At 64.0% G+C, this 57671-nt stretch carries 38 protein-coding genes and 1 pseudogene (2 of these 39 cut by a window edge); 19 read left to right on the forward strand and 20 right to left on the reverse strand.

What is annotated here, in order from left to right:
- The 8 genes from AC5LXK_RS33170 to AC5LXK_RS33205 form a co-directional block, all read right to left on the reverse strand.
- Window positions 1-921: the 5' portion of a porin gene (locus AC5LXK_RS33170; RefSeq protein WP_493394846.1), read on the reverse strand. It extends 246 nt beyond the left edge of the window; only the first 921 of its 1167 coding nucleotides appear in the window; it begins with the start codon at window positions 919-921; its stop codon lies beyond the left edge, outside the window.
- Window positions 922-1408: 487 nt separating this feature from the next.
- Window positions 1409-2887, reverse strand: a complete 1479-nt coding sequence (locus AC5LXK_RS33175) for an efflux transporter outer membrane subunit (protein ID WP_493394847.1) — start codon at window positions 2885-2887, stop codon at window positions 1409-1411.
- A gap of 3 nt (window positions 2888-2890) precedes the next feature.
- Window positions 2891-6217 (reverse strand): efflux RND transporter permease subunit, encoded by a 3327-nt coding sequence (locus tag AC5LXK_RS33180; RefSeq protein WP_493394848.1) that lies wholly within the window; start codon window positions 6215-6217, stop codon window positions 2891-2893.
- A complete protein-coding gene (locus AC5LXK_RS33185) occupies window positions 6214-9342 on the reverse strand; it encodes an efflux RND transporter permease subunit (RefSeq protein WP_493394849.1) in 3129 nt (1042 codons plus the stop codon). The genes AC5LXK_RS33180 and AC5LXK_RS33185 overlap by 4 nt, the downstream gene beginning before the upstream one ends.
- A gap of 21 nt (window positions 9343-9363) precedes the next feature.
- Window positions 9364-10608 (reverse strand): efflux RND transporter periplasmic adaptor subunit, encoded by a 1245-nt coding sequence (locus AC5LXK_RS33190; RefSeq protein WP_493394850.1) that lies wholly within the window; start codon window positions 10606-10608, stop codon window positions 9364-9366.
- Between the two features lie 338 nt (window positions 10609-10946).
- Complete coding sequence (locus AC5LXK_RS33195; RefSeq protein WP_493394851.1) at window positions 10947-11246, reverse strand: hypothetical protein; 300 nt, start codon at window positions 11244-11246, stop codon at window positions 10947-10949.
- Window positions 11247-11646: 400 nt separating this feature from the next.
- On the reverse strand, window positions 11647-12603 hold the full coding sequence (locus tag AC5LXK_RS33200; RefSeq protein ID WP_493394852.1) for a CE1 family esterase: 957 nt from the start codon (window positions 12601-12603) through the stop codon (window positions 11647-11649).
- A 7-nt stretch (window positions 12604-12610) separates the two neighbouring features.
- Window positions 12611-14476 (reverse strand): CoA transferase, encoded by a 1866-nt coding sequence (locus AC5LXK_RS33205; protein WP_493394853.1) that lies wholly within the window; start codon window positions 14474-14476, stop codon window positions 12611-12613.
- Between the two features lie 437 nt (window positions 14477-14913).
- Here AC5LXK_RS33205 and AC5LXK_RS33210 point away from each other — a divergent pair, with 437 nt between their 5' ends.
- Entirely contained in the window at window positions 14914-16407 is a 1494-nt protein-coding gene (locus AC5LXK_RS33210) for a CoA transferase (protein ID WP_493394854.1), read from the forward strand.
- Window positions 16408-16622: 215 nt separating this feature from the next.
- Here AC5LXK_RS33210 and AC5LXK_RS33215 read toward each other — a convergent pair whose 3' ends face one another.
- The 3 genes from AC5LXK_RS33215 to AC5LXK_RS33225 all read right to left on the reverse strand — a co-directional run bounded on the left by AC5LXK_RS33215 (window position 16623) and on the right by AC5LXK_RS33225 (window position 20263).
- Window positions 16623-17756 carry a porin gene (locus AC5LXK_RS33215; RefSeq protein ID WP_493394855.1) on the reverse strand — a complete coding sequence of 378 codons (1134 nt, stop codon included), beginning with the start codon at window positions 17754-17756 and terminating at the stop codon, window positions 16623-16625.
- Between the two features lie 363 nt (window positions 17757-18119).
- Window positions 18120-19439 (reverse strand): MFS transporter, encoded by a 1320-nt coding sequence (locus AC5LXK_RS33220; protein ID WP_493394856.1) that lies wholly within the window; start codon window positions 19437-19439, stop codon window positions 18120-18122.
- Window positions 19440-19576: 137 nt separating this feature from the next.
- Entirely contained in the window at window positions 19577-20263 is a 687-nt protein-coding gene (locus AC5LXK_RS33225) for a GntR family transcriptional regulator (RefSeq protein ID WP_493394857.1), read from the reverse strand.
- 127 nt (window positions 20264-20390) lie between these two features.
- Between AC5LXK_RS33225 and AC5LXK_RS33230 the strand changes: the two genes are divergently transcribed.
- Together AC5LXK_RS33230 and AC5LXK_RS33235 are read left to right on the forward strand one after the other, a co-directional pair.
- On the forward strand, window positions 20391-21161 hold the full coding sequence (locus tag AC5LXK_RS33230) for an enoyl-CoA hydratase/isomerase family protein (RefSeq protein WP_493394858.1): 771 nt from the start codon (window positions 20391-20393) through the stop codon (window positions 21159-21161).
- Between the two features lie 12 nt (window positions 21162-21173).
- Window positions 21174-22370 carry a CaiB/BaiF CoA transferase family protein gene (locus AC5LXK_RS33235; protein WP_493394859.1) on the forward strand — a complete coding sequence of 399 codons (1197 nt, stop codon included), beginning with the start codon at window positions 21174-21176 and terminating at the stop codon, window positions 22368-22370.
- Between the two features lie 125 nt (window positions 22371-22495).
- Here AC5LXK_RS33235 and AC5LXK_RS33240 read toward each other — a convergent pair whose 3' ends face one another.
- Window positions 22496-23452, reverse strand: coding sequence for a LysR family transcriptional regulator (locus tag AC5LXK_RS33240; RefSeq protein ID WP_493394860.1), 957 nt, complete (start codon window positions 23450-23452; stop codon window positions 22496-22498).
- Window positions 23453-23634: 182 nt separating this feature from the next.
- On the opposite strand from AC5LXK_RS33240, the gene AC5LXK_RS33245 reads away from it, so the two are divergent.
- The 3 genes from AC5LXK_RS33245 to AC5LXK_RS33255 all read left to right on the forward strand — a co-directional run bounded on the left by AC5LXK_RS33245 (window position 23635) and on the right by AC5LXK_RS33255 (window position 26560).
- Window positions 23635-25179 (forward strand): acetolactate synthase large subunit, encoded by a 1545-nt coding sequence (locus tag AC5LXK_RS33245; protein WP_493394861.1) that lies wholly within the window; start codon window positions 23635-23637, stop codon window positions 25177-25179.
- Window positions 25180-25291: 112 nt separating this feature from the next.
- Complete coding sequence (locus AC5LXK_RS33250; protein ID WP_493394862.1) at window positions 25292-25708, forward strand: tautomerase family protein; 417 nt, start codon at window positions 25292-25294, stop codon at window positions 25706-25708.
- A 45-nt stretch (window positions 25709-25753) separates the two neighbouring features.
- The gene (locus tag AC5LXK_RS33255) at window positions 25754-26560 is read left to right on the forward strand and encodes an acetoacetate decarboxylase family protein (RefSeq protein ID WP_493394863.1); all 807 of its coding nucleotides are present in this window, start codon (window positions 25754-25756) and stop codon (window positions 26558-26560) included.
- A gap of 344 nt (window positions 26561-26904) precedes the next feature.
- On the opposite strand, the gene AC5LXK_RS33260 is transcribed toward AC5LXK_RS33255, so the two are convergent.
- The gene (locus tag AC5LXK_RS33260; protein WP_493394864.1) at window positions 26905-27450 is read right to left on the reverse strand and encodes a recombinase family protein; all 546 of its coding nucleotides are present in this window, start codon (window positions 27448-27450) and stop codon (window positions 26905-26907) included.
- Window positions 27451-28312: 862 nt separating this feature from the next.
- Here AC5LXK_RS33260 and AC5LXK_RS33265 point away from each other — a divergent pair.
- The 4 genes from AC5LXK_RS33265 (at window position 28313) to AC5LXK_RS33280 (ending at window position 37373) form a co-directional block, all read left to right on the forward strand.
- Window positions 28313-35224 (forward strand): ESPR-type extended signal peptide-containing protein, encoded by a 6912-nt coding sequence (locus tag AC5LXK_RS33265; protein ID WP_493395086.1) that lies wholly within the window; start codon window positions 28313-28315, stop codon window positions 35222-35224.
- Window positions 35225-35345: 121 nt separating this feature from the next.
- The gene (locus AC5LXK_RS33270; RefSeq protein WP_493394865.1) at window positions 35346-36008 is read left to right on the forward strand and encodes an OmpA family protein; all 663 of its coding nucleotides are present in this window, start codon (window positions 35346-35348) and stop codon (window positions 36006-36008) included.
- 139 nt (window positions 36009-36147) lie between these two features.
- On the forward strand, window positions 36148-36453 hold the full coding sequence (locus tag AC5LXK_RS33275) for an H-NS family nucleoid-associated regulatory protein (RefSeq protein WP_493394866.1): 306 nt from the start codon (window positions 36148-36150) through the stop codon (window positions 36451-36453).
- 68 nt (window positions 36454-36521) lie between these two features.
- Entirely contained in the window at window positions 36522-37373 is an 852-nt protein-coding gene (locus AC5LXK_RS33280) for an EAL domain-containing protein (RefSeq protein ID WP_493394867.1), read from the forward strand.
- 475 nt (window positions 37374-37848) lie between these two features.
- On the opposite strand, the gene AC5LXK_RS33285 is transcribed toward AC5LXK_RS33280, so the two are convergent.
- The 5 genes and pseudogenes from AC5LXK_RS33285 to AC5LXK_RS33305 all read right to left on the reverse strand — a co-directional run bounded on the left by AC5LXK_RS33285 (window position 37849) and on the right by AC5LXK_RS33305 (window position 43940).
- Complete coding sequence (locus tag AC5LXK_RS33285) at window positions 37849-38412, reverse strand: recombinase family protein (protein ID WP_493394868.1); 564 nt, start codon at window positions 38410-38412, stop codon at window positions 37849-37851.
- 569 nt (window positions 38413-38981) lie between these two features.
- Complete coding sequence (locus tag AC5LXK_RS33290; RefSeq protein ID WP_493394869.1) at window positions 38982-39938, reverse strand: LysR family transcriptional regulator; 957 nt, start codon at window positions 39936-39938, stop codon at window positions 38982-38984.
- Window positions 39939-40371: 433 nt separating this feature from the next.
- Window positions 40372-41387, reverse strand: a pseudogene (locus AC5LXK_RS33295) (IS3 family transposase).
- 85 nt (window positions 41388-41472) lie between these two features.
- Complete coding sequence (locus AC5LXK_RS33300) at window positions 41473-42885, reverse strand: MFS transporter (protein ID WP_493394870.1); 1413 nt, start codon at window positions 42883-42885, stop codon at window positions 41473-41475.
- Window positions 42886-43016: 131 nt separating this feature from the next.
- Complete coding sequence (locus AC5LXK_RS33305) at window positions 43017-43940, reverse strand: LysR family transcriptional regulator (RefSeq protein ID WP_493394871.1); 924 nt, start codon at window positions 43938-43940, stop codon at window positions 43017-43019.
- A gap of 118 nt (window positions 43941-44058) precedes the next feature.
- Here AC5LXK_RS33305 and AC5LXK_RS33310 point away from each other — a divergent pair, with 118 nt between their 5' ends.
- The 8 genes from AC5LXK_RS33310 to AC5LXK_RS33345 all read left to right on the forward strand — a co-directional run bounded on the left by AC5LXK_RS33310 (window position 44059) and on the right by AC5LXK_RS33345 (window position 51412).
- Window positions 44059-44637 (forward strand): YceI family protein, encoded by a 579-nt coding sequence (locus AC5LXK_RS33310; RefSeq protein ID WP_493394872.1) that lies wholly within the window; start codon window positions 44059-44061, stop codon window positions 44635-44637.
- Between the two features lie 27 nt (window positions 44638-44664).
- A complete protein-coding gene (locus AC5LXK_RS33315; RefSeq protein ID WP_493394873.1) occupies window positions 44665-45270 on the forward strand; it encodes an FMN-dependent NADH-azoreductase in 606 nt (201 codons plus the stop codon).
- A gap of 36 nt (window positions 45271-45306) precedes the next feature.
- Window positions 45307-46158: a pirin family protein gene (locus tag AC5LXK_RS33320; protein ID WP_493394874.1), complete on the forward strand. Its 852-nt coding sequence runs from the start codon at window positions 45307-45309 to the stop codon at window positions 46156-46158.
- Window positions 46159-46437: 279 nt separating this feature from the next.
- Entirely contained in the window at window positions 46438-47400 is a 963-nt protein-coding gene (locus AC5LXK_RS33325) for an ABC transporter substrate-binding protein (RefSeq protein ID WP_493394875.1), read from the forward strand.
- 72 nt (window positions 47401-47472) lie between these two features.
- Window positions 47473-48987 (forward strand): sugar ABC transporter ATP-binding protein, encoded by a 1515-nt coding sequence (locus tag AC5LXK_RS33330; protein WP_493394876.1) that lies wholly within the window; start codon window positions 47473-47475, stop codon window positions 48985-48987.
- Complete coding sequence (locus tag AC5LXK_RS33335; RefSeq protein ID WP_493394877.1) at window positions 48984-50024, forward strand: ABC transporter permease; 1041 nt, start codon at window positions 48984-48986, stop codon at window positions 50022-50024. Before AC5LXK_RS33330 ends, AC5LXK_RS33335 begins: the two co-directional genes overlap by 4 nt.
- Complete coding sequence (gene yjfF / locus AC5LXK_RS33340; RefSeq protein WP_493394878.1) at window positions 50021-51124, forward strand: galactofuranose ABC transporter, permease protein YjfF; 1104 nt, start codon at window positions 50021-50023, stop codon at window positions 51122-51124. The genes AC5LXK_RS33335 and yjfF overlap by 4 nt, the downstream gene beginning before the upstream one ends.
- 18 nt (window positions 51125-51142) lie before the next feature.
- Window positions 51143-51412 carry a hypothetical protein gene (locus AC5LXK_RS33345; protein WP_493394879.1) on the forward strand — a complete coding sequence of 90 codons (270 nt, stop codon included), beginning with the start codon at window positions 51143-51145 and terminating at the stop codon, window positions 51410-51412.
- A gap of 34 nt (window positions 51413-51446) precedes the next feature.
- On the opposite strand, the gene AC5LXK_RS33350 is transcribed toward AC5LXK_RS33345, so the two are convergent.
- Both AC5LXK_RS33350 and AC5LXK_RS33355 read right to left on the reverse strand, forming a co-directional pair.
- A complete protein-coding gene (locus AC5LXK_RS33350) occupies window positions 51447-53795 on the reverse strand; it encodes a sensor histidine kinase (protein WP_493394880.1) in 2349 nt (782 codons plus the stop codon).
- A complete protein-coding gene (locus tag AC5LXK_RS33355) occupies window positions 53788-54621 on the reverse strand; it encodes a response regulator transcription factor (RefSeq protein ID WP_493394881.1) in 834 nt (277 codons plus the stop codon). Before AC5LXK_RS33355 ends, AC5LXK_RS33350 begins: the two co-directional genes overlap by 8 nt.
- 1417 nt (window positions 54622-56038) lie before the next feature.
- Between AC5LXK_RS33355 and AC5LXK_RS33360 the strand changes: the two genes are divergently transcribed.
- Window positions 56039-57671 carry the 5' end (the start) of a YadA-like family protein gene (locus AC5LXK_RS33360; protein WP_493394882.1) on the forward strand. 2870 nt of this gene lie beyond the right edge of the window, so only the first 1633 of its 4503 coding nucleotides appear in the window; its start codon is at window positions 56039-56041; its stop codon lies off the right edge, out of view.

The raw sequence follows: 57671 nt of genomic DNA on the forward strand, positions 1-57671 counted from the left end.
CAGACCGAGCAGCAGCGCCGGCGTCGCCTGGTAGTTGAAATACGCCTGGCCCGTGTTGAACTTCTCGGTCGACGCGAATGCCGACTGCGCGTCCGCCTTGTACGCCGAATTGCTGTACGAGAGGCCGACCGTGTAGGGCCCGGCGACGTAGCGGGCGGCGACCCGCGCGATGTTGATCGACTTCGCCGTCGCGTAGCCCAGGTTGACCGGGCCGTCGAACGTGCCGTCGGAAGTCGACGACCAGCCGGTGCGCGCGATCGTCGAATTCGAGTTGTCGGCGACGTAGTAACCGGCCGCCAGCGAGAACGGGCCGTTGTTGTACGAAGCCGCGACCGACCACGTTTGTCCCGACCCGGTTTGCCCCGCGACGCCGCCGAGCGCGTACATCGTCTCGACCTGCAACCCGCCGTAGCTCGGCGACAGGTACTTGATCGCGTTGTTGGTGCGCGAGCTGTTGTCGTAGTTGTCGACGTCGCCGGCCGTGGCGAACGTGCTGCCGAAGTAGTTGTCTTCGGTCAGCCCCTGAATCTGGTCGACGAGCGGATCGTACTGGCGGCCGAGCGTGAGCGTGCCGTACTGCGCGCTCTGCAGGCCGACGTACGCCTGGCGGCCGAACAGCGACGTGGTGCCGTTGTAGGTGCCCATCTTGCCGTTGTTGACGTCGAAGCCGTTCTCGAGCTGGAAGATCGCCTTCAGGCCTCCGCCGAGATCTTCGCTGCCCATCAGGCCCCAGCGGCTGCCGGACAGGTTGCCCGAGTAGAGGCCGACCTGGTTGCTGCCGGCGGGGGTGGCGTTGTGCGTGAACTGGATCGACTCGTCGATGACGCCGTACAGCGTCACAGTGCTCTGCGCGTGCGCGGCGGAAAAGCCGGCCAGCAACGCGAGCGACAACAGCGATTTCCTCAAGATACCTTTCATCATGAACTCTCCTGGCATGTAACGAACCTGCTTTCCTTCCTGTCGAATCAACGGGCCTTCGTCAGGAGCCGCCATTAGGTCACGACACAATTTTCGATCCGTTGGGATTCCACAACGACGGGTTTACCGGGGATTTATTCTGCGGGTCGCATGTAACTTGATGGTTGTGTGTACAACCTGTTTTGAGAGAATCATGATGGCAGCATGATCGTCTCGCGAGCCGCGTTGAGCGGCGTTGCCGGGATGGCCGGCGGCCGTGTCGGCATGCATCGGGTCGAGCGATCACACATTCGCGCGTCAAATGCCGTAATGAAATCGGCCCGAGGAGGGTGGGCGCCACACCAGCTGGCATGACACCCGCTTGCCGCAGAAAGACGCGCGGACGGTAGATCGCGGAAACGTGGATCGAGCACCTGACGGGGCTGGCGCCGTCGACGCACGCCGCGCACCGGAACCATGCGGTGTGCGGCCGGACATGATGCCGATGTCGTCAGCCTGGCGCCCGTTCCTGCTGCTTCGGTTGCTGCCCGTCGAGCTGCGCATCCGACCACCCGCCGCCCAGATCGCCGAACAGCGTCGCCGTCGCAACCAGCCGCTCCTGCTGCACGGTCAACGCATTCTCCTGCAGCGCGAGCAGGGTCGTCTGCGCTGTCGCAACCGTGGTGTAGTCGACGGTGCCGGCCTGATACTCGTTGAATGCGATGTCCGCGCCGCGTTTCGCACTGGCGACCGCGCGTTCGAGCACGGCCGCCTGATCGGCCAGCACGCGCACGCTGGCGAGGTCGTCCTCGACGTTCTGCAGCGCGCCGAGCACGGTGCCGCGATAGTTCGCGACCGCCGCGTCGTACGCGGCCTTCGCGGCGGCCACTTCGCCGCTGCGCTCGCCGCCGTCGAACAGCGTTTGCGATGCACTCGCGCCGAGCGACCACACGTAGTTCGCGACGTTCAGCAATCCCGCGAGCGGCGATGCGGAGAAGCCGGCCGCCGCCGACAGCGAGATCGTCGGAAAGTAAGCGGCGATCGCCACGCCGATCGCCGCGTTCTCCGACGCCATCTGCCGTTCCGCGACCGCGATGTCGGGCCGCCGCTGCAGCAGCGTCGACGGCACGCCGACCGGCACGTCGGGCAGCGCCGGCAACGTGGCGTCGTGCGGCACGTCGAGCGCTTCCGGATTGCGGCCGACGAGCACCGCGATCGCATGCACGTACTTCGCCCGCGATACGCCGAGCGCGATCAGGCTCGACTGCGCGCTTTCGAGCTGCGTTTGCGCGCTGACGAGATCCGACGGCGGGATCGTGCCGGCCTTGTCCTGGTCCGCGATCACGCGCAGGTAGGCTTCGTCGGCCTTGACGGTCGCATCGAGCAGGTCGATGTTCGCATCGGTCACGCGCAGGTCGATCACCGTCGTCGCGAGCGTCACCTGCTCGGACAGCGCCGCATTCGCATAGGTCGCGGCGCTCGCCTGCGCGCTGGCCTTGCGCTCCTCGACCGTGCGCCGCACCTGGCCCCACAGATCGGGCGACCAGCTCACGCTGCCTTCGAGCGCGCCGGCATTGGCGACGGACGGGTTGCCTGCGCCGGTGGTCCGTTGCCGCGTGGCCGAACTCGTCGCGGAGACCGTCGGAAACAGCCCCGAGCGTGCTTCGCGTACCAGCGCGAGCGCCTGCTGGTAGTTGTAGTAGTCCTGCCTGACCGTCTGGTTCGACACGGTGACGAGCGGCTCCAGCCGGTCGAGCAGCGGATCGTGGAATGCGGTCCACCAGTCGCCTTTCGGGCCGTCGGCATCGGGCTTCGCCTGCGTCCAGCCGGGTAGTTCGCGATACGTGGCGGGCGTCGCGACGGCGGGACGGTGATAGTCGGGGCCGACCGCGCAACCGGCCAGCGCCAGCGCGGCCGCCACACAGAGCGCACAGGTGCGCAGCCTCCCGGCATGCGGCGCGTGTTCCGGAACGGAGCGGGGGGATGTCATCGGTCAGGGCCTCGATTCGGGCCGCCGTTGTCGCGGCCACGGCAGCGACCGGCGTGCGAGTCGCTCGCGCAGGCGGTCGAGATACAGATAGATCACGGGCGTCGTATAGAGCGTGAACACCTGGCTGATCAGCAGCCCGCCCATGACCGTCACGCCGAGTGGTTGACGCAGCGACGCGCCCTGGCCGATCGCGAGCGCGAGCGGCAGCGCGCCGAGCACGGCCGCGGCCGTCGTCATCATGATCGGCCGCAGGCGGCGGACGGCGGCCTCGTGAATCGCGCGGCGGGCATCGAAGCCTTCGTCGCGCTGCAGCACGATCGCGACGTCGACCATCATGATCCCGTTCTTCTTCACGATGCCGATCAGCAGGATGAAGCCGATCATCGAGATCACCGAGAACGGCACGCCGAACACCAGCAACGCGAGCGTCGCGCCGATGCCGGCCGACGGCAGCGTCGACAGGATCGTCAGCGGGTGGATCGTGTTCTCGTACAGCACGCCGAGCACGAGGTAGACCACCGCGAGCGCCGCGACGATCAGGAGCGGCACCGCGTTCATCGAGCTCGTGAACGCCTGCGCGGCACCGGCGAACGCGCCGTGCACCGACGCGGGCATGCCGATCGACCGCTCGGCGTCGGCGATCGCGGCGGCCGCGTCGCTCAGCGAGCCGTTCGGCGGCAGGTTGAACGAGATCGTCGCCGCGACGAGGCCGCCCTGGTGGTTCACCTGCGTGGCGGTATGGCTGTTCGAGAACAGCGCGAGCGCGGTGAGCGGCACCATCGTTTCCGCCGATGTGCTGTCCGCGCTGCCGGTCGAGCTGCCGCCCTTGCTGTTCGAGATGCTGTTGGTCGACGCATTCGCTTCTGCGTTCGCGTTCTGCGCATTGGTCGTACCGCTCGTGCCAGATGGCGCGACGCCGACCGCCGCGCCGGTCGCGAGCGTCGCGGTCGCCGCCGGCACGATGGCCGACGAGTACTGCGTCTGCGCGGTGCCGTTCGCATTGCCGGCGGCCGTGCTCGCGAAGATCCGGCCGAGCGACGACGGGAACTGCCAGTACTGCGGCGCGACTTCCATCACGACGAAGTACTGGTTCAGCTGGTTGTAGATCGTCGAGACGGTGCGCTGGCCGAATGCGTCGTACAGCACGTTGTCGATCTGGTTGGGGTCGAAGCCGTAGCGTTTCGCGGTCGCGCGGTCGATCGTCACCATCGTCTGCAGCCCGTGCCGCTGCAGGTCGGAATTCACGTCGACGAGCTGGCCGCGCCGCCGGTTCAGCTCGTCGACGAGCCGCGGCGTCCACGCGTAGAGCGCCTGCGAATCGTCGCTCGTCAGCGTGTACTGGTATTCGGCGGCCGATTGCCGGCCGCCGATCCGCAGATCCTGCTGCGCCTGCAGGAACAGCCGCGCGCCCGACACGGCCGCGAGCTTCGGCCGCAGCCGGTTGACGACCTCGACGGCCGACGCGTGGCGTTGCGCAAGCGGCTTCAGCGCGACGAACACGTTGGCCGTGTTCAGCGCGCGTCCGCCGGTGAAGCCGGCCACTGCCGCGACGGCCGGGTCCTGCTGGACGATCGCCTGCAGTTGCGCGAGCTTCTGCCGCATCGCGCCGAACGAGATGCTCTGATCCGCGATGATCTGCCCCATCAGCGTGCCGTTGTCCTGTTCGGGGAAGAAAGTCGCGGGCAACAGCCTGAACAGCAGCAGGTTGCAGGCCACGAGCGCGATCAGCAGGAGGCCGACGAGCGGCGCGCGGTCGAGCACCGCGTCGAGCGAACGCGCGTACGCGTCGCGCAGCCGGTCGAGCACCGCGGCGATGCGGCCGCCGATGCGCGACGGCGCGGCATGCGCGCGCTGCCGGCTGAGCACGTACGCGCACATCGTCGGCGTGACGGTCAGCGAGATCACCATCGACAGCAGGATCGCGATCGACAGCGTGACCGCGAATTCGTGAAACAGCAGGCCGACGATGCCCGGCATCAGCAGGATCGGCAGGAACACGGCGATCAGCGACAGGCTCATCGACACGACCGTGAACGCGACTTCCGCGCTGCCGCGCAGCGCGGCTTCCTTCGGCGCGTAGCCGGCTTCGAGAAAGCGCGTGACGTTCTCGAGCACGACCACCGCATCGTCGACGACGAAGCCGGTGCCGATCGTCAGCGCCATCAGCGACAGGTTGTCGATGCTGTAGCCGAGCAGGTACATGGGCCCGAACGTGCCGACGATCGACAGCGGCAGCGCGACGGCGGGGATCAGCGTCGCGCGCGGCGACAGCAGGAACACGAACACGACGCCGACGACGAGCAGCACCGCGATGGCGAGCGTGCGGGTGGTGTCGGCGACCGATGCGTTGATCGACTGGGAATGGTCGACCGCGATGCCGACGTGTACCGAGCCCGGCAGCGCGGCCTCGATCACGGGCAGGCGCGCACGGATCTGCCGGACCGTGTTCACCACGTTGCTGCCGGGCTCCGGAAACACGATGACCAGCACGGCCTGCTTGCCGTTGTAGAGGCCCGCGTTGCGCACGTTCTCGTTCGAGTCGAGCACTTGCGCGACGTCGTGCAACTGCACGGCCGCGCCGTTGCGGTACGCGACGACGAGGTTGCGATACGGCGCGGCCGTGCCGATCTGGTCGTTCGACAGGATCTCGTAGCGGTGGCTGCCCTGGTCGAGATGGCCTTTCGGGCTGTCGGCGTTCGCCGAACCGAGCGACGCGCGCACGTCCTCGAGGCCGATGCCATAGCTGTTCAGCTTGCCGGGGTTCAGCTCGACGCGCACCGACGGCAGCGCGCCGCCGCCGAGCGTGATCTGCCCGACGCCCTTGATCTGCGACAACTGCTGCTGGATCACCGAATCGGCGGAATCGTAGAGCTGCGCGGACGTCAGCGTGTCGGAGGTCAGCGCGAGCACCATCACCGGCGCGTCGGCCGGGTTGTACTGGCGGTAGGTCGGGTTCGCGCGCAAGGTGGTCGGCAGGTCCGCGCGCGCGGCCTGGATCGCGGCCTGCACGTCGCGCGCCGCGCCGTTGATGTCGCGGTCGAGGCCGAACTCGATCACGATCATCGACGAGCCGACGTAACTCATCGACGTCAGTTCCTGCACGTCCGCGATCGTTTCGAGCCGCCGCTCGAGCGGCTCGGCGACCGTCGACGCCATCACGTCCGGGCTCGCGCCGGCCATGTTCGCCTGCACGACGATCACCGGGTACGCGACGTTCGGCAGCGGCGCGACCGGCATCCGGAAGTATGCGAGCGCGCCGGACAGCAGGATCGCGATCGCGAGCAGCGTCGTCGCGACCGGCCGGTGGATGAACAGCGCGGTCGGATTCACGATGCGCTCCCGCCGTCCGGCGCGGCGGGGCCGGGCGCGGCCGCTTCACGGCGCCGCCGCAGGCGCGCGGCCAGCCGGTCGAACAGCAGGTAGACCACCGGTGTCGTGAACAGCGTGAGCAGCTGGCTCAGCGCGAGCCCGCCGATGATCGCGAGACCGAGCGGGCGGCGCAGCTCCGAGCCCGTGCCGGTGCCGACCAGCATCGGCAGGGCGCCGAGCATCGCGGCGAAGGTCGTCATCAGGATCGGCCGGAAACGCAGCAGCGATGCCTCGAAGATCGCGTCGGCCGGCGTCTTGCCGTGCACGCGTTCCGCTTCGAGCGCGAAGTCGACGATCATGATCGCGTTCTTCTTCACGATGCCGATCAGCAGCACGATGCCGATGATCCCGATCACGTCGAGATCGACGCCCGCGATCATCAGCGCGAGCAGCGCGCCGATCCCGGCGGAAGGCAGCGTCGACAGGATCGTGACCGGGTGGATGAAGCTCTCGTACAGCACGCCGAGCAGGATATAGACCGCCACGAGCGCCGCGATCAACAGGTAGACCTCGCTCGACAGCGAATCCTCGAACGCGGCCGCGGCACCCTGGAACGACGACTGGATCGACGGCGGCAGCGCGGCTTCGCGCTCGACGCGGCGCACGTCGCCGACCGCCGTGCTCAGCGACGCGCCGCTCGCGAGATTGAACGACACGGTGACGGCCGGGAACTGCGCGAGATGGCGGATCGCGAGCGGCGTCTTCACGAGCCGCACGGTCGCGATCTGGCTCAACGGCACCTGGCCGCTGCTGCTGGTCTGGCTCGGCAGGTACAGGTTGCCGAGCGACGCGACGTTCGGCATCGCCTCGGGCTTCGCGACGAGAATCACGCGGTACTGGTTCGACTGCTCGAAGATCGTCGACACGATGCGCTGGCCGAGCGAATCGTACAGCGCGTTGTCGATCGTCGCGGGCGTGATCCCGTAGCGCGCGGCCGCCTGGCGATCGACGTCGACCTGCACGCCGAGCCCGTCGACGTCGAGATCGCTCTGCACGTCGGTGATCGAATGCAGCTGCTTCAGCTTCGCGACCAGCGCGGGCACGACCTGCTGCAGCGCCTGCCGGCTCGGGCCGCGCAGCACGAAGCGGTACTGGTTCGGCGACAGCGTCGTGTCGAGCGTCAGGTCCTGCACCGGCTGCAGGTAGAGCCGCACACCGGGCACGCCGGCCGTTTCCTGCTGGAGCCGCCGCGCGATCGTTTCCGCGCTGGCCGAGCGGTCGCCGTGCGCGCGCAGGTTGATCAGGAAGCGGCCGTTGTTCAGCGTCGCGTTGACGCCGTCGATCCCGACGTACGACGTGAGCGACGCGACATCCGGATCCTTCAGCAGCGCGTCGGCCAGTTGCGACTGTCGCTCGACCATCGCCGCGTACGATACCGACGTGTCGGCCACGCTGATCCCCTGGATCGTGCCGACGTCCTGCACCGGGAACAGCCCCTTCGGAATCGCGACATAGAGGATCAGCGTCAGCGCGAGCGTGACGAGCGCGACGACGAGCGTCAGCGTCTGGTGGCGCAATACCCATGTCAGCGCGCGTTCGTACGCCGCGAGCGTGCGCTCGAAAATCTGTTCGCTGACCCGCTCGAAACGGCCGGGTTGCGACTCCGAATGCGCCCGCAGGATGCGTGCGCACAGCATCGGCACGACCGTCAGCGACACCACGGCCGAGATCAGGATCGTCACCGCGAGCGTGACCGCGAATTCGCTGAACAGGCGGCCGATCACGCCGCCCATGAACAGCAGCGGAATCAGCACCGCGATCAGCGAGACCGTCAGCGACAGGATCGTGAAACCGATCTGCCCGGCGCCTTTCAGCGCGGCGTCGAGCGGCCGCATCCCCTGCTCGATGTAGCGCACGATGTTCTCGATCATCACGATCGAATCGTCGACGACGAACCCGGTCGCGATGATCAGCGCCATCAGCGACAGGTTGTCGATCGAGTAGTGCAGCTCGTACATGGCCGCGACCGTGCCGATCAGCGACACCGGCACCGCGATGCTCGGGATCAGCGTCGCCGGCAAGTTGCGCAGGAACACGAAGATCACCAGCACCACGAGCGCAACGGCCAGCACGAGCTCGGTCGCCGCATCGAACACCGACGCGCGGATCACGCCGGTGCCGTCGCCGACGATCTGCACGTGCATGCCGGCCGGCAGCGTCGCTTCGAGCGCGGGCAGCTGCCGCTTGATCTGGTCGACGGTGGCGATCACGTTCGCGCCGGGCTGGCGCTGCACGTTCAGCACGATCGCCGGCGTACGGTTCAGCCACGCGCCGCGCTCGATGTCCTGCGGCGCCTGCGACACGCGCGCGACGTCGCCCAGGAGCACCGGCGCACCGTTCTGGTACGCGATCACCGTGCGCAGGTACGCGTTCGGATCGGTGATCTGGTCGTTGGAATTGATCGTGTAGTCGAGATCGGGGCCGTCGAAATTGCCTTTCGGCTGGCTGACGTTCACGTTCGCGAGCAGCGTGCGAAGATCGTCGATGTTCATCCCGTACGCGGCGAGCTTGTGCGGATCGGCTTCAACGCGCACGGCCGGCACGTGGCCGCCCGCCGTCGTGACGAGGCCGACGCCCGGCACTTCGGAGATCTTCGTCGCGAGCCGGTTGTTCGCGGTGTCCTGCAACTGCGTGAGCGACATCGAATTCGACGTGACGGCCAGCGTGAGCACGGGCTGGTCGGCCGGGTTCACCTTCGCGTAGGTCGGCGGCGCGGGCAGGCCGCTCGGCAGGTAGCTGTTCGCCGCGTTGATCGCCTGCTGGACGTTCTGCTCGGCGACGTCGAGGCTCACCGACAGGTCGAACTGCAGCGTGATCACCGACGCGCCTTCCGAGCTGTACGAGATCATCTGCTGCAGCCCGGGGATCTCGCCGAGCTGCACCTCGAGCGGCGCGGTGACGGTCGTCGCCATCACGTCGGGGCTCGCGCCCGGGTAGAAGGTCTGCACCTGGATCGTCGGGTAGTCGACGTCGGGCAGCGACGACACCGGCAGGAAGCGCACGGCGACCGCGCCGACCAGCACGAGCGCGATCGTCAGCAGCAGCGTCGCGACCGGCCGCAGGATGAAGAGGCGGGAAATGTTCATCGTGTCGGGTGCCACTCGGCGTCAGGCTGCACCGGATGCCGCAGCGGCCGCGGCCGGGCGATGGGCGGCGTGACCTGACGCCTGGCCGGCCGGCGCGCCGGAAGCCGGCTGCGCGCCGCCGGCCCGGTTCGCGGCGATGCGGATCGCCGCGCCGTCGCTGAGCCGGTCGACGCCGTCGGTCACGACCTGCTGCCCGGCCGCGAGCCCTGCGACGATCGCGGTCGAGCGGCCGTCGCTCGGCCCGAGCGTGACCTTGTGCACGGATACCGTGCGGTTCGGATTGACGAGATACACGTAGTCGCCCGGTGCGCCGTTCTGCACCGCGGCGGTCGGCACGAGCACCGCGTCGTGCAGCGTATCGACGCCGAGCCGCACGTTGACGAATTCGTTCGGGAACAGTGCCTCGTCGTCGTTCGCGAACGTCGCGCGCAGCGTGACGGTGCCCGTCGACGTCGCCATCTGGTTGCCGATCGCGTACAGCGTGCCGGTCGCGACCTGCTTGTCGTCGTCGCTCGAATAGACGGTGACGGGCAGGGTCGCGCCCGCGCCGACGCGCCGGATCACGGCCGACAATGCGTTCTGCGGCACCGTGAACTGCACGGTCATCGGTTTCATCTGCGTGATCACGACGATGCCCGTCGAGCTCGACGACGTCACGTAGTTGCCCGGATCGACGAGCCGCAGCCCGACGCGGCCGGCCACCGGCGCGGTGATGTGGCAGTACACGAGATCGAGATCGTATTGCGCGATGCTCGCGCGGTCGGCCTGGATCGCCGCTTCGTCCTGCTGCACGGTGAACTGCGCATCCTGGTAGGTCTGGTCGGCGATCGACTTGTGTTCGGCGAGCTGCGCGTAACGGGCGAGATCGGCGCGCGCCTGCGCGAGGCTGGCTGCGTCCTTCGCGAGCTGGGCCTGCGCCTGCTGCTTGCTGATCTGGTACTGGCGCGGATCGATCTGCGCGAGAAACTGGCCTTTGGCGACTTCCTGGCCCTCGTGATAGCCGACTTCGGTCAGGTAACCGCTCAGTTGCGGCAACACGGTCACGGTCGCGACCGGCGTGACCGTGCCGAGTTCGTTCAGCACCACCGGCATGTCGCCCGTCGTCGCGGTCGCGACGCTGACGACCTGGGCCGGATTCGCGCGCACCGGCTTCGCCCGGTGCAGCAGGTGAAACACGATCAGCGCGACCGGCACGGCCAGCACGCCGGCGACGAGCCAGCGCCGCGTGCGGCGTCGTGCCGGCGGGGCGGATTGGGGTTCGCTCATGTCCGCCTCCCGTATGGACGACGCATCGCGCTGGTGGCTGACATGAAAGGACTCCTGATAATGGGAAGAGGTGAGCGCAGTGAATGGAAGGCGTGGCGGCGCGACCGCATGCGCCGGCCGACGCACGCGGCCGGCGGCGGATCGGACGGGCTACGGATGGACGATGACGCGGGTGCGCGGGTGTGGCGTGATGCCGGTGGCTGCCGGCAGCTGCGACAGGCGACGCCGCACGCGCGGGCATGCGGCGTCGCGCCCGTCATCGGCGTCGCGCCACACGCTGCCGCGCCGGCCCCGGCAATCCGGTCGCCGGCGCGCGTGCGGCCCCGGTGCGGGCCGGCTTACCAGCGGTGACGCGCACCCCATTCACGCCGTCCCCACCAGCGGCGGCCGTCCCAGTAGCGGTCGCCGTGCCAGCCGAGCGCGATGCCGATCGTGGGCACCATCACGGGCGCGGCCACGACGGGCGGCGCATACATGACCGGGGGCGGCGGCGCGACATACACGGGCGCGGGGGCGACATAGACCGGAGCGGGGGCCGCGATGCCGAAGCCGATCGACACGCCGGCCATTGCCGGTTGCACGGAAAGGCATGCGACCAGCACGCCCGAGCCGAGGACGGCCCATTGTTTCGCATTCATTTTCCACCTCGTTGCGCTGGGAACGCCTTCAATCTAGTGGAAGGTCCGAGGAATGGGAATTACAAGGGGGTAACGCTCGATTTCGAAAAATAGCGGAATCGTGAGCGTGAGGACCAATGGCGGATTTTGTACGGACAGGCTGAGTGCGGGACGGTATTGATACTGTCGAAGCGATGCGTGCAAATATTTGATTGAAAAGGGTTCTGCCGGAAAGTTGGCCGGCGGTGCGCGGTATTGCGGCGTGTGCCGGACACGCGTGACATCGGGCTGTCAGCTCGTTGTCGGTAATATGCCGACACCAATTTCGGGGCGGCGACGCATCTGATCGGGGTCGACCGTGTCGCCATTGATAACGCCTGTCGATGTCCTTTATTCGACGCGGCGCCGTAACTGCCGAAACTCAGTCGATATCGAAAAACGCCAGTGCCATGTGCGGACTGTTCATGTCCGGATTGGTGTAGCCAAGCAATCGTGGAAATCTGAACATTGACTGCGGAATCGCATGGCCGCCGCCGTGCACTGTGCAAAGAGAAATGATCGGAACGCCGTCCCGCCACCATGTCGAGCCTTGTACCCATGATGGTTTGCCCGGCGTCAGGAGAATCGGTCGAACTTCAGGCTCTTCGATCAGCCCGTTGCGTCCGGCGAGATGTCGAGCTGACGTGATCGCGGACATCACTTCTCCGCGACTGCGAAATCCGAACAGTGATACCTCACCGCCGTCGTAAGGGTTGACCGGATCGTGCGTCCCGTTGACCATCATGATTCGGGACGTCGGCCCGTGTGCGGAACAGGACGTGCAGTCGAGAGACGGCATATTCGCGGCGACCGACACCACGGCAGCGATCCGTTCTGGCGCTTCCTGGGCAAGTCGGAATGCCATATGCCCACCGTTCGAATAGCCGAAGACAAAGACCCGGCTCCGGTCGATCGCATACTCGGCGTGCAGGCGATCAATCAACGTCAGAATAAATTGAACGTCATCGATATTCCGTCGCTTGGCGGCAAAGGTCGCTTTGCTGCGGCAGTCGTTCCAGTTGTGCCGGAAGCCTTCGGGGTACGCCAGTGCATAGCCGCTGGCATCGGCCAGGCGATCGAATTCGTAGCCGGTAGCTTTGCGCATACCTTCAGCCGTCATCGCGGAGCCGTGCAGGGCAATCACCAGCGGGGCACCGGGCGGCAGCGCGGAGGGCACGTAGACCAGGCTTTCCCGTTCGTCGTCACCCGTGCGTACCGTCATTCTTTGGAGCGGAGTACCCAGTGACGGTGCCCCAAGCACCTTCGCGTGCCAGAAGTACCGATAGCAGAACGCACTGAGTGCGCTTAGGCCGAGCAGTGCTGTGACGACAAATGACATGGGACGCTCACTTCTTCTCGATGAGATTCAGCAGGTACCTTGCTGCCATCAGATCACCCTTGACCGTCAGCTTCCCGCCGAAGTACGCGCGTACGCCTGATGCATCGCCATGCATGATGGCGGCCATCGTTGAAGCGCTGCCTTGAAAGATGGCAGTCGGGTGTGGGACCTCACCGGCGAAGACCTGATAGCGGCCATCCTCGATCACGATTGAGCATGGTCGGGATTCGCTGCACCGAAATACGTACCGCACGTCGAGGCCCTTGAACGCGTCCGGTGCGAATGAATGGGTCAACGCCGTGGCGACATGGACGAGGTCCAACGGGGCAGTTGCGAGATCGGAGGCGGATTGGCTCGAAACTGACGCCTCGCTGCGTTCCCGATCCGTCCGCCGGGAAAAAAGCCGGGCGAGACGGTTGCCGGAATGCCGCTGCATGAGCCACTCGGCATCGCTCGAGCCTCGGACAACAAGAATCGGGTCTCGCCACGCGCCTGGTGTGCGGGAGAAAGCCACGGGAGGCGCGAGGCGCTTGAGCGTGCCAAATGGCGTTTCGCCGACCGCCGAGACGGGCTCGCGCAGGCGGTTAACTTCGGCTGCCCCAGCTTGGGCCGGATCGACGAACCCCAGGGATCTGTACCACATCGCATTGCGCGCGAGGCTGACTGTTACGTGGTAGCTTCCGCCCTCCCGTGCCCGACGAATCAATGCAGCGGTCGCGCCAAGCGCCGCCATATAGCCCGTGATGTGGTCGTTGACGAGGGTCGTGGGCGGCAGGCGAGGCCGGTTCGCGCCTCCCTCGATCGCCATCAGGCCGGCAGCCGCGGACGCGTTCATGTCCGAGCCGCCACGATCCGCCCACGGACCATCGAGACCGTACGCACGGATGGACACTGAAACGATCCCGGGCCTGATTTCCGCGAGTTGTTCCGGCGCGAGGCCGAACCGTGAGAGCTTTTGACCGCGATGATTGTCGACGATCACGTCGGCCGTGCGTATCAGCTCGAAGCACCGCGCCCGTGCGTCGTCATCGTTGAGATTGAGGTTGCAGCTTCGGCTTCCTGCGTTGGCGTCGTTGTAGAGAAATTCGTGTTCGAAGTGATTCGGGAATGTTGCGCACAGAACATCGGCGCCTTGTTCTGCGAGCGTTCTGCCGACGACGCCGCCAGCGACAGCGTGCGCGAATGCAAGGATCCTCACGTCCTCCAGCGGGCGCTTTCCCGGACCAAACGGCAGCGGATCGCTATCCGCGATCTTTCGAATTTCGATGACCGGCTTCTTGGCCAGGATCGCCCCCTGGGGGTGAGCGTCCCATTCTTCCGGCTGCCGACAAATGGCCAACGGAAGACCGGCTTTGGCGGCAGCATTTTCGAGTTCGACGGCGTTCCACTCGAGAAAGGCGAGACGGACGGCTTCTGCCGAGGGCGGGCATCCAAGGAATCGCAGCCAGTCGCCCAACATCCGTGGATGGACGGCTGACGCCATGACCCATCGGCCGTCCTTCGTCTGGTATGGATCGATCAGGAGCGGATTATCTGCCGCGGTGGCGTGAGGGTACGCTTCGCCATTGATGGTCGGATGCCAACTGTACTCGGGGCTGATCCCGTGGATGGCCTGCCGAAGATCGAGATGCAAGTCCTGTCCTTCCCCGGTCCGCATTTTCCAGATCGTGGCGGCCGCCACGGCGCATCCCATGATCGGAAGCCCGATACATGCCGCGAGCCGATGGGGGCTGGAAAAGATCGGATCTTCGCCCGCGAAGCTGACTCGCCCCCCTGCATCGGCGGTCGACAACCCTAGCGGTTGCAGCAACTTGTTCAGATGGTCGAGCGGATCAAACTCGTCGGCGGAATTGCTTGAATCGATAGTACCCATGATGTTTTCTCAGCCTGGATTCCCTTGCGCAGCACGCGCGATCAACCCAGTCGATCACATCAGCGCCTTGCGAGACCACGTCCGTGGTTGAGCGAATAGTATTCAATGAATGATTTAACGTATACGAAGCGTGTAGAGCATTTCGTCTATGCCATGACTGATCGAGATTTGACCGGATGATCGGGAAATCGCGCGAGATCTAGGACATGGCCCGGCAAGGAATTCGGCTCGCCGGAGCTCTACAGATGCCGTCGTCAGCTAGTCGGTTCACGACATTTCTCTGCCATTCAGGCCCGATTTGAATCCATAGTAAGCATTAACGTATACGTTATACTGGATTACGTGTACTTCACTGTCGATGCCCCGTTTGATCCCATGCCAATGCGGAAGCAGGCGGAAAGCATCGACAGGATGGAACTGTCGACAGGAGAAACAAGATGAACACTGACCAGCTCAATCTCAACGCCATGAAAGCGCTCGAGGAACTTATCCAGCCTGCGGGGCTGACCCTTGATGATGTCGGCGGCAATATCGGCATCTACGGGGCAGATCCGCTTTTTCCTGGAGCGGTCCGAAAAGCTGAGGCTTTTTCGGTGGCAGCCATGGCGGCGGCGATCGGGCCGGCGGCCATCTTGAAGGAGCGGTCCGGACGCGGGCAGGATCTGAGCGTCAACGTCCGAACGGCCGCCCACGGCATCAATCCGGAAATCACGGCGCACCCGACCATCAATGGGCGCCCGTATCCCAACTGGGTCGGCAATCAACATCCGTTTGGTGCGATTCCGTTCCGGACTCGGGACGATCGATGGGTCTATCCGTCCGGTGTCTATCCACATCAGCAAACGAAGTGGGGCAACTTCTTCAATTGCGGAACGGATTTCCACCACATCGCAGGGGCGATCGCGAAGTGGGATGCACTCGAGCTGGAGGACGCGGCCAATCAGAAGGGGCTCACGCTCGGTATGGTCCGATCCACGGACGAATGGCTCCAGCATCCGCAAGGCCAGTATCTGTCGATGGAGCCGGTCATCTCCGTGAGGAAGATCGGCGAGAGCGACCCTGAGCCGTTTGCACCCGCAGCTCGTCCGCTCGATGGCGTCAACGTCCTTAGCCTGACCCATGCAATCGCAGGGCCGGTCGTGGGGCGAACCCTGGCCGAGCAAGGGGCGAACGTCCTGTGCGTCAATCACTACGACGACTTCGAACACGAGTGGGTGTACGACGATGCGAACGTCGGACAGAAATCGACTTACCTCAATCTGAACGACCCCGCTCAAAACGAAATCTGCAAGAACCTCGCACGTTCGGCCGACATCTTCGTCGACAGCTTCCGGTCCAGGAAAATGTCGCATTTCGGATTCTCTCCTGAAGAGCTCGCGTCGATCCGCCCCGGCATCATCGTCGTCAATGTTCGCTGTTATGGCTGGGATGGCCCGTGGGCCGATCGAGGCGGTTTCGACATGCTTGCTTCCGCCGTGTCGGGGCTGGCGGTTCTCGAAGGGGAAAACGGCATGCCGGCGCTGCCGCCGACCGCGATGCTGAACGACTACATCACGGGCTATATGGGCGCCGCCGGCGCAGCAGCGGCACTCCTGCGGCGCGCACGCGAAGGTGGGAGCTATCACGTCACGGTCAGCCTGACCCGCAACGCGATGTGGTATCCGACGTTGGGTCTTGTCCCGGAAGCCGATCGCAGTCGGAATCCGTTGACGGCCTTGTGCAACGGATTCCATCCCGAGAAGTTGCCGGAACTCGTTCGCGAGCTCGGCAAGCTCAGACTGCCGCTCGGCGAGCCCGACATGATCGTCCGCGACACGCCGTTGGGCCGTGTCCGGCGTGTCGCGCCGGCGGTCGGCTATTCGGTTACGCCTTCTTCGTGGCGAGACCCGCTCCTGGTGCCCAGGGGCTCTAGTCTTCCTTCGTGGGACTAAGCATGTCGAGGCGGGGCTGCGCTTGTATCGCAGCCTCCCGATCACACCGGGATGAACGAAGCATCGGCCCGCCGCTGTAGCGCACTCGGGACAACGCCTTTCGAGACCGCGGGCGCAGAACCAGGAGAGCATGGATAGAGCCCGCCGAAATAGAAACTGCCCGCGCGTCGTCGACGCGCGGGCAGTTGTCATGTGAAGCAGGCAGACGTCGCCGGTCAGAAGCTGTGCCGCAAGCCAGCCATGATGCCAAGCTGAGTGGATCCGTTAGCTGAGCTAACCCCGTTAAACCCTTGTAACTGCGAGCCGATCAGGCCACCGCGATACAACGAGTAGTCGGCCTCGAGATAGACGTCGGTACGACGCGACAGGCCATAGTCGGCCACGAGCTGGAACTGCGTGGCGTTGCCGTTCCCGCTCGTGGCTTTCCCGTCCTGAAGCGTGCGCCAGAAGTTGGCGGACAGGTGGGTCGATGCCCCGACCAACTGCGTGACGCCGCCGAAGAACATCTGACGCGACGAGAACTTGTTGAACCCCAGCGCAGTGAGTTGAGCCGGCGTGTAAGGACCGTTCGGGACATTGCCGACGAAAGCGGCGTCCTCCCGGTTGACGGCCCATCCCGCGTTGACCGTCGTCTTGCCGAACGTATAGGACGCACCGGCCGTCCACGCCTTGTAGTGGGCCGAGGTGTTCACGGCGTCGCGGGCATCGAGATAGGCAGCCGCAACACGAAGGGGGATCGCGGTAGGCAAATAAGCGATCGAGGCACCGATCTGGCTGCCTGCCCCGAACGCACCGGCGTTGCCTCCGAACGAATACGAAAGCTCGAGCGTGATGTCTTGCCAGCGCGCGGCGTACTTCGCCATGTTGCTGCTCCAGACCCCCTGCGCCATACCGACTTCCGGGCGGAACTCGTAGACGGTCGGGATCCATGCATTGGTGACGTAGGCCTGGACCACGGCATCCGACAACGGGTTCGTCTGACGGCCGAGCGTCAGGCGCCCGAACGTTGACGACTTGATGCCGACATAGGACGTGTTGAAGAACGGGTAGGCAGGATCCGTTGCCCCGCTATTCGCAAAGAAGCGATTCTCCAGTTGAAAAATGACTGCATTGCCGCCGCCGATGTCTTCGGTTCCACGCAGGCCCCAATGACTCTCGCTCAGACCACCGTTCGAAAGCTGTGTGACGCTGTCGCCGGCCTTGTTCGCATGCGTCATGTAACGGACCGCGGTGTCGATCGTGCCGTACAACGTGACCGACGATTGCGCGTGCGCTGCCGCGCCGTGCAGGGCAAGCCCTGCGATGACCATGCCCAGCGATACCGGTTTTTGGTTGATGCGAGATTTCATCGTTTTTCCGTTTGGTTTGCGAATGGGGAAACTGTCTCCGTATCCAGAGAATGCGCGATCCCAGAATCTCGGAAACTCGACGTATACTCTACGTTAGTTTACGTATACTAAATATAGGGGGACGCATCGCGCTCGCACGCCGACAAATCCGATAGGCGAGCGCATGGGAGGGATCAGGCGCGATCCCGTTGTCCGGCATGTGTGTCGGTTCGCGGATCGCCGGCTCTTGTGGGCGGGAAGCCCTTGTCGACGAAAACGCGTTCGCGGTCGCGTTCGGTGTCGAAACCGATGCGGCCGCGCAAATTTGAGACGGAGGGTGCGCCCAGTTGATGTTTGAGCGGGGGGCGCCGGGCGAGTGTGCGTCTAGCGCCGCCGCGGCGCGAAGACCAGCATGGCAATGCCCGCAGCTAGCGCAGAAGCGCCCAGGATCACGATGCCGCCGCGGAAACTGCCCGTTTGTTCTTTGATCACACCGAGCAACCAGGGCGTGACGAATCCCGACAGAACCGCGAGCGTATTGATCAAGGCAATTCCGGTCGCGGCGACCGGTGCGGACAGATATCCGGATGGGACTGTCCAGAAGACGGGGACTGCTGCCTGAATGCCGATGGCGGCAAGGCCCAGGAGCGCGACCGAGACCCCCAGCGACCAGCTCGATGATGCAAGCGCAAACAGGGCGGTGGCGCAGACGATGGCCGGTACCGCGAAATGCCAGCGACGCTCCATCCGATGGTCGGAATCCAGACCGTTCAACCACATGGCGAGGCCTGCCAGAATGCTCGGGCCGCCAATCAGCAGGCCGATCTCGAATATCGATTGCACGCCAAACGATCGGACAATTGCCGGTCCCCAGAAGGCGAGCCCGTAGGCAGCCGAGGTCGTCAGGTAGAAAACGAGTGCAAACGCATAGATGCGCCAGTCTTGCAGCACTTCGCGGAATGCCCCTGCGGAGTGCCCGCGGGATTCTTTCCCCTGCTCGGCGGCCAATGCGCACATCAGCGCCGCGCGTTCATCTGCGCTGAGGAAGCTTGCCGTTTCAGGGCGATCGCTCAGCTTGAAGTACGCGAAGACCGCGACGACGCAACTCGGGATGCCTTCGAGCAGGAACAGCCACTGCCATCCACGCAGTCCCAGATAATCGTTCATCCGGTCCATGATCAGTCCGGACAACGGGCCACCGACGACGCTGGCCACCACGATCGCGGACATGAAGGCCGCGATGATGCGCCCGCGACGATGCGGCGGCAGCCAGAGACTGAAGTAGTAGATGATGGCCGGAAAGAAGCCTGCCTCGCACATCCCGAGCAGCAAGCGAGCGATGTAGAACTGGGTCGGAGAGGCCACGAACATCGTCGCGGCGGACACCAGGCCCCAGCCGAACATGATGCGCAGGATCGTCTTGCGGACACCGATGCGAGCCAGCATGAAACTGCTGGGAACCTCGAACGCCATGTAGGTCAGGAAAAACAACCCTGCGCCAAGTCCGTATGCGGCATCGGAGATGCCGAGGTCCGCCTTCATCTGCAGGTGCGCGTAGCCGATGTTCAGTCGGTCCAGCGTACACAGCACGTACCCGAGAAAGAGCACGGGAAGAATGTGGCGCACAACCTTTCGGTAGACCAATTCGATGCTCGAATCCACCGCGGAGGGCGTTTGATCCGTTGCTGCCAGTTGATGTGACATATGTCCCTCGTTGTTGCGAGAGGACAAATGCTGGCCCAACGCCTGAGGTCCTCTGCGAATATGCAGAATGCCTCATGACGCTGGCCTTATCACTTAACGTATACCCTCTTTGAGTCTACGGATACATTAAGCGGAGATCATGATGCGATGCCGCTCATGACGGGCTGCTCGTTGGGCAGGAAGGCGATCATGTCGGCAAATGCGTTGCCGCCCGACGAAATGTGGTTCGCCATGGCTTGCGCAGCCCGGTCTTCATCGCCCGCAACGAGGGCGTCGAGGATCTCGCCATGTTCCTTCAGTGACGCGCGAACCCGTGCGGGACGCTCGAATCGAATGTCGATGATGCCGCGCATGCGTGCCCGCAACGTGCGCAACTGCTCGTTGAGATAGTCGTTGCGGCAGGCGTTGTAGATCGTGGTGTGGAAGCGGGTATTCGCCGTGCTGTAGGCGGTGGCATCGCCTTGCTCGGCCGCTTCGACGCAGGCGTCGAAACTCTCGCGAAGCGAGGTCAGTTCCTCTTGCGCGATTCGGCGTGCGGCAAGACGAGCCGCCAGCGATTCAAGGGCAGTCAGCACTTCATTCAGCCCGACGTACTCACGCAATGAAATCGACGAAACGATCGCGCCTTGCCTTGGGATGAGCGTGATCAGGCCGGTTGCCGCCAGTTGAAGTAAGGCTTCCCGCGCCGGCGTACGCGATACGCCGAAGCGCTTCACAAGCAGTTGCTCGTCGATCTGGGCGCCGCCTGGCAGCGTGCCGTTGAGAATCTCCTCCGCGAGTTCTCGACGAATCGAGTCTGCGAGGTTCTTTCTGTGGTCGGACATGGTCAATCTCGGATGGAAATTGCCTTCATGATACGCCTCCGACATTCGTGGCCGTACGTTAACTTAGGGAAAACCGCGATGACGTGACATCAATGTATACGTAATTATCGATCATCGTATACATTGAATGGATCTGAAGATGGAACTTGAATCGAATCCGCCGTCATTGGCCATTGACGGGCTGGTCGCCCGGATCACCCTTAACCGCCCGGCCCAGGCAAACCGGATCAGTCCCCAGGATATCGGGGTACTGTCAGGCCTGATCGAGGAGGTCAACGCCAGCAACGTGCTGGTGCTTCAGCTCCGCGGGAGCGGCAAGCACTTCTGCAGCGGCTTTGATCTGACCCAGGTCGCGCAGCGCACGGAAAAATCGGCATTCGAAGATCTTGCCAACGCGCTCGAGGACTGCCGTCCCGTCACGATCGCAGCCATCAACGGCGGGGTCTACGGCGGCGCAACGGATCTTGCGCTTGCATGCGATTTCCGTATCGGTGTGGACTCGACGGAGATGTTTATGCCCGCCGCTCGTCTCGGGCTGCATTTTTATCGTCGTGGCCTCGAGCGTTATGTTTCGCGTCTCGGCGTCGACACGGCAAAGCGGATGTTCTTGACGTGCCGGACCTTCAACGCCGAAGAGCTGCTCGCGTGCAGCTTTCTGACCGAATGCGTATCTCGCGAGCGGCTGGAAAGCCGGGTGGCCGAGCTCAGTGAGCTGCTTGCCTCGATGGCCCCGATCGCATTGCTTGGGATGAAGCGCCATCTCAACGCGATTGCGCGGCATGCACTCGATGCTGCCGCACTCGATGCCGACATCCGGCGTGCCGCGGCTTCTTCGGATTTTGTTGAAGGCACGTCGGCGTGGCACGAAAAGCGACGCCCTGTGTTCACGGGTCATTGACAGGTACGCACCATGACAAACCTCTCTCGCCCGGGCGCACTCGACAAGCTTCGCGTCCTTGATCTGTCGCGCGTACGCGCCGGTCCGACTTGCGTGCGCATGCTGGCCGACTTCGGCGCGGACGTCATTCGTATCGAACCGCCGCCCGGCGTCGACCCGAACGACAGCATGTTCGCGGAGCAGCGCCGCGGCGGCGACTTCCAGAACCTGAATCGCAACAAGCGCGGCCTCTCGCTGAACCTCAAGACCCGGGAAGGAATCGCGATCCTGCACCAGCTCGTCAAGACCGCGGACGTCGTCGTGGAAAACTGGCGTCCGGACGTCAAGCGGCGCCTCGGGATGGATTACGAGACCTTGAGCAAGCTCAATCCGCGCGTGATCCTTGCCAGCATTTCGGGTTTCGGGCAGGACGGCCCTTACGCGTATCGGCCGGGATTCGATCAGGTGATTCAGGGGATGGGCGGCCTCATGTCGATTACCGGTACGCCGGAGAGCGGCCCCGTGCGGGCGGGAATCGCCGTCGCGGATTCGAGTACCGGTCTCTACGCTGCACTCGGTATCCTGACCGCACTGTACGAGCGCGAGCGCAGCGGCCTCGGACAGTGGGTGCATACGAACCTGCTTCATGCGCAAATTGCGATGCTCGACTTCCAGGCCGCGCGCTATCTCGTTGAAGGCGCGATACCGGAGCCCGCCGGCAACGACCATCCCAGTGCGGCGCCGATGGGGGTGTTTCGTGCCGCTGACGGGGCGCTCACGCTCGGCGTGGCCGGAAATGGTCAGTGGTCTGCGTTGTGTCGCGCGCTCGCTCAGCCAGCGTGGATCGACGATCCATCCTTTGCGGACAACAAGGCGCGCGTCGCTAATCGGTCGCATCTCAACGCAGCATTGCAAACCGTGTTCAGTGCCGCGCCGGTTGCGCACTGGGTGGCATTGCTCAACGAAGCGGGAATTCCGGCCGGCCCCGTCTATACGGTGCCGCAGATGTTCGAGGACGAGCAGGTCAGGCATCTCGGGGTTGTGCAGAACGCCCGTGCGTCGGATGGTCGGCCGGTTCCCGTGATCGCACAGCCGGTCATTCTCGATCGGACGCCGGCGCGGGTCGATACGGCCGCGCCGGATCGTGGCGAGCACTCGGACGAGATTCTCGAAGAACTCGGTTATTCATCCGATGGCATTGCGGAGTTGCGTCGGGCACAGGTTGTTTAATCGCGTAGCAGCCTGGGCATCTCAAACTTCGAGCGTTCGCGGTTCGTTGTTCAGCTTGCGGGCTGAGTAGCAACCGCGGCGACCGTGGTGTTGTGCCTGTATTTGTGCCAAAGCGATTACGTGAATCACTCAACCTGGTGAGGCCGTATCGCCTTGGCGCCTTTTTTGCGAGATTTGGGCTCCTCGCTGATCGGAATAGTGTCGCGCGCCATGGCGGCAGGCAGATCCGCCTTGAGCAATTCGATCCACGCGTGTGTCTTCGCTTCGAGAAACTTGCGGGAGGGCATCAACACATAGACGCCGACGTCAGGCGAGCGCCATTTCGGCATGACTTGCACGAGTTCGCCGCTGCGCAACTTGTCGAGTATCGCGAAGCCGGGCAGCAGTGCGATGCCGAGTCCACGGCATGCCGAATACAACACGGCCTCGGGGTGATCGCCCACCAGGGGCCCCTCAGGCTCGATCGAATAACTGGTTTTTCCGTCGGTCAGTTCCCAGTGGGGTGTCGTGGACGGATTAATCAGCCGCAGGCAAGCATGGCGAGCGAGATCCTCAGGGGTCTTGGGCGAGCCGTGGCGCTTGAGGTAGTCGGGTGTGGCACACAGCACACCGTGAATCACGCCGAGCTGCTGGGCCACCATGCTGGAATCCGGCAGTTTCCTCGACAGATAGACGCTGACGTCCACACCCTCTGCCAGCAAATCCGGCACGTATTGCGAAGAAGAGTATTCGACCGTGACAGCCGGGTACATCGCGCAATACTTCGCCACAAGCGGTACCACGTAGCGGTCACCGAAGCTCGCCATGCACAGCACGCGCAGCCTGCCGGTCGGTTGAATTCGTGCACCGCTCGCTTCATCTTCGGCTTCCGTGACCAGTTCCAGGATGGTGCGGCACTGATTGGCGTAGCGTTCGCCGGCACTGGTGACCGAGAGACGCCGGGTCGTTCTCTGCAGCAATTTGGTCTGCAATCGATTCTCCAGCTCGGAGACGAGCCGCGACACTTGCGCCGTCGTAAGCCCCATATGTTCCGACGCAGCCGTGAAGCTCCCGGCTTCCACGACCCGCAGGAACGCGGTCATCGCATGGAGCAACCCATAGTCTAGATTTTTGCGCATGACGTAACAATATTTCAGATCGGGCCGTATTTTTGCAGAATATCCGAAAAGTTAGGATCAGCGCATTCGGTGTTGCACGAAGTCTGCCGCAGTGACCGCAGTGTGCAACGGTGGAGTGAGTCGGTTCTATCTGGAGGTGTTCCAACATGAACGGTGCTGAAAGTTTGCTGCGTTCGCTGATCGCAAGTGGTGTGGAAGTCTGCTTCGGAAATCCGGGCACGTCCGAGATGCACTTTGTGGCGGCGCTCGATTCCGTTGAAGGCATGCGACCGATCCTCGGTCTTTTTGAAGGGGTGGTGACGGGCGCGGCCGATGGCTACGCGAGAATGGCGCGCAAGCCCGCCGCGACACTCCTGCATCTCGGCCCGGGGCTTGCCAACGGACTTGCCAATCTTCACAACGCGCGCCGTGCATCAAGCGCGGTCGTCAATATCGTGGGCGACCATGCTGCGAGCCACGCGCGCTACGACGCACCGCTCTCGTCGGATATCAAGAGCTTCGCCCGTCCGGTGTCGGACTGGATCCATTCCGCAAGCAGTGCCTTGACGGTCGGTGCCGATGCCGCGCGTGCCGTGCATGCGTCGATGGAAGGAGCCGGGCAGATTGCCACACTGATCCTGCCCGCAGATACCGCGTGGTCGCAAGCCGACGGCGTGGCCGAACCGCTCCCGCTACCCTTGCCGGCGCGCGTGAGCGACGCCACGATCACGCACGTTGCCGAACTCGCGCGAAGCGGCGTACGTACGGCGTTCCTGCTGCGCGGCAACGCGTTGCAGGGTGAGGGCCTTCTGGCCGCCGGCCGCATCGCGGCGAAGACCGGAGCCAGGCTCCTCTGCGATACCTTTGCACCGCGCATCGAACGAGGTATCGGGCGAGTGAATGTTGAGCGCTTGCCGTACTTTGCGGAGCAAGCTGTCGATTTTCTGGCGGCAATCGATGTGCTCGTGCTGGTCGGTGCGCAGCCTCCCGTCAGCTTCTTCGGTTACCCGGACAAACCCAGCTGGCTGACGCCGGAAGGTTGTCGCATCGCGGTTCTCTCGCATCCGCACGAAGACGGCGTGGCGGCGCTCGCGGCACTGGTCGACGTGCTTGGCGCGCAACGGGCCGTCTCCCGGATCAACGAGGGTGCTGCAGGCACTTACACACCAGACGGCAGGCTCGACGGGGCGTCGATCATGCGCAGTGTCGTGAAGCATCTGCCCGAGAACGCGATCATTGCCGAAGAGGCGTCCCTCGCCATGGCGTACTCGGGGCTCGCTGAGTGCGCCGCACCGCACGACTTGTTGACCCTGACCGGTGGAGCAATCGGCTGCATGATGCCCGTTTCGATCGGGGCGGGGGTCGCATGCCCTGATCGGAAGGTCGTCAACCTCCAGGGCGACGGTAGCGCCATGTACACGCTTCAGTCGCTCTGGACACAGGCGCGAGAAAGTATCGACGTCGTGACCGTCGTCTACGCGAATCGGGGTTACCGCATCCTCGCCAACGAGCTTTCCCGCGTGGGCGCTTGCACGGATGGTGCGCGTGCCGCCTCCATGCTCGATCTGGACAATCCGGCACTCGACTGGGTCGCACTCGCGCGAGGTATGGGTGTGGAGGCTGTTCGTGTCGATACCGCCGCAACATTCGATGCTGCCTTCGCCCACGCGATGAAGCGGCGCGGCCCGATGCTGATCGAGGCGGTCATCTAGGTATTCAGTCGACCGATCGAGCCAGTTTTAAGTATTCATATTATGTATTCCTAATTAAATTTCAGTGCCCGTCACTTGACGCGGCACCAAACGAACGGAGGTTTTTATGCCCATGACGCACGTTTCGATGCGCAAGGGAAAGTCCGCGCAGTTTCGTACAGCGGTCCTGAAGGGGATTCACGCGTCGCTGCAGGCGACCCTGGGAATTCATCCGCAGGCGTTCTTCATGACCGTCACCGAGCATGACGACGCCAATTTCCTGGCGAACACCACGTTTCCCTTCGAGCGCAGCCCGGGTCTGCTGCTGATCCAGATCACGCTGACCGCCGGACGCGGCGCCGAGGACAAGCAACGCTTTTATCAGCACCTCGTCGAGACGCTGCAAGTCGATCCCGGTGTCGATCCCGCGGATGTCTTCATCAACCTCATCGAAGTGGCGAGCGAGAACTGGTCGCCCGGAAACGGGCTCGCCGGCCGCAATGCAGTCATCCGGGGCGACGACGCTCGCACCACCCCGGAAGCAAGCTGACGCAACCGCGTCGATCAATTTCTGTTCATTCATCCTGGAGTCATCATGTCCAAGCCGTATGCTGTTCCTCTCTCGCCCCGCGGTCTGTCGAGCATCGCACCGCCGCCGCCGTGGCACTACTCGGGCGACTTTCTGCTCGTCGAGTTCTGGGCCGATCCCGCTGCAGTGGCCGCTGTGCTGCCCAAAGGGCTGACCCTCGATCCGGCGTCGCCCGGCCACGCGACTGCGCTCTTCATCGACTGGCAGTTCACCGGTGAGAACGACGAAATGCTCGACCCGGCCCGCTATCAGTACCGGGAATTCTTCGTGCTGGTCGACGCGATCTACGATGGCAAGCCGGTTTCGTTCTGCCCGTACATCTTCGTGGACAACGATTCGGCGATCATGCGCGGCTTGATTCAAGGCTTCCCGAAGCGATACGGGCAGGTGCATCAAACGCGCTCGTTCGCGGCGCCGAGCCCGGCGGCCGCGCCGGTGGCAGCGGGTACCCGCTTTGGCGCGACGGCGTCGACGGCAGGGCAGCGCATCGCGCGGGCGGAGGTCAAGCTGCAGTCGGCGGTGGAAGACGTTTCGACGCTCAGCATCGCCGGGCGCCCGCTGGTGAATCTGCGGTACTTCCCGCGTCTTGCAGCGGGTCAACACGACGCGCCTGCTGTGAACGAGCTGGTGCTGTCGGTGACGGACAACGCGCAGATCGCGAATGTGTGGGCCGGTGAAGGCAAGCTCGTGTTCCCGCTTGTCGACGGCGAAGAGATTTCGGATCTCCAACCGCTGCGCGTGGGTGCCGGTTTCCGCGGCTCGCTGGCTTACAGCGTGACGGATCTGAAGCTGCTCGCCGACAACACGAAGTAACGCACGTGTTGACTCGAGGTCGGGGTGCGCAGTGCTCGATCGTGGCGAGCGCGATTGGGGAAAGTAGTAGCCGAGCAAAGGCAGTCGGTGAGGGCGCTTCCCCAAACCGACCTCGAGCGCAATATCAACAGAACCGGCGGCTCCTGGCGACCGCCAAACTGTCACATGCTGACCAACAGAACCTTATGCTAGGTCGGATATCTTGATGCGACTGTGGCGTAGATATTCGTTCTTCCAGCTCGGCACTTGAGGATTGCTTCGACGCCGCTATCTGGCGGTATGAATTCTAGTTGTTTCGGATTTTTGGCGCGATATTCTTGATCATAATGCGAGATTGATTGAGATTATCCTTTAATAATTCTTTTCACGGTTCTTGGGTTGACTTCAAAATAAGATGCAACCTCGTCAATTGATTTATCGCGAAGCAATTCTAGTGCCAGAATACGTTGCTCATTATCCAATGACGGCTTTCTTCCTAGTGAAATGCCTCGCGCGCGAGCTGCCGCCATACCGGCACGTGTTCGCTCGCTGATCAGATTTCTTTCAAACTGAGCCAGTGCCGCCATCATATGAAATACCAAGAGGCCGCTGGACGACTTCGTATTGATTGATTCTGTCAGCGATTCAAATTCAACTCCACGTCCTTCTAAATCGCTGACGAGTTCGATCAGTTTTCCCAGCGACCGGCCGAGGCGATCCAATCGCCAGACCATAAGGCAATCTCCACAGGAAAGTCGGCTAAGTACCGAATCGAGCCCAGGTCGCGAGAACTTGGCGCCTGAGACACCCTGATCAATGAAGATCTCGCCGCAACCTGCATTCCGAAGAGCATCTATCTGAAGATCTAGATGCTGCTCATCTGTAGAAACTCGAGCGTACCCGATTAGCATCTGATTCCCCCGATGATCGACGCGCAGGCAGATCCGGCGAGCGCATCGAAGGTGGATTCGTTTTGCTCTAAACGCCCTGCGCGTAGTTGGGCTGAATATTGCTTTCCGTATTTCAAAGTGTCCCTATGAGAAGTCGACGCTCAGGATTCGCGCGGCGACCCGTCTGCTGCGCGCGGCGCAGACACATTGTCAAGATGTGTGAAGCCGTTCAAATTCTACTAGACAAAAGGGTTCCTTTTTGCCGGGCCAGCTGAACGCTGCTTTTGCTTCGCATTTCCTTCGACAAAACAGCAACTTACAAAACCATACAAATTTATTTCGAAGAATGCCCCAAAGGAACCTTTTTGCCGAATTTCAACTGACCAATGGTGGGCTCCAGCGTTGGGGGTTGGAAGGAAGGCTTGTCTCTTGACGGCCTGGTGGGGCGATCGAGAATTTCGCACGTATTTTTCCCGCGGCGGTTGCGTGTGGCGCCCCTCTATCTCTCTGTGTGAGAGGGCCGGGTATCGATGCGCGGCACGACGTTGTCCTCGCTAAGGCGAAACGGCGGGTGTTCCGTTTCTTGATTTTCGAGGGGGCTTTCGACCGCGAAATATGGTGATCGAGCGATTTGCGCTCGGGGTGGAGCGCGCTCTAACGGAATCTGGGGAGTAGTCGTTCCTGATTTTAATTTTATATATGAATTAAATCGCATTGTCCATTCATGGACGTGATGCGCATGCTTGCGTGATTTTTTGTGAGAGAGGTGCGTCAGTTTGCGTGCGAATCGAATTTATCCGTTATTAATTTAATCTTTATTTATCTGAATTTATCGTCCTCGCTTTGGCCGAGAAATGGATATTAATAATCCAGGGATCATATAATGAATCGTATTTACCGGACTATATGGAACCAGGCGCTTGGCGCATGGGTGGCGGCCTCGGAGCTGGACTCGGCACATGGCAAGGGCGGGCGCTCGGCAACAACAACGGTAGTGGCGCTGGCCGTCGGTCTGCTGTTGGCCGGGGGAATGAATGCGGCCAATGCGGTGGTTTATCCACCGAGTGGGACAGCCCCCAACAACTGCACCACGGGAGTAGGCACTTTCCTGGGGCGCACTTTTGCTGCTGAGGTGGGCCCTATCGATGGATCCGGAACCTACTCCAACGTGATTGGATGTAGCGCGAACGGAGGAGGTTATCAAGGCCCCAATACCGGGGTGACGTTGTTCGGTGCTTATACTACGGCGACAGGCAATGGGGCCGTGGCAATCGGCATGGCCGGATTAGCAGGCAACCTCGGCACTACCGTCGGCAATTTTTCGACTGCCTCAGGTACGTCGAGTTCGGCGTATGGCGCGAGCGCAACGGCCTCCGGCAATTACGCGTCGGCATTCGGTGCTGCCACATCTGCGACGAACACTGGTTCGGTCGCGATTGGAGACAACGCTACTTCCGGTGCGGTCTCCGCGGCGACGGACGGTATCGCGATCGGCGGGCAAGCATCAGTTGCGGCCGCGGCGACGTCGGGTATTGCTATCGGTCGTGGGGCTACCGCGAGCGGCGCATACGGTATCGCGCAAGGTGACGGCATCGTCTCCGGCGCAACCGGTCAGAACGTCGCGATCGGCTCGTCGGGCACCACCGCCAATAGCGGTACCGCGAACGGCGGCGCCGTGGCCATTGGCCGCGCGCAGACGGCCAGCGGCGACGGTGCGATTGCTCTCGGCACCAGCAACTCGGCAAGCGGCACGGGCGCGGTCACGCTCGGCAGCGGCAACTCGGCGAACGGCATCGGTGCGGTTGCGCTGGGCAGTGGCAACAGCGTGACGGGTACGGGTTCGGTCGGTATCGGCAGTGGCGCCACGGCGTCTTATGCTGGTTCGAGCGCAATCGGCGCCTCGTCGTATGCGGGCGGGGCTTCGGCGCCTGCCTCCGCTTTCGGGAACGGAAGTTCCGCGACGGCGAACTATGCGACCGCGATCGGCGTCAATGCCAGCGCTGCTGGCGGCGGCAGCGTGGCGCTTGGCGTGGCGACGGCAAGTGCGCTCCAGAGCGTTGCAATCGGCCAGCAAACCGTGGCGTCCCAGGCCGGAAACATTTCGATCGGTTCGTTTGCGACGGCCAGCGGCAACGGCAATGCGGTTGCGATGGGCTATCAATCGACCGCTTCGGCCGGCAACGCGATGGCGCTCGGCTACCTGTCGACGGCCAATGTAGCCAACTCCGTTGCCCTCGGTAACAACTCGGCGACGATTGGTGCGGCGGGTACGGCGACCGGCGGCACCAGTTCGGTCACCTCCGCCACGATTGGTGGCCAGACGTTCGGCAACTTTGCCGGCGCAAGCGCTGCCAACGGCGTTGTCAGCGTCGGCACGGGGGGCAACGAGCGCCGCATCCAGAACGTCGCGGCCGGTCTCGTCACCCAGTCCAGCACCGACGCCATCAACGGCAGCCAGCTCTATTCGGTCGCGAGCACGACGACGTCGAGCATCACGAGCCTGTCGACATCGGCGTCGACGGGTCTGTCGTCAGCCAATAGCTCGATCACGTCGCTGTCGACCTCCACGTCGACGGGTCTGTCTTCGGCTACCAGCTCCATCGGTTCGCTGTCGACTGGCCTCAGCTCGACCAACAGCTCGGTCACGTCGCTGTCCTCGTCGACCTCGACCGGCCTGTCGTCGGCCAATAGCTCGATCACGTCCCTGTCGACCTCCACGTCGACGGGCCTCTCGTCGGCTACCAGCTCGATCGGTTCGCTGTCGACTGGCCTCAGCTCGACCAACAGCTCGGTCACGTCGCTGTCCTCGTCGACCTCGACCGGCCTGTCGTCGGCCAACAGCTCGATCACGTCCCTGTCGACCTCCACGTCGACGGGCCTCTCGTCGGCTACCAGCTCGATCGGTTCGCTGTCCACCGGCCTGAGCTCGACCAACAGCTCGGTCCTGTCGCTGTCCACGTCGACGTCGACCGGCCTGTCGTCGGCCAATAGCTCGATCACGTCCCTGTCGACTTCCACGTCGACGGGTCTGTCTTCGGCTACCAGCTCCATCGGCTCGCTGTCCACCGGCCTGAGCTCGACCAACAGTTCGGTCCTGTCGCTGTCCACCTCGACGTCGACCGGCCTCTCGTCGGCCACCAGCTCGATCGGCTCGCTGTCGACCGGCCTGAGCACGATCACGACGAAAACGAACAACCTCGGCACCAGCACGGCATCGGCACTCGGCGGCGGCTCCACGTACGACCCGGTGACCGGGACCGTCTCCGCACCGGCGTACACGACTTACAACGCGAACGGCACGACATCGACTGCCAACAGCGTCGGCTCGGCGATCAACAACATCAACAGCCAGGGCATCAAGTACTTCCACGCGAACTCGACCGGCGCCGACAGCACCGCGACCGGCACCGACGCCGTCGCCATTGGCAGCGGCGCTGTCTCCAGCGGGAACGATGCCGTCGCGCTTGGCCTCGGCTCCACCGCCAGCACGATCAATTCCGTCGCGCTTGGCGCCAACTCGCAGGCCACCGCCCCGGCCGTCGGCACGAGCAGCGCAACCGTCGGCGGCGTGACGTTCGGCGGATTCGCCGGCACTGCGCCGGTGGGCACCGTGAGCGTCGGCAGCGCCGGCAACGAACGACAAATCACCAACGTCGCCGCCGGCCAGGTGACCGCGACCAGTACCGATGCGATCAACGGCAGCCAGCTTTATTCGGTCGCCCAGCAAGTCGGTACTGCGACCAGCGCCATCTCGTCGCTGTCCACCGGCCTGAGCTCCACCAACAGCTCGGTTACGTCGCTGTCCTCGTCGACTTCGACGGGTCTCTCTTCGGCTAACAGCTCGATCACGTCGTTGTCCACGTCGACTTCGACGGGTCTCTCGTCGGCTAACAGCTCGATCACCTCGTTGTCCACGTCGACTTCGACGGGTCTCTCGTCGGCTAACAGCTCGATCACGTCGCTGTCGACCTCGACTTCGACGGGTCTCTCGTCGGCTAACAGCTCCATCACGTCGCTTTCGACTTCCACGTCGACGGGTCTGTCGTCGGCTAACAGCTCGATCACGTCGCTGTCCACGTCGACCTCGACGGGTCTGTCGTCGGCTAACAGCTCGATCACCTCGTTGTCCACGTCGACCTCGACGGGTCTGTCGTCGGCTAACAGCTCGATCACGTCGCTGTCGACCTCCACGTCGACCGGCCTCTCGTCGGCTAACAGCTCGATCACGTCCCTGTCGACTTCGACTTCGACCGGCCTCTCGTCGGCTAACAGCTCGATCACGTCGCTCTCGACTTCCACGTCGACGGGTCTCTCGTCGGCGAATAGCTCGATCACGTCGCTGTCGACTTCGACCTCGACCGGTCTGTCGTCGGCCAACAGCTCGATCACCTCGTTGTCCACGTCGACCTCGACGGGTCTGTCGTCGGCTAACAGCTCGATCACGTCGCTGTCGACCTCCACGTCGACCGGCCTCTCGTCGGCTAACAGCTCGATCACGTCCCTGTCGACTTCGACTTCGACGGGTCTGTCGTCGGCTAACAGCTCGATCACCTCGCTTTCGACTTCCACGTCGACGGGTCTGTCGTCGGCTAACAGCTCGATCACGTCGCTCTCGACCTCGACTTCGACGGGTCTGTCGTCGGCTAACAGCTCGATCACGTCGCTCTCGACTTCGACTTCGACGGGTCTCTCGTCGGCTAACAGCTCGATCACGTCGCTGTCGACCTCCACGTCGACCGGCCTCTCGTCGGCTAACAGCTCGATCACGTCCCTGTCGACTTCGACTTCGACGGGTCTCTCGTCAGCGAACAGCTCGATCACGTCGCTGTCGACTTCGACCTCGACGGGTCTCTCGTCGGCGAATAGCTCGATCACGTCGCTGTCCACGTCGACCTCGACCGGTCTGTCGTCGGCCAACAGCTCGATCACCTCGTTGTCCACGTCGACCTCGACGGGTCTGTCGTCGGCGAACAGCTCGATCACGTCGCTGTCCACGTCGACTTCGACGGGTCTGTCGTCGGCCAACAGCTCCATCGGTTCGCTGTCGACTTCGACTTCGACCGGCCTGTCTTCGGCTAACAGCTCGATCACCTCGCTCTCGACTTCCACGTCGACGGGTCTGTCGTCGGCTAACAGCTCCATCACGTCGCTCTCGACTTCCACGTCGACGGGTCTGTCGTCGGCTAACAGCTCGATCACGTCCCTGTCGACCTCGACTTCGACGGGTCTGTCGTCGGCGAACAGCTCGATCACGTCCCTGTCGACCTCGACTTCGACGGGTCTGTCGTCGGCGAACAGCTCGATCACCTCGCTGTCGACCTCGACTTCGACGGGTCTGTCGTCGGCGAATAGCTCGATCACGTCCCTGTCGACCTCGACTTCGACGGGTCTCTCGTCGGCTAACAGCTCGATCACGTCGCTCTCGACTTCCACGTCGACGGGTCTGTCGTCGGCGAACAGCTCGATCACGTCTCTGTCGACCTCGACTTCGACGGGTCTCTCGTCGGCCAACAGCTCGATCACCTCGCTCTCGACTTCGACTTCGACGGGTCTGTCGTCGGCGAACAGCTCGATCACGTCCCTGTCGACCTCGACTTCGACGGGTCTGTCGTCGGCGAACAGCTCGATCACGTCCCTGTCGACCTCGACTTCGACGGGTCTGTCGTCGGCTAACAGCTCGATCACGTCCCTGTCGACTTCCACGTCGACCGGCCTCTCGTCGGCTAACAGCTCGATCACGTCCCTGTCGACCTCGACTTCGACGGGTCTGTCGTCGGCGAATAGCTCGATCACCTCGCTGTCCACGTCGACCTCGACCGGCATCAACTCGCTGTCGACCGGTTTGAGTTCGACCAACAGCTCGGTCGCGTCGCTGTCGACCTCGACCTCGACGGGTCTGTCCTCGGCGAACAGCTCGATCTCGTCCCTGTCGACCTCGACTTCGACCGGCCTCTCGTCGGCCAACAGCTCGATCACGTCGCTGTCGACGTCGACTTCGACCGGCATCAGCTCGCTGTCGACCGGCCTGAGCAGCACGGACAGCACGATCCTGTCGCTGTCGACTTCGACGTCGACCGGCATCGGCTCGCTGTCCACCGGCCTGAGCACGACGAACAGCTCGGTGACGTCGCTGTCCACGTCGACCTCGACCGCGATCAACGCCGCGAAGACGCACTACTACAGCGTCAACGACAACGGCGTGCAGCAAAACAACTACAACAACGACGGCGCAACGGGCACCAACGCCCTCGCAGCCGGCGTGAACGCCAGCGCGGCGGGCGCCAGCAGCGTGGCAGTCGGCGACGGCTCGAACGCCCAATCGGCAGGTGCAGTCGCAATCGGCCAGAACGCATCGGCAACGGGCGGCAAGGCGGTGTCGATCGGCTCCGGCAACACGGCGTCCGGTGACGGCGCAGTGGCGATCGGCGACCCGAGCATCGCGACGGGTACCGGCGCAGTGGCGATGGGTGCGAACGACACGGCAACCGGCAACGGCGCAGTGGCGCTCGGCAACGCGAACACGGCAAACGGCGCCAGCGCACTCGCCCTCGGCAGCTCGAACCAGGCGCTCGCCGACAACACGATCGCACTCGGCAACCAGGCCACGGCCAACGCCGTCGGCGCCCAGGCCTACGGCTCGAGCGCAACGGCAAGCGCGGCCGATTCGCTCGCCTTCGGCTCGAACGCGCTGGCCAATGTCGCCAACTCGATCGCGCTCGGTGCGAACTCGGTCACCAGCACCGCGAACCCGACGTCGAGCGCCACGATCGGCGGCGTGCAGTACTTCTTCGCAGGCAGCTCGCCGGTTGGCGTGGTGAGCGTCGGCGCACCGGGTCAGGAACGCCAGATCACGAACGTCGCCGCCGGCCAGATCTCGGCCACCAGCACGGACGCGATCAACGGCAGCCAGCTCAACGCGACGAACAACGCGATCAACACGCTGTCGACGTCCACCGCGTCGAACGTCGCATCGCTGTCGACCGGCATCAACTCGCTGTCGACCGGCCTGAGCGCGACGAACAGCTCGGTGTCGTCGCTGTCCACGTCGACCTCGACCGCGATCAACTCGCTGTCGACGGGCCTGAGCTCGACCAACAGCAACGTCAACTCGCTGTCGACGTCGACTTCGACCGGCATCGGTTCGCTGTCCACCGGCCTGAGCACGACGAACAGCAACGTGGCCTCGCTGTCGACCGGCGTGACGAACATCAACAACACGCTGAACTCGCTGTCGACGACGGTCAACAACAACACGACGCGTGCCGCAAACAACAACGGCATCGCGGCCGACATGAACGGCAAGGGCACCGATCTGCCGACGGTCACTGCCGGCTCCAACTCGGTGGCGATCGGCGCGAATTCGAACGACGGCGGTCGCTCGAACGTGGTGTCGGTCGGTAGCGACACGCAGCAGCGCCAGATCACGAACGTCGCGCCGGGTACGCAAGGCACCGACGCGGTGAACGTGAACCAGTTGACGCAGGTGCAGACGACGCTGTCGACGGCACTGTCGGGCCAGCAGTCGCAAATCAACTCGCTGGGTTCGCAACTGCAGCAGACCGACCAGATGGCGAAGCAGGGTATCGCGGCCGTCGGTGCGATGGCGTCGATCCCGGCGCTCGATCGCGACGCCAACTTCGGGATGGGTGTGGGCACGTCGACCTTCCTCGGCCAGAAGGCGATGGCGGTCAACATGCAGGCGCGCATCACGGAAAACCTGAAGGCGTCGATCAACGGCGGTTTCAGCGGCGGTCAGAAGGTGATCGGCGCAGGCATGCTGTACCAGTGGAAGTAACGCGTCGCGCCGCCCGCCCGTCCGGCTCGCCAGCCGGACGGCCCGCGGCCCCGACGGCAGGACGAGCCCGCTGCGCACCGCGCGGCGGGCCTCGGTCAACCCAAGCTTTAAGGACGTCACCGTGAACAAACTCGCTCTTGCGCTCGCGCTTTCCGCAACGGCCCTCGCCGCGTGCTCGACCGCATCCGGCCCGACTTTCAGCGCCTCCGAACTGCAGCCGCGCGACGGCGTGCGTACCTTCCAGGTGGACTGCCACGGCCTGCTGTCGGGCCCGCAGACCTGCATGAAGGCCGCCCGCAAGATCTGCGGCGACCAGCCCGTGCGCGCGATCGACTCGGCCCGCGCGCTGCGCGACAAATCCGATCCGGCAACGCTGGTCTTCCAGTGCGGCGCCGCGCCGGCCAAACCGGCCTCGGCCGCTGAGCCGGCCGCCGCCGCCGTCGAACAAATCAACCTGTCGGGCGACGCGCTGTTCGCCACCGATCACGCCACGCTCACGCCGACCGCGCGCGAATCGCTCGACCGGCTGCTGAGCGAGCGCGCCGACCATACGTACTCGCAGGTGACGGTCACCGGCTTCACGGATTCGGTGGGCAGCGACGACTACAACCTCGCGCTGTCGAAGCGCCGCGCCGAGGCCGTCGCCGCCTATCTGAAGGGGCACGGGCTGAAGGCCGACTCGATGACGGTCACCGGCCGCGGCAAGGCCGATCCGGTTGCGTCCAACGAGACGCCGGAAGGCCGCGCCAGCAACCGCCGCGTCGAGATTCTCATGCTGAAATAAGCAGCAGAATTGATCGTCGTGGCCAACGCATAGAGATGCTTTGGCACATTGCCAGGTTGGCCGGAGTTCTTTCCTCAGGGACTGTCCGGATGCTTTAATTATTGATTACCTATCTGGTCTGATAAATAGAGAGCGTGTTGTGAAGAGCTATCAGGATCTTTTGGCTGATCTGGAGAAAATAAAGATTGACATCGACCTCGTGAGAGAGAATGAGGCGCGACTGTTGGCGGGGCGGGTGTTGTCTATTTTTAAGGAGAGCGGCATTGATCTCGTTACTATTCTTGATGTGGCGGAACTGGATCGAAAAAAAGAGAAAAGAAAAATTAAACCAAAGTACTGGAATCCAGATACTGGTGCGACCTGGAGCGGTCGAGGTCGTACTCCACGATGGCTGATCGGAAAGAACTTTGAAGATTACGTAATCCGCGATACGGATGAAATATAAAAAATAAAAGGAGATGGATGATATTTTCAACTATTTTATGAAAAATATGAACATAAAAGGAGTAGGGTGTGACTCGTGAGTCAGTGGAAATTAATTCTCAATCAGCGCCGCAGACTCGTTCCGCCTTCTCGCAGGGGCATGGTCGCCAATGCGATTCATTGCTCATTAGTCGTGTGCATGTGGGGTTTGACCGCGGCGAGTTCCAAGTAGCATTCCAACCGATTGTCGACGTTGGAACAGGAGCATTGCAGGCGGTTGAGTGCCTGTTGCGCTGGCAACATCCGGATTACGGCCTGCTATTGCCAGGATGCTTTACGGCCGCGTTCGAAGATCACAATGCGGCGCAGAGAGCAGCGCACCTCGTCATTGAGCGAGCTGTTCGCGAGCTCGCGAACCTGCAGCGCAGGGGACTGCGGCTGCCACGCATGTCCGTTAACATCGAGCCGTTTCAGTTGCTTGACGCTACGCTCGCGCCGACCATCGAAGGATGGTGTACCCGTTACGGAGTTTCGCCATCATTGATCGAACTGGAGATGGTGGAAACCGAGGACGTATCGAGTCTCTTCGTCACGGATGTATTTACGCGCCCGCTTACCCAACTTGGCGTGCGTCTAGCACTCGATGATTTCGGATCGGGATATGCGTCACTGAGGACGCTTGCCGTAGCGAGGTTTGATACCGTCAAGCTTGCGGGTGAGTTGTTCAGGGGTGTACCGCAGTCGCATCGATATTGTACGGTAGTCGCAGCTACTCTCGATCTTCTCGCAAGACTCGACGTGTCGATTGTCGTCGAAGGAGTCGAGACGCAGGAGCAGTTGCATTGGTTGCTTCGATATCCGGAAATTCAGGCGCAGGGCTTTCATATCGGTCGACCAAAGATGAGTCTCACGGAAGCCATCGATATCGCGCCCTCGCATTGAAGTCGGATTGCATCTCAAGAATTGCAGGAACAACGGTCTGCCCGCGGATGTCCTCCACGGGTCAAGATTCGCGACCAGCTGGATTCACATGACGCCTGCTGTGTGCGGGCAAGACATCTCGATCCTCAATGCGGGTACGTCGATACGGTTTCGTTTACTCCTGATGGGGTGGGTACATTTGTCAGCATATGACCTGCTTGGCGATTTTTTGAATTAGCTCAAACTGAGGGAGTGGTTTCCAAGGGAAAACTGGGAGTCGTGAAGAATAACCGACTCATGGAAGAGCCGATGGTTACGATCGTGCACGTGGGGGCAAGACTTCGGTCACGGAGATAGCGAAGAAGCACGGGGGCAGCGAACAAACGATCTGAACCTGGCGATAACATATCGGCAGGGCTGGGCGCTGCCGACGTGGAGCGCCTCATGCAGCTTTGAAGCCATGCGAACAAACCAGGCAGGTCAGATCGGATTGAATTTACGTTTCAGGGATGCTTCCACGCGCCACGTAACGCCTCAACGTTCGATAGTCGATGTTCATGATCTTCGAAACTTCAAGTTTGCTATGAATCTCCAGCAGTTCGAACATTCGAGCACACTGATTGACATCTAGGGCGCGTGGTCGCCCCAATCTCTTCCCACGCCGTTTGGCACTGGCGAGACCAGCACGGGTTCGCTCGCTTATCAGCGCCCGCTCGAACTCGGCCAAAGCCGCGATCAAATGAAACGTAAACGTTCCTACCGGTGATCCGGTGTCGATACTCTCGGTCAACGACACGAATTGAACGTTGGATTCTCGAAATCCGTTTATGATCGATATCAAGTTGATCAGCGATCGGCCGAGCCTGTCAAGGCGCCATACGACGATTGTTGTTCCGGCGACAGCCGATTCGAGCACATGGTTCAATCCTGGTCTTTGGAAGCTGGCGCCAGAAATTCCCTGGTCGGAAAAGATTACGTCGCATCCGTATGCCTGCAGCGCGTCGATTTGCATATCGAGGTTCTGCTCATCGTTTGACACTCGGGCGTAGCCGATTTTCATTTGTCACTCACTTTTCAATCAGCTATGCTGATCATAAAATTGTTATGTTATTGATAGAATGTTGCAGAGTTCGATATCCTGTCGCTCTTCATATCATGTCGCGAGCGAAGCATCGATGCTGAATTCGTATCGTTTGTGTCCTTTGCATTTAACTGTGAGGCTAGCTGCGACGTTGTCCAGGCCGGTTATAAAAAAAACATCGTGAACATGTGCGAGGCGACTGAGGCGCGTGCGCAAGCAACTGTTGCTGCAGAGTCAGATATGCGTACGGTCGTTCACCAAAGGTACTTGTCCGGCTCACCGTCACATTCGGCTCAACACCTCGTGATTGGGCACCTGATATCGGGAATGCGTCGCTTGCCGATATCGAGGGGTGTTTTAGCGGTGATCGGTGTGGAAAGAGAGAGGTTGAAGGAGCGGTCGGCACCGGCCGCTCCTGGCCGTGGTATCGCATCAGCGGTCGACAGAGGTTGCCTCACGCAGTGGCAGTCTAGGCGAACCATCCTTGAATTGCGGTCAATGCGTCGTTGAACGTTACTCAGGTAAGCGTGCCCGGCTTGGAGCCACGTTCAGATTTGCCGCTTGAAATCGGGTAGGCCGTGATCCTTGCGAATCATCTGCACCAGTTGGACGAGATTCGCCGATACTTGTCGTCGGCTCGGGTAGTACATCACGAACGGCTCGACGGGAGGGGCCCATTCAGGCATCACTAGGACTAGACGGGCACTCTCGAGATGTTGCGTAATGCGTTGCTTCAGACAATACGCGATTCCCACACCAGCCAATGCGGCCTCAACCACCGCGTCGGTCTCGTTGAGGATTACGCGGCCAGACACGTTGATCTTGCACGCCCGCATGCCGGTGCCAAGTTCCCACTGATAGAGCGATTCGTCGCCGAGTCGCATACCGATGCAGGAGTGTCTGTGCAGTTCTGACGGGTCACGCGGTGCGCCGTGTAAGCGCAAGTAGTCGGGCGAGGCAACCATGATCCATTCGAGATCGGGCGTAAGTCGAATCCCGACCATGTCTTGCGGCACGCTGCGGCCATAGCGAATGCCAGCGTCAAACCCACCTTTGACGATGTCGACCATGGCGTCGTCGACCGCGACCTCAATTCGTGATTCCGGAAAGCGGTTCAGATAGCGTCCCAGAATTGGGCTGATCAGCAATTTGGACGCATCGCGAGGTACGTTCAGACGAATCAGTCCTGACGGCGTGTTGCGGAGCTGGGACAACTCGGCTAGCGCACCCTCGATTTGCTCGAAGCCAAGATCTAGGCCACGCGCGAGTGCGGCGCCGGCGTCGGTTGTCGAGATCGAGCGCGCATTACGGTTCAACAGCTTGACGCCGAGCTTCTCTTCGAGGCTGCGCAACGCGTGGCTCAACGCGGAGGTGCTTACGCCCAGCTCTGCAGCGGCGAATCGGAAACTCTTGCGGCGACAGATGACGGTGAACGCTTTCAGCGCGGCCAGGTCGTTGCGGCTATAGGTTGGCACGGTTGTGTTCTGCAGTGGAGGCTGTTGCACGCGTTTCCGCGCGTTTGACCTTCAAATTCTTGAGTGCCGCAATTCGAAAGTCAATCGCAGTTTCGGATTTTGGACAAGCTGGGAGCAGCGGTCAGGATTGCTAAAATCGGACGAATTCAGGGGCGACTCGCTGATGTACCGAACTGCCCCGCAGGATGGGCGCTTTCCAGTCGATACGTAGAGGGAGTCCGGTCTATTTTGAGCGATCATTCCTGAAAATCTGCCGCTCTAGTGCGAGTGGTTTATTGGTGTCGCGCTGCGTGGCGCTTCTGCGCAACACGCAGAGCTGATGCGTCGGTTGGATCTCTGTTACGGCGCACGTTTCAGCAGTCAAAGGCGGGTTGAGTGGGCGTGTGTTGCTGCCGGTGAGCTGGTGATCACGGCATTGTGACCCGCCCCCGGTTTTGGTCCGAACTGCAATTAGAGTCAGAGGTTAAAACTGCTGCTTTGCATCGTGCGCCAGAGCGAACTGCACAGGTGTCAGATGGCCGAGTGAACTATGAGGCCGCTCGGTGTTGTACTCGATACGCTATTCCGCAATCAGCCGCTTGTCGTGGCGCATTGAGACGAACCAGTGCTCGTTCAGGCATTCACCGCGGAACCGCCCGTTGAGGCTCTCGATATAGGCATTCTCTACCGGTTTGCCAGGCCGAATGAACGACAGCGTGACACCGGCTTCGTAGGCCCGCGCATCCAGCACCTTACCAGCGAACTCCGGCCCGTTGTCGACCGTGATGGATGCGGGTCAACCTCGCATCTCCTTGAGACGCTCGAGCACTTGCTGCACGCGAAGGCCCGGCAGCGATGTATCGACCTCGATCACCTAGCACTCGCGCGTGTAGTCGTCGACCACGTTCAGGCATCGAAACCGCCGACCATAGGCCAGCCCGTCAGAAACGAAGTCCATTGACCAGCTCTGATTCGGGTCTGTTGGTAACGGCAGCGGCGTGCGCTCGACAGCCGCAATACGCTTGCGCACGCTCAGTCCCGCCTTGATGTGCAGGCGCCAGATGCGCTTGTGGTTGGCGAAGCAGCCATCTCGCTGTAACAACACGTGAATCCGGTGATAGCCGTAACGGTGCTTCTGCGCAGCGATGGCCGTCATCCGGCCAGTCAGTGCTTCATCGTCAACTCGGCGGCGTGATTCGTAGTGGAACAGCGAGCGCGAAATCCCTACCAGCCCGCAGGCCCGGGTAACACCCATGGCGCGTTCGGTCATCACGATTCGGACCGCTTCGCGCTTGGCCTGCGGGCTTGCTATTTTCGGGCCAGCAGGCGCTTGAGCTTGTTGTTCTCCTGCTCTAGTTCCTTCAGGCGCCGCGCTTCGGAGACCGTCATCCCGCCGAACTTCGCTTTCCAGTTGTAGTAGGTCGCTTCCGAGATGCCGTACTTGCGGCACAGCTCCGCCGGCTTCAGGCCAGCCTCGGCTTCCTTCAAGATGCAGATGATTTGCTATTCGGTGAATCGCTTTTTTATTACCGTTCCTCTCTGGAACGGACGCTACACCGTCACCGTACTAAACGCGGGGAGCAGGTCACAACCCTGAACAATCTGCCCAGGCATTCGGCGAAACCTCGGCCGCCGACGGCCCGGCTGCGGCCGCTACCGATTCGTCCGCCAGCGCCCAGCGCTTCACGAGCGCCGCAATCACGAGCACGGCCACCGCCCCGGCGAGCGGCGCGACGGCCAGCAGCGGGAGAATCTGGCCGAGCCCCAGCCCCGCGCTCAGGAGGGCCGCGCCGGCAAACGCGCTGCCGATCGCGCCCAGCCGCCCGAACGCATGCATCCAGCTCAGGCCGGTGGCGCGCGCGACGGTCGGGTAGAAGCGCGCGGTCAGCGCGTTCATGCCGGTATTCGTGCCGGGAATGAACCAGCCCCACGCAAAGGCGAGCACCTGCAGGGCCCAGAAGGTCGACTGCATGCCGTGCACGGCCCAGAGCGACAGCGCCGCCAGGCAAAAACTCGCGGCGATCACCCGGTAGCGGTCGAAGCGATCCATCAGCCAGCCGATCGCGATCGAGCCCAGCGTGCCGCCCCAGTTCAGGAAGCCGACCATGATCGCGCCCTGCGCGCTCGTGTAGCCGGCATCCTTCGCCATCGTCGGCAGCCAGTTGTACAGCAGGTAAAGGACGAACAGTCCGACGAAATAGCACAGCCAGATCAGGGCCGTGCCTGCGATATAGCGCGTCGACAGGATCGTGCCGATCGCGCCGCCTTTCACCTTCGGCTGCGCGGGCAGGAAGAATCGCGTGTCGGCCGGCACGCGCGTGCGGCCGATCGCGGAAAGAATCCGCGCAATCAGATCGGGACGCGTGTGCCGCACCGTCAGGAACGCGACCGATTCGGGCAGCCAGCGCATCAGGATCGGCACGCAGGCCACCGCAAGCGCACCGCCTACCGTCAGCATCGTGCGCCATCCGTAACTCGGGATGATCCATGCCGCGATGAAGCCGCACAGGGCGGCGCCGACCGTGAATCCGCTGTAGACGACCGTCACGAGAAACGAGCGCCGGCGTTCCGGCACGTACTCCGACCACAGCGTCACGACGTTCGGCATCACGGCGCCGAGGCCGAGCCCGGTGACGAAGCGAACCGGCAGCATCGCCGCGAGCGATGTCGCGTGCGCGGTGGCGAGGGTTCCGACGCCGATGACCAGCACGCTCGCGACCAGCACGCGCTTGCGCCCGAAGCGGTCGGCAATCGGCCCGCCGAGCAGTGCGCCGGCGGCGAGCCCGAACAATGCGGCGCTGAGCACCGGCGCGAGTGCGCTTTTCGTGACGCCCCATTCCTTGATGAGTTCCGGCACGACGAAGCCGATGATGACGGTATCCCAGCCGTCCAGCGAGATCACGACGAACGTCAGGAAGCCGACCAGCCACTGAAACGGGCTGACCGCGCGTGCATCGATGAATTCCCGGACGTTGATGGATCGTTCTGCTGTCGGCATGGCTGTCTCCTGCGGTCGGGCACCGGGCCCTTGCATTGGCGTCGGGCGGTACCCGACGCGATGCCCGGCAGTGTTCGTGCGCCGAAATTCCGCGTCCAACAAGAAATTCCGTTCGCCGCGACAACGAAACGTTATCGGTCGGCCGAAGGTTCGGGGCACCCCGATATCCCCTCGGTGAGCTTCTCCAGCAGAAACTCGGCGACGGCCGTGACCGCGGGCGGCAGCGGCGGGCGGCTCGTATAGACGAGCTGCAGCCCGAGGCCGGTGCCGGAGCGTTGGTAGGACGGCAGCACGCGCACCAGCTTGCCTTCGTCGATCGCCGGTGCGGCGAGCAACTGCGGCACCAGCGCGATGCCGAGGCCGGCAACGCAGGCCTGCATGACCACGCGCATGTCGTTGACCGAGAAACGGCCGTCGATCGAGATCTCCTGTGTGCCGCGCGGCCCCTGCAGGCGCCACATGCTGCGCCCTTGGCGGCTCGACACCGTCAGGCAATCGTGGTCGGCCAGTTCGCGCGGCGTGCGCGGCGCGCCGCGTCGCTCGAGATACGCGGGGCTGGCGGCGAGGATCGTCGTGCCCGGCGCGATCCGGCGCACGCGGAAGCTGCCGCCGGTTTCGACGCCGATGCGCAGCGCGAGGTCGATGCGCTCGGCGATCAGGTCGGACGGCGTGTCGTCGAGCAGGAAGTCGATGCGGATCTGCGGATAGCGCGTGTAGAACTCGGCCAGCCATTCCAGCTTGAGCGCTTCGAACAGGCCGGCCATCGCCGCCACGCGCACGGTACCGGCCGGCTCCTGCCCGTCCGCATGTTGCCGCCCGATCTCGAAGATCCGGTCGAGCGCCGGCGCATAGCGCTCGAACAGCGCCTGGCCTTCGGTGCTCGGCGCGAGCTTGCGGGTCGAGCGATGCAGCAGCCGCGTGCCGATGTGCCCTTCGAGCTGGTCGATGCGCCGGCTCAGCGTATTGGCCGGCATGCGCAGGCGCCGCGCGGCCTCCGAGAAGCTGCCGGCGCGGACGACCTGGACGAACAGCGCGAGGTCATTCAGATCGAGCATCGGATTCCTCCAAAAATGGATTAATCAAATCCTGTTTATCCATCTAGTGTAGAGCGGATTCGATCTCCATACTGGTCTCACGCTACAGACGAACACCTGACGTCCCAAGGAGATTGAATTGAAAAAGCATCTGACGATCGCGATCGGCGCGCTTGCCGTATCGCTGTCGTTTTCCGCATTTGCCGCCGCGTCGACGTACCAGTTCGATCCGAGCCATACGTACCCGAGCTTCGAAGCCGACCATATGGGCGGCCTGTCGGTCTGGCGCGGCAAGTTCGACAAGTCGGGCGGCACCGTGACGCTGGATCGCGCGGCGAAGACGGGCACGGTCGACGTGACGACCGACATCGCGTCGATCCACACCGGCAGCGCGAAGCTCGACGAACACCTGCAGACGGCCGATTTCTTCGACGCGGCGAAGTTTCCGCAGGCCCATTACAACGGCACGATCAAGTTCGACGGCGACAGGCCGGTATCGGTGGTCGGCAACCTGACGCTGCACGGCGTCACGAAGCCGGTCACGCTGAAGATCGATTCGTTCAAGTGCATGCCGCATCCGATGCTCAAGCGTGAAGTGTGCGGGGTCGACGCGGCAGGCGAGTTCGACCGCAGCGACTTCGGCCTCGACTACGGCAAGCAGTACGGCTTCAGGATGAAGACGAAGCTGCTGATCACGGCCGAAGCGCTCAAGCAGTAATCCCGTCATCCCGTTCGGAACATCCTCATGAAACTCCTGCACATCGATTCCAGCATCCTCGGCCAGGGCTCGGTCAGCCGCGAACTGTCGGCGGACATCGTCGCGACCTTCCGCGCCCGCGATCCGGGCCTCACGGTGACGCACCTCGACCTTGCCGCCACGCCGATCGGCCATCTGACCGCCGACCACCTCGCCGCCGCGCAAGGCACGCCGGTCGACGATGCGCTGAAGGCGGACGTCGAGACCGGCCAGCTTGCGCTCGACGCATTCCTCGCGGCCGACATCGTGGTCGTCGGCGCGCCGATGTACAACTTCGGCATCCCGTCGCAACTGAAGGCGTGGATCGACCGCATCCTGGTGGCCGGCAAGACCTTCCGCTACGACGAGAACGGGCCGGTCGGCCTGTGCGGCGGCAAGAAGCTGGTCATCGCATCGTCGCGCGGCGGGGTGTACAGCGCAGGGTCGCCGGTGGCATCGCTCGATTATCAGGAACCCTATCTGAAGGATGCGTTCGCGTTTCTCGGCGTGACGGACATCACGTTCATTCGTGCCGAGGGCGTCGCGATGGGGCCGGACAAGCGCAGCGGCGCCATGGCTTCGGCGAAGGAAGCGACGGCGGCCCTTGCCGCCTGACGCAACGGGCCGGATGGCGGCCACAGGAGAACCACCATGTCGAATACGCTCGATTCCGCTTCGGCGACCACCGTCGCCCGCCGACGCGTCGTGTTCCGTACGCACGGCGACGCGCACGGGCCGGTCGTCCGGATGGTCAGCCCGTCCGACGTCGGCGAGATCATCAAGCCGTTCGTCTTTCTCGACCTGATCGACACGCAGGCGCCGATCGGGCGGCCGGCCTTCGGCTGGCATCCGCATTCGGGAATCGCCACGCTCACGCTCGCGATCGACGGTCACGGCACCTACGCCGAATCCACCGGCCATGAAGGCACGATGGAGGCCGGCGACATCGAATGGATGAGCGCGGGGCGCGGCGTCTGGCACACGGGTTCCGTGACGCCACCGGTCAAGGCGTTCCAGTTGTGGGTCGCGCTGCCGCCGGAACGCGAGCTGGCGCCGGCGTTCAGCCAGCACCTGTCGATCGACGACATCCCGACGGACGGCCCGGCCCGCGTGCTGCTCGGCCGCCATGGCGACGCACTCAGCCCGATCGATGCGCCGCCGGGCATCAACTACCTGGTCGTGCAGCTGAAGGCCGGCGAACGCTGGACCTGCCGGCCGCCGCACGGGCATCGGGTCGGCTGGGCCGCCGTGATGGACGGCAGCCTGCGCACGCCGGATCCGGTCGGCCAGGGCGAACTGGTCGTGTTCGACTCATCCGGCGCGGCGATCGAATTCGAGGCCGTGGCCGATGCGCGCTTCGTGGTCGGTACGGCGATCCCGCATCCGCACGATCTCCATCTGGGCCATTACTCCGTGCATACGAACGCCGCTGCGCTGGTCGACGGCGAACGTGAAATCGTGCGTATCGGCCGTGAATTGCGCGCCAACGGTGTGATGCGCTGATCCGGCGCGAAGCGATCGTTTCCCGTCCGTCCGCCGAATCCCGACACGGCCGGCGCATTCCCCGAATGCGCCGGCCTTCGCGTGTTTAGGTGTTTATACGTATGCCGATTCCGATATCGCCCCAATCCAATATTTCATTGGAAGGTTATCGGGCTTGTTCCTAGACTGATGCGGGGCATGCAGACCGGCCGCCCGGGCCGGCGCCGCCCCGATCCGCGCGAGCGCCACGCAGAAACAGAACAGCGCCGCGGCAGACAACGACATCATCGGAGACGGACCATGACATTCATCAGGAAGCTGGCGGCCGGTGCGATCGTCGCCGCGGCGACGGTACTCGCGCCCGGCGCGTTCGCGCAGCAAAAGCCGATCACGCTCGGGTTCTCGCAGGTCGGCGCGGAAAGCGCGTGGCGCACCGCGAACACCGTGTCGGTGAAGGGCGCGGCGAAGGATGCCGGCATCAACCTGAAATTCTCCGATGCGCAGCAGAAGCAGGAGAACCAGATTCGCGCGATCCGCTCGTTCATCGCGCAGAAGGTCGACGTGATCGCGTTCTCGCCGGTGGTCGAATCGGGCTGGGAGCCGGTGCTGACCGAAGCGAAGGCCGCGCACATCCCGGTGATCCTGACCGACCGCGCGGTCGACGTGAAGGACCCGTCGCTGTACGTGACGATGATCGGCTCGGATTTCCTCGAGGAAGGGCGGCGCGCGGGCCACTGGATGGAAGAGCACTACAAGAACGATCCGGGTCCGATCAACATCGTCGAGCTGCAGGGCACGGTCGGTTCCGCACCGGCCAACGACCGCCGCGCGGGCTTGCTCGAAGTGATCAGGAGCAATCCGAAATTCAAGGTGATCGCATCGCAGAGCGGCGACTTCACGCTCGCCGGCGGCAAGCAGGTGATGGAGGCGTTCGCGAAGACCTACGGCAAGCAGATCAACGTCGTCTACGCGCACAACGACGACATGGCGCTCGGCGCGATCCAGGCGATGGAGGAAGCGGGGATCAAGCCCGGCAAGGATGTGAGCGTCGTGTCGTTCGACGCGACGAAGGGCGGCTTCCAGGCGATGGTCGCCGGCAAGATCAACGTCGACGTCGAATGCAGCCCGCTGCTCGGCCCGCAGCTGATGAGCGCGGTGAAGGACGTGGTCGCCGGCAAGTCGCTGCCCAAGCGCATCGTCACGAACGAGACCGTGTTCCCGATGAACGTCGCGGCGCAGGTGATGCCGACCCGCAAGTACTGAGCCGGTACGGACAGTCCCGCATGGGCGGCGGCGTGGCGGCCGCCCGGATGGCAACCGCTTCGAGGAGCGTTCATGACGAATCCGCCGGTGGTCGAGATGATCGGCATCGACAAGTCGTTTCCGGGCGTCAGCGCGCTGCAGCGCGTGGACTTCCGGCTGTTTCCGGGCGAGATCCACGCGCTGATGGGCCAGAACGGCGCGGGCAAGTCGACGCTGATCAACGTGCTCACCGGCGTGCATGCGCACGATGCGGGCGAGATCCGCGTCGGCGGCCGGGGCGTGCGCTTTGCCGCGCCGCGCGAGGCCGAGGCGGCCGGGATCCAGACGCTCTACCAGGAGGTGAACCTGTGCACGAACCTGTCGGTCGCGGAGAACATCTTCGCGGGCCGGCAGCCGATGCGGCGCGGCGCGATCGACTGGCGCGCGATCCATGCGGCTTCGCGCGCGGCGCTGGCCGAACTCGACCTGTCGCTCGACGTCACGCGCTCGCTCGACGCGTATCCGATCGCGGTGCAGCAGATGGTTGCGATCGCACGCGCCGTGTCCGTCGATGCGCGCGTGCTGATCCTCGACGAGCCGACGTCGAGCCTCGACGACGGCGAGGTCGCGCGGCTGTTCGACGTGCTGCGCCGCCTGAAGGCATCGGGCATCGCGATCCTGTTCGTCACGCACTTTCTCGAGCAGACCTACGCGGTGTCGGACCGGATCACCGTGATGCGCAACGGCGAGCGCGAAGGCGAATACCTGGCGTGCGACCTGCCGGTCGACGCGCTGGTCGCGAAGATGACCGGCCGCGAACGGATGTCCGATGCGCTGCAGGCGGGCGCCGTGGCCGTCGGGCGCACCGCCGGCGACGCGGCGCCGTTCCTGTCGATGCAGCAGGTCGGCCGGCGCGGGATGATGAGCGCGCTCGATCTCGACGTGCGCCCGGGCGAGATCGTCGGGCTGGCCGGGCTGCTCGGCTCGGGGCGCACCGAAACCGCGCAGCTCGCGTTCGCCGCCGAGCGCCCGGACACCGGCGCCGTCGAGATCGACGGCGCGCGCAAGCGGCTCGCGTCGCCGCACGACGCCGTGCGGCACGGTATCGCGTACTGCCCGGAAGACCGCAAGAAGGAGGGCATCGTCGCCGCGCTGTCGATCCGCGAGAACATCGTCCTCGCGCTGCAGGCGCGGCGCGGCTGGTGGCGGCTGATCGGGCGGGCGCGCCAGCGCGAGATCGCCGATACGTACATCGAACGGCTCGGCATCAAGGCGCGCGACGCGGAGCAGCCGATCGGGCTGCTGTCGGGCGGCAACCAGCAGAAGGTGCTGCTCGCACGCTGGCTCGCGACCGACCCGAAACTGCTGATTCTCGACGAGCCGACGCGCGGCATCGATGTCGCCGCGAAATTCGACATCATGGAGCGCGTGCTCGCGCTGTGCGCGGCGGGGCTCGCGATCCTGTTCATCTCGTCGGAGATCGGCGAGGTCGTGCGTGTGAGCCACCGGATCGCGGTGCTGCGCGACCGGCGCAAGGTGGCCGAACTGAGCGGTGCCGACGCGTCCGAGGAGCAGGTGTACCGGCTGATCGCGGGAGGCCAGTCATGACGCGCTTGCGCTCGCTGTTCGGTCATCCGCTCGCGTGGCCGGCGCTGACGCTCGCGCTGCTGTTCGCGCTCGACGTCGCGCATCGCCCGGGCTTCCTGTCGATCTCGCTGCTCGACGGTCACCTGTTCGGCGCACCGGTCGACATCCTGAACCGCGCGGCGCCGCTCGTGATCGTGTCGCTCGGGATGACGCTCGTGATCGCGACGCGCGGGATCGACATCTCGGTCGGCGCGATCGTCGCGATTGCCGGCGCGGCCGCCGCGATCGTGCTCGATGCGGACCCGTCGCGGGTCGGTGCGGCGCTCGCCGCCGCGCTCGGCGTCGGGCTGCTGGCCGGCGCATGGAACGGGCTGCTCGTCGCGTTCGTCGGGATGCAGCCGATCATCGCGACGCTGATCCTGATGGTGGCCGGGCGCGGCGTCGCGCAACTGCTGACGGGCGGCCAGATCATCCCGATCGGCGCACCCGGCTACCTTGTGCTCGGCGGCGGCTATCTCGCGACCGTGCCGTGCGCGGTGTGGATCGCGATCGCGACGATCGCCGCGACCGCGCTGCTGGTGAACCGCACGGCGCTCGGGCTGTTCATCCGCGCGATCGGCGTGAACCCGGTCGCGACGCGGCTCGTCGGGCTGCGTTCGGGCGCGGTCGTGTTCGGCGTGTATCTGTGTTCGGGCGCGATGTCGGCGCTCGCGGGCATCCTCGCGAGCTCGAACGTGCGCAGCGCGGACGGCAACAACGCGGGGCTGCTGCTCGAACTCGACGCGATCCTCGCGGTGACGCTTGGCGGCACGTCGCTGCTCGGCGGCCGTTTCAGCCTCGCGGGCACGGTGCTCGGCGCGCTGATCATCCAGACGCTCACCTATACGACCTATTCGATCGGCGTGCCGCCGGAGGCGACGCTCGTCGTCAAGGCGGTCGTCGTGATCGTCGTGACGCTGATCCAGTCGGACGCGGCGCGCGCGCTGGTCGTCCGGCATGCGTCGCGGCTGCTGTCTTCCGCGCGTTCGCGCGCCACCACCGGAGCGACGCCGCGATGACCCGCTTCCTTGGCCGGCTCGCCGATCCGCGCACGCTGCCGATCGTCGTGACGATCGTGCTGTTCGCCGCGCTGTTCGGCTTCGGGTCCGTGATGTACACGGGCTTCTTCTCGATGCAGGTGCTGACCGGGCTGCTCGTCGACAACGCCTTCCTGCTGATCGTCGCGATCGGGATGACGTTCGTGATCGTGTCGGGCGGCATCGACCTGTCGGTCGGTTCGGTCGTCGCGCTGACGACGATCTTCTGCGCGGTCGGCGCCGAGCGGCTGCACTGGCCGGTGTGGGTGATCGTGCCGCTCGTGCTCGCGTTCGGCGCGCTGTACGGCGCGGCGATGGGCGCGCTGATCCATTACTTTCGGCTGCAGCCGTTCATCGTCACGCTCGCCGGCATGTTTCTCGCGCGCGGCGCGTGCTTCCTGATCACGACGCAGTCGATCACGATCGACGAGCCGGCGTTTCATGCGATTGCGGGCATCAGCGTGCCGGTCGGCGGCGGCATGCTGAGCGCGGGTGCGCTGATCGCGCTCGCGACGCTGGCTGCCGCAATCTACGTCGCACATTTCACGCGCTTTGGCCGCAACGTGTATGCGATCGGCGGCAACGAGCGCTCGGCGCTGCTGATGGGGTTGCCGGTCGCGCGCACGAAGGTCGGGGTCTACGCGCTGAGCGGCTTCTGTTCGGCGCTCGGCGGCGTGGTGTTCACGCTGTACGTGCTGTCCGGCTACGGGCTGCAGGCGCAGGGGATGGAGCTCGACGCGATCGCCGCGACCGTGATCGGCGGCACGCTGCTGACGGGCGGCGTGGGCTACGTGGTCGGCTCGGTGTTCGGGGTCGGCATCCTCGGCACGATCCAGGTGCTGATCACGTTCGACGGCACGTTGAGTTCGTGGTGGACGCGGATCGTGATCGGTGCGCTGCTGTGCGTGTTCTGCGTGCTGCAGCGGGTCATCGAGCGGCATGCCGCGCGGCGGCGCACGGGTGGCACGGGGCTCGGCACGCTGCGGCCGGCACGCGACACGTCGCCCGCGCGGCCGGCGCCGCCCGGCGAAGGGGCCGCGCTGGTGGCGACGATGCGGCGATTGCAGGGCGACGGATCATGATCGGGCGGGGAGAGCGGGATGAAGCGCGCTGACGCGACAGCGGGCGGTGCCGATGCGCTGACCGTCGAACCTGGCCACCGGCCGCTGCTCGATCTCGGCGACGCGCGCGATTGCCGGATCGTGGCCGACGCACTGCGGGTGCTGCTGCGCGAGCGCTCGGAAGCACTGGCGTTCGCGATGCGGGTGGCCGACGAACACGGCCGCCCGCGCCCGGATGCCGGCGAATTCGGGCTGACCGACATCATTCGCCTGGCCCGTGTCGTCGAGCGGGCCGATCGCGAGCATTAGCGGGCGTCGGCGAAAGAAGCGAGGGCCCGCGCGGTCAGGCCGGCCCGGCCGTGTCCGTCTCGGCGTCGAATGACGTATCGGCGACGCGTGCACGCTTCAGCGAGCCGGCCAGTTTTTCGATCGCGTGCAGGTCCAGCGCATCGAGGTGCTCGCGCACCTGCTGCACGAAGGCCGCGTAATCCGGCTCGTCCGCCACGTGGCCGAGCCATGCCTCGATATCCGTGAGCCGCCCGTCGCCGGCCAACTGGATCAGTTCGTCGAGCGCTTCGTCGGGCGGGGCCGCGATCGGGGGCGCGGCGGGCGCCGGCCCGGCATCGTCGGCCGGATGAAACCGCCGGACGAGCTCCGACGCCGGCACGAGCGCGTGCCCGACGGCCGGTGCGATGATCGCGAACGAGAACGACGTGCCGACGCCCGGCTGGCTGGCGACGGCCAGCTCGCCGCCCATCGCACCGACGATGCGCTGCGCGATGAACAGGCCGAGCCCGGTTCCGCCGTTCACGGCCTGCACCTGCTGGTACGCGCGGAAGATGTCGCGGGTGCCGCTGATGTCGATCCCGATACCCGTATCGGCGACCTCGAACAGCAGGCGCCACGCGTCGCCTTCGCGCGACGCATGCACCGACAGCGTGACCGTGCCGTCGCGGGTGAACTTCGACGCGTTGGACAGCAGGTTCAGCAGCACCTGCTGCAGCCGCATCCCGTCGATCGACACCGTGCGCGGCAGCGGCGTGGCGGGCCGGTAGACGAACCGGTTGTCCTGCTGCGCGCTCAGCGCGAGCGCGTAATGGCCGAGATCGTCGAGCAGGCCGGGCAGGTCGGTCGTGTCCGGGGTCACGCCGAGCGGCTGCAGCTCGGCCTTCGTGAACGCGAGCAGTTCGTCGATCAGCGCGAGCTGGTAGCGGATGCTGCGGTCGATCGACCGGATCAGCCGCGCCTGGCTGTGCGTCGCGCTTTGCAGCAGCAGTTTCGCGTAGCCGTTGATCGTGGACAGCGGCGCGCGCAGGTCGTGGCTGACGTAGCCGAGCGTCTCGATCTTCTGCTGCATGTGGGTCGTCACCTGCTGCAGCGCGTCGTTGAGCGCGACCGTGCGTCTCGCGACTTCGTCGCGCAGGCGATCCTGTTCGGTGAGCTGCCAGTGTTCGAGCCGCTTGCGCGCCTCGGTGCGCTGACGGCCCACGTGGTGGATCCATGCGGCCAGCACCAGCAGGTGCGTGGCAAGCCCGACGATCGCGATGACGGGGTTCGGGTAAATGTCGGATTTCAGCCAGGACAGCATGGCGGGGAGCGCGCTCATGCCGTCGAGCACGCGGATCAGCATGTTGAAGGTGGCGAACGCGACGGCAATCAGCATCACGCGGCCGGTCGGCGTGCGGCGGATCGCGAGCAGCAGCGCGAGGCTGATGTTGACGATCCCCAGCACCGCGTTCAGCCGCAGGCAGAACCACGTGAAGGTCAGCAGGTCGCCGCATGCGGCGCCGGCCATGCCGACGCATTCGAGCGCGAGGAATGCCATGTAGACCGCGCGCATCGGCAGCTTCGCCTGCTCGCGCCGGGCGACCATCAGGATGAAGACGATGAAGCTGGCGAGCGCCACGTAGGCGAAGATCACCTCGCCGCGCGCCGACCATTCGCGCAGCGCCGGCGGCAACGCCATTGCCGTATAGCCGCGGTAGGCCGCCTCGAACAGCGTCGTGCCGAGCGCCATCGCGGCCAGCACGTGGAACACGCCGCTGCGCGAAAAGAACCCGATCAGCAGCGCGCACCACATGAGCGCGAGCAAGCCGCCGAAGAAGCCGAAATCCCACATCGTCGCGCGCCGTTCCAGCGCATCCCAGGCCGCACGGGTGAACCCGGCCGGCGCGAGCCGCATTTCCTTGCGCGACGTGACGCGGATCAGCACGGGCATGCTTTCGCCAGCGGGCAGCGTGACGTCGAGTGCCGGGTAGCGCGACGGTTGCCCGCCGGCATCGCTGTCGACGCCGCCGGCAGGGAAGCGGCTGTCGAGCGTCCACCGGCCGTTCCGGTCGACATAGAAGTCGGCGTGGTCGATGCGCGCGTCGCGAATCACCAGTACCAGCGGACGTGCAGCGCTGTCGCGGTTGGTCAGCGTCGCGTGGACCCACCATGCCGACCGCGAGAACTCGACGTTGAACGACGATTTACGCTCTGCAGGCGCTTCTTGACGTTGTTCGGCGAGCCGCGCGGCGACCTGTTCGGCGGTCATCGTCGCGCTCGCGTCTTCGAATACCGACACGGCTTCCAGTTGGGCGGGGTTCGGCGTCGATGCCGCGCTGGCCGTCGCGCAGGTGACGGCCAGCGTCATCAGAAGCAGCAGCAACGCGCGCCATCCCGCCGCCCACGGCGCGAATCGCCTAGGCATCGCCGTGGTGCCCCGCCGGTGCGGCCGGCGCGTCGACCGCGTGGCGCTGGCGCCGCCAGTCCGACGGCGTGATGCCGAAGCGTTCGCGGAACGCCGTCGCGAAATTGCCGGGCGTGGAAAAGCCGATTTCCTCGGCGATGTCGCCGATGCCCATCGACGTTTCCGACAGGAAGTGCATCGCGGCGCGCAGGCGCGTGTCCCGCAGGTATTCGAATACGGTCTGGCCGAGATGGTCACGGAACACGCGGGACAGCCGCTTTTCGTGCGTGCCGACCCGCTTCGCGAGATCCTCGAGTGCCGGCGGATGGCGCAGGTCGCGCAGCAGCACGTCGGCCGCCGCGCGCACGAGCGCGGCATCGGGGTTGTCGGGCAGTTCGGGCAGGTGCGCGAACGGCTGGCTGCGCCGCGCGCGTTTCAGGTGATTGCGGATCCGCGCAATGACTTCCGTCGGCTCGAACGGCTTGACGATGTAGTCGATCGCGCCGGTTTCGAGCCCCGCGATGCGATCCTCGAGATCGCCCGCGGCCGTCAGGATGATCACCGGAATGGTCTGGGTCGACGGGGTCGACGCCAGCAGCCGGCAAGCGGCGAACCCGTCCATGCGCGGCATGCGGACGTCCATCAGGATCAGGTCGGGCGCGATCGCCTGTGCGCGGTGATAGGCCTGCAACCCGTCGAACGCCACGCTGATCCGGCATTGCGCGGCGCGCAGGATTTCGGTCAGGAGCCGCAGGTCGTTCGGGCGATCGTCGACGACGAGAATATGTGCGCCAGCGAGATCCGGCGTGGTGCGAGGCGACGCCGGACTGGGCAAGCGGGATGACATGGTTGCGAACGCGTTGGAAGAGTGGCCGGTCGGATAGGAGGCATCGCTATCTGGTCAATTGTTGCAAAAAATTATATGCCGACTACCGCGTCGGTTGCGAGGATTCCGTGCGGCGCGTGTGGGCTTGTCGGGCCGACGTTGCGTGCATGTCACGGTGACGGCCGGATTCATGAAAAAAAGTCGGAAAAATGTGCCGCGCCGGGTTTATTGATTTCGGTCTTTATTTCCGTTTCAATGATTTTGTCGATCGAATTGGCCTGAATGAAGAATCTGCGCCTTAAATATCGAGAAATTGATTTTGGCGGTGTAAATCGATCCATCAATTCCTTGGCTTCCTGATTAAGAGTTGGTTGATCGTCGACCTGTATTTATCTCGCATGTAAATCGGATTTCATGCGAATGTGTATGAATGTAAATGCCGTCCGCCGGGGAAAAGGGTTTGTCCGCTCCGGAAAAGGTTTGTTTGGACGAATGCCGGCACACTAGCCCCGGCGCGGCTGGAATCGGTTCTTTCGATGTGTCGGGTTGCCGCGGAAGGTGTAGTCTCGTCGCTTCCATGGTATGCGATATTCAATGTGACATTGAGTGATGGTATTCCCATATGATGGGAATGATGGGAATGCGGTGGCAGGAGAATAACAGGCACGAGGATAATGCAAACTTTATAATTCGCCGAATGATTTGATATACAAGAAGAGTGGCGGGTTCGTGGGGTTTGTTCGGTTGCAAGGCATCGGACGAGAAAAAATCGTCAAGCAAATGAGATCGATTAATTCGATGTCGGGGTCGTTCGGCAAGTCGCCGGTTTTTCCGGAAATCCGGAAAAACCGGTCGCAGGCCGGGCGGAAACAGGGGTGAGTGGCTTCGCGTTGACGGCCTGGCAGTCTGATCGATCCGGGGGCGGTCGCGTGCGGTGCGCTGTCGAATCAGGCGGGTACGAAAAATATGAGCACGACAAGCATGGCAGGTCAACGCACCGGGTCGATCGATCCGGCGGCACATGCTTCGCCCCCGGGGGCTGCACGGCATCATCCTCCCCCTGAATGAAACGTGACGGGCCGCCCGCAATGCGGGCCGGTACGTGTCCGTCCGGCGTCTGAACGACGCTTTCCGATGCAATTCAACGTTGCCGCAGGTTCGGCGCGACGGCGTGCGCGCGCTCGTTCGCGATGCGTCGCGCGTCGTGTCGCCGCCAGGCCGGCAACGTGGGCTTCCATGATTCGATAGCCGGCGATCGGTTGTGCGATCGCGATGGGTATCGAAGGTGTCGGGCGACGCTGTTCGTCCATTTAGTTAGTGATACGAAGTGATAAACGAGGCGTCGCGTCACGGGTAAAGACGAAAGAAGGTGCGTCCTATGCCCGGTGCCGTGTTTGCGATTGCGTCATCCAGCACATGAGAACCGAGGGAAGACAAGATGAACAAGTCGTTCAAGTCGATCTGGAACGAAGCATTGGGAGCCTGGGTTGCGGCTTCGGAGCTCGACCGCGCGCGCGGGAAGCGTGTCGCGTCGTCGCGTAGTGCGGCGGAGCCTGCCGTGAGCGCGGAGGGGGCGACAAGCGCCGGTCCGCTGTCGATGCCGTCTCCGCGTCGGCTCGTCATGCTGATGGCATCGGTGTATCTCGGGCTGTTCCAGGCCAGCGCGCATGCGCAGTATGCGCAGGGCGGCGGCTCTGCAACGGGGGGCGCCAGCTCGATTTCGATCGGCGTCGGCTCGGTTGCCACGCAGGTGAATTCAACGGCTTACGGCAATCTGTCGTCGGCATCGGGGGTGTCGTCCACCGCGCTGGGCCCGGGCGCGAACGCGACGAACGACAACACTACGGCCGTCGGCATCAATGCTCATGCGACCGGCGCCAACAGTACCGCGCTCGGCGGGCTGGCGACCGGTAGCGGGGATTATTCGATTGCCGTCGGCTATCTCGCGAGCGGGACCCAGACGGGTTCGGTTGCGATCGGCAATCAGGCGACAAGTTCGGGCGGCGCAGCGGTGGCCGTCGGGAGCGGTGCACTGGCGAGCGGCAATTCCGGTGTCGCGATGGGTGTCAACAGCGGCGCGAAGGGCGCGACGTCGATTGCGATCGGCTGGGGCGGAACCGCCGGCGTACCGGGATCGGGCACCCAGTCGCTCGGTTCGAGCTCGGCTGCGCTGGGCTCGAACGCAACGGCCGGCGCCGATTTCGCGATCGCGTTCGGTACGAATGCCAATGCGTTGGGTGTCGGTTCGATCGCGCTGGGCAAGCTGGCGACGTCGACGGGCACCAATGCAACGGCATTCGGCAGCAGCACGACGGCAGCGGCAGCGTCCAGCGTCGCGTTCGGCGATACCAGTTCGGTTGCCGCGGCGGCGGGCACGGGCGCGATCGCCGGCGGCCACAATTCGACGGTCCTGAGCGGCACCGGCGCGGTGGCGCTCGGCGAGAGCCAGACGGTGAGCGGCAACGGCGCGGTGGCGATCGGCGATCCGAATGCCGCGACCGGCACGGGTGCGGTCGCAGTCGGCGCGAACAACACGGCGAACGGGAACGGCGCGCTGGCGATCGGCAATTCGAACAATGCGCAGGGCATCGGCTCGATCGCGCTCGGCAACACGTCGACGGCGGCGGCGGCGGGCGCGCTGGCGTTCGGCGCGTCCGCCGTGGCGAGCAATGCGGGCGATGTCGCGCTCGGCTCGGGCTCGACGACCGCCGCGCCGAATCCGACGGCCAGCGCGGTGATCGGCGGCGTCACGTACAACTTCAAGGGCACGACGCCGACCAGCGTCGTCAGTGTCGGCGCGCCGGGTACCGAACGCCAGGTCACCAACGTCGCGGCGGGGCGCATCGATTCGGCGAGCACGGATGCGATCAACGGGTCGCAGCTTGCCGCGACGAATACTGCGGTCACTTCGTTGTCGACGTCGACGGCGTCGAGCATCACGTCGTTGTCGACCGGCGTGTCGTCGCTGTCGACGGGCCTGTCGTCGGTCGGCAGTTCGATCACGTCGTTGTCCACGTCGACTTCAACCGGCATCAGTTCACTGTCGACGGGCCTCAGTTCGACCAACAGTG

Source organism: Burkholderia pulmonis (genome assembly GCF_984667975.1).

What these genes read in the sequence shown, in the direction of transcription:
- AC5LXK_RS33175 (WP_493394847.1), bottom strand. Translation starts at nt 2,887, where the DNA reads ATGACATCCCCCCGCTCCGTTCCGGAACACGCGCCGCATGCCGGGAGG.
- AC5LXK_RS33185 (WP_493394849.1), bottom strand. Translation starts at nt 9,342, where the DNA reads ATGAACATTTCCCGCCTCTTCATCCTGCGGCCGGTCGCGACGCTGCTG.
- AC5LXK_RS33190 (WP_493394850.1), bottom strand. Translation starts at nt 10,608, where the DNA reads ATGAGCGAACCCCAATCCGCCCCGCCGGCACGACGCCGCACGCGGCGC.
- AC5LXK_RS33195 (WP_493394851.1), bottom strand. Translation starts at nt 11,246, where the DNA reads ATGAATGCGAAACAATGGGCCGTCCTCGGCTCGGGCGTGCTGGTCGCA.
- AC5LXK_RS33200 (WP_493394852.1), bottom strand. Translation starts at nt 12,603, where the DNA reads ATGTCATTTGTCGTCACAGCACTGCTCGGCCTAAGCGCACTCAGTGCG.
- AC5LXK_RS33205 (WP_493394853.1), bottom strand. Translation starts at nt 14,476, where the DNA reads ATGGGTACTATCGATTCAAGCAATTCCGCCGACGAGTTTGATCCGCTC.
- AC5LXK_RS33210 (WP_493394854.1), top strand. Translation starts at nt 14,914, where the DNA reads ATGAACACTGACCAGCTCAATCTCAACGCCATGAAAGCGCTCGAGGAA.
- AC5LXK_RS33215 (WP_493394855.1), bottom strand. Translation starts at nt 17,756, where the DNA reads ATGAAATCTCGCATCAACCAAAAACCGGTATCGCTGGGCATGGTCATC.
- AC5LXK_RS33220 (WP_493394856.1), bottom strand. Translation starts at nt 19,439, where the DNA reads ATGTCACATCAACTGGCAGCAACGGATCAAACGCCCTCCGCGGTGGAT.
- AC5LXK_RS33225 (WP_493394857.1), bottom strand. Translation starts at nt 20,263, where the DNA reads ATGTCCGACCACAGAAAGAACCTCGCAGACTCGATTCGTCGAGAACTC.
- AC5LXK_RS33230 (WP_493394858.1), top strand. Translation starts at nt 20,391, where the DNA reads ATGGATCTGAAGATGGAACTTGAATCGAATCCGCCGTCATTGGCCATT.
- AC5LXK_RS33235 (WP_493394859.1), top strand. Translation starts at nt 21,174, where the DNA reads ATGACAAACCTCTCTCGCCCGGGCGCACTCGACAAGCTTCGCGTCCTT.
- AC5LXK_RS33240 (WP_493394860.1), bottom strand. Translation starts at nt 23,452, where the DNA reads ATGACCGCGTTCCTGCGGGTCGTGGAAGCCGGGAGCTTCACGGCTGCG.
- AC5LXK_RS33245 (WP_493394861.1), top strand. Translation starts at nt 23,635, where the DNA reads ATGAACGGTGCTGAAAGTTTGCTGCGTTCGCTGATCGCAAGTGGTGTG.
- AC5LXK_RS33250 (WP_493394862.1), top strand. Translation starts at nt 25,292, where the DNA reads ATGACGCACGTTTCGATGCGCAAGGGAAAGTCCGCGCAGTTTCGTACA.
- AC5LXK_RS33255 (WP_493394863.1), top strand. Translation starts at nt 25,754, where the DNA reads ATGTCCAAGCCGTATGCTGTTCCTCTCTCGCCCCGCGGTCTGTCGAGC.
- AC5LXK_RS33260 (WP_493394864.1), bottom strand. Translation starts at nt 27,450, where the DNA reads ATGCTAATCGGGTACGCTCGAGTTTCTACAGATGAGCAGCATCTAGAT.
- AC5LXK_RS33265 (WP_493395086.1), top strand. Translation starts at nt 28,313, where the DNA reads ATGAATCGTATTTACCGGACTATATGGAACCAGGCGCTTGGCGCATGG.
- AC5LXK_RS33285 (WP_493394868.1), bottom strand. Translation starts at nt 38,412, where the DNA reads ATGAAAATCGGCTACGCCCGAGTGTCAAACGATGAGCAGAACCTCGAT.
- AC5LXK_RS33300 (WP_493394870.1), bottom strand. Translation starts at nt 42,885, where the DNA reads ATGCCGACAGCAGAACGATCCATCAACGTCCGGGAATTCATCGATGCA.
- AC5LXK_RS33305 (WP_493394871.1), bottom strand. Translation starts at nt 43,940, where the DNA reads ATGCTCGATCTGAATGACCTCGCGCTGTTCGTCCAGGTCGTCCGCGCC.
- AC5LXK_RS33315 (WP_493394873.1), top strand. Translation starts at nt 44,665, where the DNA reads ATGAAACTCCTGCACATCGATTCCAGCATCCTCGGCCAGGGCTCGGTC.
- AC5LXK_RS33320 (WP_493394874.1), top strand. Translation starts at nt 45,307, where the DNA reads ATGTCGAATACGCTCGATTCCGCTTCGGCGACCACCGTCGCCCGCCGA.
- AC5LXK_RS33325 (WP_493394875.1), top strand. Translation starts at nt 46,438, where the DNA reads ATGACATTCATCAGGAAGCTGGCGGCCGGTGCGATCGTCGCCGCGGCG.
- AC5LXK_RS33330 (WP_493394876.1), top strand. Translation starts at nt 47,473, where the DNA reads ATGACGAATCCGCCGGTGGTCGAGATGATCGGCATCGACAAGTCGTTT.
- AC5LXK_RS33335 (WP_493394877.1), top strand. Translation starts at nt 48,984, where the DNA reads ATGACGCGCTTGCGCTCGCTGTTCGGTCATCCGCTCGCGTGGCCGGCG.
- yjfF (WP_493394878.1), top strand. Translation starts at nt 50,021, where the DNA reads ATGACCCGCTTCCTTGGCCGGCTCGCCGATCCGCGCACGCTGCCGATC.
- AC5LXK_RS33345 (WP_493394879.1), top strand. Translation starts at nt 51,143, where the DNA reads ATGAAGCGCGCTGACGCGACAGCGGGCGGTGCCGATGCGCTGACCGTC.
- AC5LXK_RS33350 (WP_493394880.1), bottom strand. Translation starts at nt 53,795, where the DNA reads ATGCCTAGGCGATTCGCGCCGTGGGCGGCGGGATGGCGCGCGTTGCTG.
- AC5LXK_RS33355 (WP_493394881.1), bottom strand. Translation starts at nt 54,621, where the DNA reads ATGTCATCCCGCTTGCCCAGTCCGGCGTCGCCTCGCACCACGCCGGAT.